This window comes from Buttiauxella sp. BIGb0552, assembly GCF_004366275.1.
Lineage (GTDB): Bacteria > Pseudomonadota > Gammaproteobacteria > Enterobacterales > Enterobacteriaceae > Buttiauxella > Buttiauxella gaviniae.
Genome location: NZ_SODY01000002.1, coordinates 692,059 through 749,729, shown reverse-complemented (window position 1 = coordinate 749,729; position 57,671 = coordinate 692,059). Strand labels below are relative to the sequence as shown.

Annotated in this window: 40 protein-coding genes and 1 other annotated feature (2 of these 41 only partly in view); of the genes, 18 read left to right on the top strand and 22 right to left on the bottom strand. The window is 51.2% G+C overall.

The genetic code is table 11. The features are described 5' to 3' along the window. Window positions 1–2,765: the 3' portion of a mechanosensitive channel MscK gene (gene mscK, locus EDF88_RS08185; RefSeq protein WP_064516706.1), read on the top strand. The gene continues 616 nt to the left of window position 1, outside the view; the window shows 2,765 of its 3,381 coding nt (coding positions 617–3,381); its start codon lies off the left edge, out of view; it ends in the stop codon at window positions 2,763–2,765. A gap of 3 nt (window positions 2,766–2,768) precedes the next feature. On the opposite strand, the gene rsmS is transcribed toward mscK, so the two are convergent. Genes rsmS through priC form a run of 3 tightly spaced genes read right to left on the bottom strand, consistent with a single transcriptional unit; the run spans window position 2,769 to window position 3,738 of the window. Then, window positions 2,769–2,924: a pleiotropic regulatory protein RsmS gene (rsmS, locus tag EDF88_RS08180; protein ID WP_134183990.1), complete on the bottom strand. Its 156-nt coding sequence runs from the start codon at window positions 2,922–2,924 to the stop codon at window positions 2,769–2,771. Continuing rightward, window positions 2,925–3,173, bottom strand: a complete 249-nt coding sequence (locus tag EDF88_RS08175) for a hypothetical protein (RefSeq protein WP_134183988.1) — start codon at window positions 3,171–3,173, stop codon at window positions 2,925–2,927. It abuts the gene before it with no gap. Between the two features lie 28 nt (window positions 3,174–3,201). Next, window positions 3,202–3,738, bottom strand: coding sequence for a primosomal replication protein PriC (gene priC, locus EDF88_RS08170; protein ID WP_064516711.1), 537 nt, complete (start codon window positions 3,736–3,738; stop codon window positions 3,202–3,204). Window positions 3,739–3,783: 45 nt separating this feature from the next. Here priC and EDF88_RS08165 point away from each other — a divergent pair, with 45 nt between their 5' ends. From EDF88_RS08165 to EDF88_RS08150, 4 genes are all read left to right on the top strand, one after another. Next, a complete protein-coding gene (locus tag EDF88_RS08165; protein WP_034458081.1) occupies window positions 3,784–4,161 on the top strand; it encodes a DUF454 family protein in 378 nt (125 codons plus the stop codon). A 138-nt stretch (window positions 4,162–4,299) separates the two neighbouring features. Then, window positions 4,300–4,851: an adenine phosphoribosyltransferase gene (apt, locus tag EDF88_RS08160; protein ID WP_034493753.1), complete on the top strand. Its 552-nt coding sequence runs from the start codon at window positions 4,300–4,302 to the stop codon at window positions 4,849–4,851. Window positions 4,852–5,144: 293 nt separating this feature from the next. Continuing rightward, window positions 5,145–7,064, top strand: coding sequence for a DNA polymerase III subunit gamma/tau (gene dnaX, locus EDF88_RS08155; RefSeq protein ID WP_064516713.1), 1,920 nt, complete (start codon window positions 5,145–5,147; stop codon window positions 7,062–7,064). Then, window positions 6,394–6,458, top strand: a sequence feature (DnaX frameshifting element). Its footprint overlaps the gene before it by 65 nt. A 212-nt stretch (window positions 7,065–7,276) precedes the next feature. After that, window positions 7,277–7,606, top strand: coding sequence for a YbaB/EbfC family nucleoid-associated protein (locus tag EDF88_RS08150; RefSeq protein ID WP_034458087.1), 330 nt, complete (start codon window positions 7,277–7,279; stop codon window positions 7,604–7,606). A 109-nt stretch (window positions 7,607–7,715) separates the two neighbouring features. Here the strand turns inward: EDF88_RS08150 and EDF88_RS08145 are convergent, their stop codons facing one another. Then, window positions 7,716–8,627: a LysR family transcriptional regulator gene (locus tag EDF88_RS08145; RefSeq protein WP_226812123.1), complete on the bottom strand. Its 912-nt coding sequence runs from the start codon at window positions 8,625–8,627 to the stop codon at window positions 7,716–7,718. Between the two features lie 104 nt (window positions 8,628–8,731). Here EDF88_RS08145 and EDF88_RS08140 point away from each other — a divergent pair, with 104 nt between their 5' ends. From EDF88_RS08140 to EDF88_RS08110, 7 genes are all read left to right on the top strand, one after another. Then, the gene (locus tag EDF88_RS08140; protein ID WP_134183984.1) at window positions 8,732–9,598 is read left to right on the top strand and encodes a pirin family protein; all 867 of its coding nucleotides are present in this window, start codon (window positions 8,732–8,734) and stop codon (window positions 9,596–9,598) included. Between the two features lie 74 nt (window positions 9,599–9,672). Beyond that, window positions 9,673–10,350, top strand: coding sequence for an isochorismatase family protein (locus EDF88_RS08135; RefSeq protein ID WP_134183982.1), 678 nt, complete (start codon window positions 9,673–9,675; stop codon window positions 10,348–10,350). Window positions 10,351–10,455: 105 nt separating this feature from the next. Further along, entirely contained in the window at window positions 10,456–11,061 is a 606-nt protein-coding gene (gene recR, locus EDF88_RS08130) for a recombination mediator RecR (RefSeq protein WP_034458095.1), read from the top strand. A gap of 236 nt (window positions 11,062–11,297) precedes the next feature. Then, window positions 11,298–13,172, top strand: coding sequence for a molecular chaperone HtpG (gene htpG, locus EDF88_RS08125; RefSeq protein WP_064516722.1), 1,875 nt, complete (start codon window positions 11,298–11,300; stop codon window positions 13,170–13,172). A 207-nt stretch (window positions 13,173–13,379) separates the two neighbouring features. Next, a complete protein-coding gene (gene adk / locus EDF88_RS08120; RefSeq protein ID WP_064516724.1) occupies window positions 13,380–14,024 on the top strand; it encodes an adenylate kinase in 645 nt (214 codons plus the stop codon). 134 nt (window positions 14,025–14,158) lie between these two features. Then, window positions 14,159–15,121, top strand: coding sequence for a ferrochelatase (gene hemH, locus EDF88_RS08115; protein ID WP_064516726.1), 963 nt, complete (start codon window positions 14,159–14,161; stop codon window positions 15,119–15,121). A 62-nt stretch (window positions 15,122–15,183) separates the two neighbouring features. Then, window positions 15,184–16,488: an inosine/guanosine kinase gene (locus tag EDF88_RS08110; protein ID WP_064516728.1), complete on the top strand. Its 1,305-nt coding sequence runs from the start codon at window positions 15,184–15,186 to the stop codon at window positions 16,486–16,488. 39 nt (window positions 16,489–16,527) lie between these two features. Here EDF88_RS08110 and ybaL read toward each other — a convergent pair whose 3' ends face one another. After that, the gene (gene ybaL, locus EDF88_RS08105) at window positions 16,528–18,204 is read right to left on the bottom strand and encodes a YbaL family putative K(+) efflux transporter (protein WP_134183980.1); all 1,677 of its coding nucleotides are present in this window, start codon (window positions 18,202–18,204) and stop codon (window positions 16,528–16,530) included. A 215-nt stretch (window positions 18,205–18,419) separates the two neighbouring features. Next, on the bottom strand, window positions 18,420–19,628 hold the full coding sequence (locus EDF88_RS08100; RefSeq protein WP_064516732.1) for an MFS transporter: 1,209 nt from the start codon (window positions 19,626–19,628) through the stop codon (window positions 18,420–18,422). Between the two features lie 190 nt (window positions 19,629–19,818). Between EDF88_RS08100 and ushA the strand changes: the two genes are divergently transcribed. Then, window positions 19,819–21,471 (top strand): bifunctional UDP-sugar hydrolase/5'-nucleotidase UshA, encoded by a 1,653-nt coding sequence (ushA, locus tag EDF88_RS08095; protein ID WP_134183978.1) that lies wholly within the window; start codon window positions 19,819–19,821, stop codon window positions 21,469–21,471. Window positions 21,472–21,556: 85 nt separating this feature from the next. Here ushA and EDF88_RS08090 read toward each other — a convergent pair whose 3' ends face one another. The 7 genes from EDF88_RS08090 to EDF88_RS08055 all read right to left on the bottom strand — a co-directional run bounded on the left by EDF88_RS08090 (window position 21,557) and on the right by EDF88_RS08055 (window position 31,879). After that, on the bottom strand, window positions 21,557–22,444 hold the full coding sequence (locus tag EDF88_RS08090) for an AraC family transcriptional regulator (protein WP_134183976.1): 888 nt from the start codon (window positions 22,442–22,444) through the stop codon (window positions 21,557–21,559). Window positions 22,445–22,527: 83 nt separating this feature from the next. Beyond that, on the bottom strand, window positions 22,528–23,007 hold the full coding sequence (ybaK, locus tag EDF88_RS08085) for a Cys-tRNA(Pro)/Cys-tRNA(Cys) deacylase YbaK (RefSeq protein ID WP_064516738.1): 480 nt from the start codon (window positions 23,005–23,007) through the stop codon (window positions 22,528–22,530). Between the two features lie 356 nt (window positions 23,008–23,363). Continuing rightward, window positions 23,364–24,170: a TraB/GumN family protein gene (locus EDF88_RS08075; RefSeq protein WP_134183972.1), complete on the bottom strand. Its 807-nt coding sequence runs from the start codon at window positions 24,168–24,170 to the stop codon at window positions 23,364–23,366. A gap of 90 nt (window positions 24,171–24,260) precedes the next feature. Beyond that, window positions 24,261–26,768: a copper-exporting P-type ATPase CopA gene (copA, locus tag EDF88_RS08070; protein WP_134184203.1), complete on the bottom strand. Its 2,508-nt coding sequence runs from the start codon at window positions 26,766–26,768 to the stop codon at window positions 24,261–24,263. Window positions 26,769–26,896: 128 nt separating this feature from the next. After that, window positions 26,897–28,327, bottom strand: coding sequence for a TolC family protein (locus EDF88_RS08065; RefSeq protein ID WP_208326131.1), 1,431 nt, complete (start codon window positions 28,325–28,327; stop codon window positions 26,897–26,899). Then, a complete protein-coding gene (locus tag EDF88_RS08060) occupies window positions 28,317–29,714 on the bottom strand; it encodes an HlyD family type I secretion periplasmic adaptor subunit (protein ID WP_134183970.1) in 1,398 nt (465 codons plus the stop codon). Before EDF88_RS08060 ends, EDF88_RS08065 begins: the two co-directional genes overlap by 11 nt. Next, a complete protein-coding gene (locus EDF88_RS08055; protein WP_134183968.1) occupies window positions 29,711–31,879 on the bottom strand; it encodes a type I secretion system permease/ATPase in 2,169 nt (722 codons plus the stop codon). The genes EDF88_RS08060 and EDF88_RS08055 overlap by 4 nt, the downstream gene beginning before the upstream one ends. Window positions 31,880–32,516: 637 nt before the next feature. On the opposite strand from EDF88_RS08055, the gene EDF88_RS08050 reads away from it, so the two are divergent. The 3 genes from EDF88_RS08050 to cueR all read left to right on the top strand — a co-directional run bounded on the left by EDF88_RS08050 (window position 32,517) and on the right by cueR (window position 47,042). Next, on the top strand, window positions 32,517–36,749 hold the full coding sequence (locus EDF88_RS08050; protein WP_134183966.1) for a C2 family cysteine protease: 4,233 nt from the start codon (window positions 32,517–32,519) through the stop codon (window positions 36,747–36,749). Window positions 36,750–37,064: 315 nt separating this feature from the next. Continuing rightward, window positions 37,065–46,550 (top strand): autotransporter-associated beta strand repeat-containing protein, encoded by a 9,486-nt coding sequence (locus tag EDF88_RS08045; protein WP_134183964.1) that lies wholly within the window; start codon window positions 37,065–37,067, stop codon window positions 46,548–46,550. A 90-nt stretch (window positions 46,551–46,640) separates the two neighbouring features. Next, window positions 46,641–47,042, top strand: a complete 402-nt coding sequence (gene cueR, locus EDF88_RS08040; RefSeq protein ID WP_064516773.1) for a Cu(I)-responsive transcriptional regulator — start codon at window positions 46,641–46,643, stop codon at window positions 47,040–47,042. A 60-nt stretch (window positions 47,043–47,102) separates the two neighbouring features. On the opposite strand, the gene EDF88_RS08035 is transcribed toward cueR, so the two are convergent. The 5 genes from EDF88_RS08035 to tesA form a co-directional block, all read right to left on the bottom strand. Next, a complete protein-coding gene (locus EDF88_RS08035; RefSeq protein ID WP_064516775.1) occupies window positions 47,103–47,555 on the bottom strand; it encodes an NfeD family protein in 453 nt (150 codons plus the stop codon). Further along, a complete protein-coding gene (locus tag EDF88_RS08030; protein WP_064516777.1) occupies window positions 47,552–48,466 on the bottom strand; it encodes an SPFH domain-containing protein in 915 nt (304 codons plus the stop codon). The genes EDF88_RS08035 and EDF88_RS08030 overlap by 4 nt, the downstream gene beginning before the upstream one ends. A gap of 152 nt (window positions 48,467–48,618) precedes the next feature. Beyond that, a complete protein-coding gene (locus EDF88_RS08025; RefSeq protein ID WP_064516780.1) occupies window positions 48,619–49,473 on the bottom strand; it encodes a co-chaperone YbbN in 855 nt (284 codons plus the stop codon). A gap of 59 nt (window positions 49,474–49,532) precedes the next feature. Continuing rightward, the gene (locus tag EDF88_RS08020) at window positions 49,533–50,342 is read right to left on the bottom strand and encodes an SDR family oxidoreductase (RefSeq protein ID WP_134183962.1); all 810 of its coding nucleotides are present in this window, start codon (window positions 50,340–50,342) and stop codon (window positions 49,533–49,535) included. After that, complete coding sequence (tesA, locus tag EDF88_RS08015) at window positions 50,332–50,961, bottom strand: multifunctional acyl-CoA thioesterase I/protease I/lysophospholipase L1 (protein ID WP_064517643.1); 630 nt, start codon at window positions 50,959–50,961, stop codon at window positions 50,332–50,334. Before tesA ends, EDF88_RS08020 begins: the two co-directional genes overlap by 11 nt. Between tesA and ybbA the strand changes: the two genes are divergently transcribed. Together ybbA and ybbP are read left to right on the top strand one after the other, a co-directional pair. Further along, complete coding sequence (ybbA, locus tag EDF88_RS08010; protein WP_134183960.1) at window positions 50,929–51,615, top strand: putative ABC transporter ATP-binding protein YbbA; 687 nt, start codon at window positions 50,929–50,931, stop codon at window positions 51,613–51,615. The genes tesA and ybbA overlap by 33 nt on opposite strands. Beyond that, window positions 51,612–54,026: a putative ABC transporter permease subunit YbbP gene (gene ybbP / locus EDF88_RS08005; protein WP_134183958.1), complete on the top strand. Its 2,415-nt coding sequence runs from the start codon at window positions 51,612–51,614 to the stop codon at window positions 54,024–54,026. Before ybbA ends, ybbP begins: the two co-directional genes overlap by 4 nt. A gap of 56 nt (window positions 54,027–54,082) precedes the next feature. Here ybbP and mnmH read toward each other — a convergent pair whose 3' ends face one another. The 4 genes from mnmH to lpxH form a co-directional block, all read right to left on the bottom strand. Beyond that, window positions 54,083–55,183, bottom strand: coding sequence for a tRNA 2-selenouridine(34) synthase MnmH (gene mnmH / locus EDF88_RS08000; RefSeq protein WP_134183956.1), 1,101 nt, complete (start codon window positions 55,181–55,183; stop codon window positions 54,083–54,085). A 120-nt stretch (window positions 55,184–55,303) separates the two neighbouring features. Further along, entirely contained in the window at window positions 55,304–56,374 is a 1,071-nt protein-coding gene (gene purK / locus EDF88_RS07995) for a 5-(carboxyamino)imidazole ribonucleotide synthase (protein ID WP_134183954.1), read from the bottom strand. Then, window positions 56,371–56,880 carry a 5-(carboxyamino)imidazole ribonucleotide mutase gene (gene purE / locus EDF88_RS07990; RefSeq protein WP_134183952.1) on the bottom strand — a complete coding sequence of 170 codons (510 nt, stop codon included), beginning with the start codon at window positions 56,878–56,880 and terminating at the stop codon, window positions 56,371–56,373. The genes purK and purE overlap by 4 nt, the downstream gene beginning before the upstream one ends. Window positions 56,881–57,018: 138 nt before the next feature. Next, window positions 57,019–57,671 carry the 3' portion of a UDP-2,3-diacylglucosamine diphosphatase gene (gene lpxH / locus EDF88_RS07985; RefSeq protein ID WP_134183950.1) on the bottom strand. Its footprint extends 70 nt past the window's final position, so 653 of the gene's 723 nt are visible here — the last part of the coding sequence; the start codon falls outside the window, past its right edge; the stop codon is at window positions 57,019–57,021.

Here is a 57,671-nt window from a genome sequence, read left to right as displayed (position 1 = left end):
TACTGGCCCAACAAGCATTATTGAACGCGCAGTTAGATCAACAGCGTGACAGCCTCAAAGGCAACACCATCTTGCAAGATACGTTGCAAAAGCAACGTGACTACACCAATGCGCATATTAATCAAATGGAGGCGACCCTCCAGATCCTGCAAAAAGTGGCGAGCAGCAAGCGTTTAACCCTGACGCAGCAGACCGCGCAGGACGCCATAGACTCTGAAGATACCGTTAAAATTCAGCAAAACCCGTTGGTTAAGCAGGAGTTGGATATCAACCATCAGTTGAGCCAGCGTCTGATTGACGCCACTCAGCATGCCAATGAAATGGTGCCTTCGAGCATTCGCATTAAAAATACGCTGGATCGTGCTCTGCAATCTGAACGTAACCTCAAAGAACAGATCGCCGTTCTGAAAGGCAGCTTGTTGCTGTCGCGTATTCTTTACCAACAGCAGCAACAAAACCTGCCGTCGGCGGAAGACACTGAAGATCTGACCAACCGCATTGCGGATATTCGTCTCGAACAGTTTGATGTAAACCAGCAACGTGACGCGTTGTTCCAACCGGACGAGCTGGTCGCGAAAATCGAAGATGGTCATAAAGCCGATGTCACCCCGGAAGTTCACGATGCGTTATTGCAGGTTCTGGATACTCGTCGTGAATTGCTCGATCAGTTGAATAAGCAGCTTGGCATGCAGTTAATGCTGGCCATCAACTTGCAGAACAACCAGCAGCAGCTGCAAAACGTCACCAAATCCCTCGACCAGATCCTGACTGAGCAAATTTTCTGGGTAACCAGTAATAAGCCGATGGATTGGGACTGGCTGAAATCATTGCCTTCTTCTCTGCGCGATCAGTTTAAAAACGCCAGACTCAATTTTAAAGGGCCAGAAAACTCGCTTAAAATTCTCGCCATTCTGCTGCTGATGATTCCGGCTTTGTTGTTGGCAGGCGTTATACGCTGGCGCTTTAAAGCGATAGACCGCTATCTGGAAAAGCAGGCGAGTCGTGTCGGGCAATTGCGTAACGACAGCCAAATGCTGACCCCGAAAGCCATTGCTCTGACGCTGGTTAAAGTTTTGCCGGGCGCTCTGGTCATCTACTCAATCGGCCTGGTGTTTGCTGGCTTGCAGATGAACATCAGCGAATCGATGTTGGCGTTTTGCAAACAGCTCTCCTTGTTCTGGTTAGTCTTCGGTTTAACTTACCAGGTGCTCTCTAAAAATGGTGTAGCTGTTAGCCACTTTAATATGCAACCGCAACTGTGCAGCCATTATCGCCGCCAACTGGTGCGTATTGGTTGTGCACTATTACCGTTGTTATTCTGGTCGGTGCTCGGGGAGCGTTCGCCGCTACATCTGGTTGAAGATGCGTTGGGTCAACTGATCATCTTCTTCAACCTGTTGCTTATCACCGCGCTTGTCTTCCCAATGTGCCGTGAAAACTGGCGCAATAAAAACAACCACACCATGCAGTTGTTTACTGTCACGATGATGGGCGTGGTACCCGCGGTGTTAATCGTGCTTACAGCGATGGGCTATTTTTATACGACACTTCGCCTTGCCGGTCGCTGGATTGAAACTATCTATCTGATACTTATCTGGAACCTGGTTTATCAGACCGTACTGCGTGGATTAAGCGTTGCAGCGCGTCGTATGGCTTACCGCCGCGCCGTTGCGCGCCGTGAGAATCTGGTGAAAGAGGGCGCAGAAGGGGGCGAGCCGGTAGAAGAGCCACCGTTAGCGTTGGACCAAATCAACCAGCAAACCATGCGTCTGGCTATCATTGCTCTGTTCGCCCTGTTTGCACTGGTGTTCTACACCATTTGGTCAGATTTGTTCGGGGTATTCGGTTACCTGGACAGTATCCAGCTCTGGAGTTATAGCGCTTCCGAAGCGGGTGTAGCAGTAGTGAAAAACGTCACCATGGGCAGCCTGTTATTTGCCGCGATTGCTTTCGCTGTTGCCTGGGTGCTGATTCGTAACTTACCGGGCCTGCTTGAAGTCCTGGTACTCTCACGTCTGCAAATGCGTCAGGGTGCTTCATACGCCATCACTACCATTCTTAACTACGCCATTACTGCCGTAGGGGCGATGACCATCTTCGGCTCTCTCGGTGTGTCATGGGATAAGTTGCAATGGCTGGCAGCCGCGCTGTCGGTGGGCTTAGGTTTTGGTTTGCAGGAGATATTCGGTAACTTCGTTTCCGGCCTTATTATCCTGTTTGAACGCCCGGTGCGTATCGGCGATACCGTTACGATTGGTGCATATTCCGGTAGCGTCAGCAAAATTCGTATTCGTGCCACCACGATTACAGACTTTGACCGCAAAGAAGTGATCATCCCGAACAAAGCGTTTGTGACGGAGCGACTGATCAACTGGTCGCTTACCGACACCATCACCCGCGTGGTTATCCGTCTGGGAGTGGCGTACGGATCCGATCTGGATAAAGTGCGTGAGATCTTACTGAAAGCGGCGCATGAACACCCGAAAGTGATGCACGACCCGGAACCGACGGTGTTCTTCACCACCTTCGGGGCCAGCACGTTAGATCACGAACTGCGTCTGTATGTGCGTGAACTGCGTGACCGCAGCTACACCGTCGATGAGCTAAACCGGACTATCGATCGTCTGTGTCGCGAAAATGGCATTAATATCGCCTTCAACCAACTCGAAGTGCATTTGCGTAATGACAAAGGTAATGAATTGACAGAAGTGAAACGCGATATCAAGGGCAACTCAAACGGTGACGACATCGTTCCTGCTCAGTAAAAATTAGCGGGAGGCTTTCTCTTCCCGCTTACGCAAAAAATCCTGACGGACAATCTCAAGCGCTGCGAGCGCGGTTTCCGTCGGGATTTCATATTGTTCCAGCAGCATTATCAAATCGACAGCCAGTTTGACTTCTTCTGGTGCGTTTTCCAGCGACATTTAATTAACCTGTAGTTTGCGAAACAAAAAGAGAAATAACAGCGCGCCAATGACGGCGGCAAACAGCGCTCGCGCATCAAGCGTGGCCAAAGTACCAATATTAAAGACGGCGCAAATATAGCCGCCGATCAGTGCCCCTGCGGTGGTTGTCACGACTGCAATCGCAAACATGCCGCTTCTTGCTGGCCATAACAGCCTCATCATTACCGCGACCAGCACACCGATTAATACCCAGGCTAAAAGTCCCATGTAGCTTCTCCCGATTGACCGACTCTCGTTAGCTTAGCCCACGTTCCCGGCGTTCGATGGATCGCTCGATACGCGTTAAAGCCTGGCGACAACGCTGCAAACGGCCTTCAAGAGCGGCCAGTTCCTTCTGGAGCTTTTGTTGCCCGGCGAGCGTGACCTGTACTGAAAGCTGGCTTTCACGATCGCTAATCATAATCTGGATGCGGCGCTCATAATCCTGGTGAGTGGAGAGCTTCTCATACAAGTTTTCGACAACCGGCGGCTGCGGATCGTTTTTACGCATCTTCCAGGTCGCCAGCTCACGCTGCAAAGCGGAAATCTGCGCCACCAGCTTTTCGGCCAGATACGCAACTTGCTCCGCTTTACCCACTTTCACGCTAAGCTGTAGCTGTGCGAGATTTGCCTGAACTTCGGTCAGATAATCTTTAAGTTGCGTACTGTGAGTGGAAAACAGTTTACGATCGAAGCGTGCTTGCGATGCGCGTTGTAACGAGACAGGCGCAATGGCCTGTGCGAGTTCCGCGACGCGAGCATCCAAAGCTTGTAACAGCGCGGCGGTTTTCACAAAATGAATCTCCAGTGTTGCACGTGTTTAAGTACGGAATAATGAATGAAACGGATCATTTTAATCATCATTGGTTGGCTGGCGGTAGTCCTTGCGACGCTGGGTGTTGTTTTACCTTTACTTCCCACAACCCCATTTTTGCTGCTGGCGGCCTGGTGCTTCGCCCGTTCCTCGCCGCGCTTTCATCACTGGTTACTGTACCGCTCATGGTTTGGCAGTTATATCCGCCATTGGCAGGACCATCGTGCGCTGCCGCCGGGAGCTAAACCCAGGGCGCTGATTTTCATCGTATTAACCTTTGCGGTATCCCTTTATCTGGTCAATATTCTGTGGGTCAGACTACTATTATTAGTGATGATGTGCGCGCTGCTGTTCTTTATGTGGCGTATGCCGGTAATTGATGAAAAGCAACAAAAGCCATAAACCGCATTTGCAGTGGTTGCAATTGTTGGTGCCAGCCAGTAAATTCGACCGTTTTCGAGCACGGTATGACCGATTATTGAACGTTTAATAAATCCGTCTCGTGCTTTGTTAGAATCATGTTTTTAGCAGGCATTAATTATGACCGCGACTGCGCAGCAGCTTGAATATCTGAAAAATAGCATCAAAAGTATTCCAGACTACCCAAAACCTGGGATCTTATTCCGTGACGTTACCAGCTTGCTTGAAGATCCGAAAGCCTACGCCACCAGCATCGAGTTATTAGTCTCACGCTTCAAAGACGCCGGTATCACCAAAGTGGTGGGTACCGAAGCGCGTGGGTTCTTGTTTGGCGCACCGGTTGCGCTGGAATTAGGTGTCGGCTTCGTGCCGGTACGCAAGCCTGGCAAACTGCCGCGTGAAACTATCGCTGAAAACTACGAGCTGGAATACGGCACCGATCAGCTGGAGATCCACGTTGATGCAATCCAGCCTGGCGACAAAGTTCTGGTGGTGGATGACCTGCTGGCAACTGGCGGCACCATCGAAGCAACAGTGAAACTGATCCGCCGTTTGGGTGGGGAAGTGACTGACGCTGCGTTTATCATCAATCTGTTTGATATTGGTGGTGAGCAGCGCCTGGAAAAAATGGGCGTGAAAAGCTACAGCCTCGTGCTTTTCCCTGGCCACTAAGTCCAGCCTTCGTATTCCCCAAATTATACCCGTTAGCATTCGAGTTGCAGGTAGGCGGCAAGGACGAGACAAATTCGTCGGGAACGAATTTGACCAGCCGAAGGCTGGCCTCCGGTGAGAGACAGGAGTCTCTCATCCCATGGAGCTTACATGAGTAAGTGACTGGGATGAGCGTATGCAGCCAACACCCCTGCAGCTTGAAGGATGATGGGTATAGAAGCCTCGCCCATAAGGTGAGGCTTATGTTAGCATTACCCCCTCAATTCACTCCCGCGATGTAGAGCCTATCTCGAATGAGCTACCAGGTCTTAGCCCGCAAATGGCGGCCACAAACTTTTGCTGATGTAGTCGGCCAGCAACACGTGTTGACTGCCCTGGCTAATGGCTTATCCATGGGCCGAATCCACCACGCCTATCTCTTTTCAGGGACGCGCGGCGTGGGTAAAACGTCCATCGCTCGCCTGTTGGCGAAAGGGTTAAATTGTGAAACCGGCATTACCGCCACTCCTTGCGGTGTATGCGACAATTGTCGCGAAATCGAACAAGGTCGCTTTGTTGATCTGATTGAAATTGATGCCGCCTCGCGCACCAAAGTAGAAGATACGCGTGATTTGCTGGACAACGTTCAGTACGCGCCAGCGCGTGGCCGCTTCAAAGTTTATCTTATCGATGAAGTGCACATGCTCTCCCGCCACAGCTTCAACGCATTGTTGAAGACGCTGGAAGAGCCGCCATCGCACGTCAAATTCCTGCTGGCGACGACTGACCCGCAAAAACTGCCGGTCACTATTCTTTCTCGCTGCCTACAATTCCACCTGAAAGCGCTGGATGTCGAACAAATCCGCCATCAGTTGGAATACATTCTTGGCGAAGAAAAAATCCCCAGCGAAACCCGTGCTCTGCAACTGTTGGCTCGCGCCGCAGATGGCAGCCTACGTGATGCACTAAGTCTTACCGACCAGGCGATTGCGAGTGGTGATGGGCATGTAACAACAGCCGCTGTCAGCACGATGCTGGGCACGCTCGATGACGACCAGGCTCTTTCGCTAGTTGAGGCGATGGTGCAGGCTGATGGTGAGCGAGTGATGAACTTGCTTAATGAAGCCGCCGGGCGCGGTGTTGAGTGGGAAGCTTTGTTGGTGGAAATGCTGAGTTTGCTGCACCGCGTAGCAATGGTTCAGCTTTCGCCTGCAGCCTTAGGCAGCGACATGGCCGCGATTGAACAGCGTATGCGTGAGCTGGCGCGTGTCGTGCCGCCTGCTGAAGTCCAACTTTATTACCAAACCTTGCTGATTGGTCGCAAAGAGCTATCCTGGGCGCCAGATCGCCGTATGGGCATTGAAATGACTCTGTTGCGCGCGCTGGCATTCCACCCGCGCAAGCCACTACCAGAGCCAGAACAACCGCGTCAGGCGCCAAGTATTCCGGTGGTGAACCCTGTTCCGGTGCGCCAACAAATGACACCCGCGCCACGGCCCAATGAGACTGCGCTGCCAGACACCACCAGTCAGGTGTTGCAAGCGCGAACACAGCTCATGCGCCAGCAGGGAGCCAACAAAGCAAAAAAGAGTGAGCCGGCAGCGCCAAATCTAGCGCGGCCGGCAAAGAACAGTACCGCTCTGGAACGTTTAGCCTCGGTGAGCGAACGTATCCAGTCCCGGCCCGCAGCGCAGACAGAAGAAAAGCCTGAGCCCAAGCCCGAGGCTTATCGCTGGAAGTCGCAAATTGTTTCTGATGTCGTCGAAGAACCCGTTGCGACACCAAAAGCATTGAAGCGCGCGATGGAGCATGAGAAAACGCCTGAGCTTGCGCAAAAACTGGCTCTGGAGGCCATTGAGCGCGATAGCTGGTCGGCTGAAATTAGCCAACTGGTGCTGCCGAAATTAGTGCAGCAGCTTGCATTAAATGCCTGGAAAGAGCAGGACGGTAACCGTGTCTGTTTGCACTTGCGCCCGGCACTTCGGCATTTGAATTCACCGTCGGCGCAGAAAACGCTGGTGGACGCGTTGAGTACTTTTAGTGGTGAAACTGTTGAGCTGACTATTATTGAAGATGATAATCTTGCGCAACGTACCCCGCTTGAATGGCGCCAGGCCATCTACGAAGAGAAGCTGGCACAAGCGCGGGAAGCAATGAAAACTGACAACAACATTCAGACGCTGCGTCGTTTCTTTGATGCAGAACTGGATGACGATAGTATTCGACCAATTTGACAGACCGGTTATACCCTTCGCCCTTCAAGTAGCAGGGTTGTTGGCTGCTCTCGTTCACCCGAATCACTTACTCAAGTAAGCTCATCGGGATTCATTCGATTGCCGCCTACCTGCATCTTGAAGTAGCTTGGGTATATGCCGGTTTGTTGTAAACCCTGATAGCCGTTAATCGTCACGTACGGTTAGTCGGCCCGAGCAAAAGAGAGAAGACTATGTTTGGAAAAGGCGGTCTGGGCAACATCATGAAGCAAGCCCAGCAGATGCAGGAAAAAATGGCCCAGGTTCAGGAAGAAATCGCCCAAATGGAAGTCACTGGCGAATCCGGCGCGGGTCTGGTCAAAGTGACCATCAATGGTGCTCACAACTGCCGTCGCGTGGAAATCGATCCAAGCCTGATGGAAGATGACAAAGAGATGGTTGAAGACCTGGTTGCTGCGGCCTTCAACGATGCGGCTCGTCGTATCGGCGAAGCGCAGAAAGAGAAAATGGCGGGTGTTTCCAGCGGGATGCAGTTGCCACCAGGCTTCAAAATGCCATTCTGATTTTCTGTCATTCTTCGTGTTGCGGGGGCGTTAGCTGCACTCGCAACACGAATTATTTAGGGCATTAATAGTTTGCCCTTAACTCAATGAGGGCATCTAACTAACACCCTTACTCCTCTTCAAACTCCGCATAACTCTCCACCAGAAAATCAATCAATGCCCTGACCGCCGGTAACTGACCGCGCCGCGAAGGAAACACCAAATGAATAACCTCACGCCTTGCTCGCCACTCGGGTAACAAACGCACCAGGCTTCCATCTGCCAGTTGCTTGTTAACCATTAATATTGGCAACTGAACCAACCCCACACCTGCCAGCGCAGCCGCTCGTAGCGCATCCATATCCGTGGTCACAAAGCGTGGCTTGTGGTGCAGCGTCACTTCCTGATTATCCGGGCCGAACAGGCACCAGCGGTAAATCTGCTGCGGTTTTGACAATGCCAGACTTGGCCAGTGCTGAAGATCTGCCGGTGATGCAGGCGTTGTAAAGCGCTCAACCAGTTCGGGGCTTGCCACAAGGCACATGCCGCGATCCGCCAGCTTGCGCATCACCAGATCGCTATCGTCCAGTGGCAATGGGCGTACCCGCACCGCTAAATCGACATTTTCATTTAGCACATCAACCTGGCGATTTGTCTCTTCAAGCTGCACGGTGACTTGCGGATAAAGGGCCATAAACTTCGCCAGCATCTCTCCGATATGCACATGCAGCAGAGCAATCGGACAGCTCAGGCGAATCAGCCCACGAGGCTCTGCGCGTAACGAATTAATCGCTTCCTGCGCGGCTTCGGCTTCAATAATCATTGCTTTGCAGTGGCGATAAAAAATCTGCCCGGCCTCGGTTACTGTGAAACTGCGTGTTGAACGCTGAATCAAACGTGTCTCAAGACTTTCTTCCAGTAGTGCAATACGGCGACTCAAGCGTGATTTTGGAATGCCGATAACGCGGCTTGCTGGAGAAAACCCTCCGTTATCCACCACTTGCACGAAATACCACAGATCGTTGAGGTCTTGCATTGCCATTGTCCTGTTTATGGAACACTGAGTTCATTTTCAGAGTCTACCGGGGAGTTCGTCTTATGAGTAAGCTTTATCTCAACAGAAATCGACACTCTATGGAGATAACGATGAAATCAATTCTTGGCGTTTATTCAGCACCGACTTCCCACTGGGTGGGCGATGGCTTCCCGGTTCGCTCACTGTTTTCTTACTCAAAATTTGAAAAACAGCTCAGCCCGTTCCTGCTGCTCGATTACGCAGGCCCAGCGGAATTTAAGCCGAGCAACAAAGGGCAGCGCGGCGTTGATGTACACCCGCACCGCGGTTTTGAGACCGTCACCATCGTCTACAAAGGCGAAGTGGCTCACCGCGATTCCACCGGCAGCGGCGGTGTGATTGGCCCGGGTGACGTGCAGTGGATGACCGCTGGCAGTGGCATTTTGCATGAAGAGTTCCACTCACCGGCTTTCAGCGAGAAGGGCGGTACGCTTGAAATGGTTCAGCTGTGGGTCAACTTGCCAGCCAAAGACAAGTCGACGCCACCGAACTACCAGTCCATTACCGACGCCGATATCCCGGTTGTCACGCTACCGGATAACGCAGGACAGATACGTGTCATCGCAGGTGAAATGGATGGCGCAAAAGGCCCAGCACACACATTTTCTCCACTGCGTGTGCTGGATATGCGGCTCAATGCGCACAGTTCTACGCAACTGACGCTGCCAGATGGCTGGAACACGGCGCTGGTGGTTCTCAAAGGCACAGTACAGGTCAATGGGCAGGAAGTGGTTCGTGAGGCGCAACTGGTGGTGCTGGATGCTAAAGGTGAAACAGTGACGCTTGAAGCCAACAATGACGCAGTCGTTCTGGTATTGAGCGGTGAGCCGCTGAACGAGCCAGTGGTGGGATACGGGCCGTTTGTCATGAACACCCGTGAGGAAATCAAAGAGGCCATTGACGATTTTAATCAGGGCAAATTTGGTCAGAAAGTTTAACTAGCATAAACGGCTATCGTCCAGGTAGCCGTTAACTTTCAGTAGTTTATTTATTAAATTAAGAGGATATGAACATGGCTCCTGCAAACTTTAACGGACAAATTCCAATGATTGACCCGAGTGACGCGGTAATGCTGCTTATCGACCATCAAAGCGGTTTGTTCCAGCTCGTGCACGATATGCCAATGCCAACTTTACGCACTCATGCCACCGTGCTTGCTAAAGTTGCAACGCTTGCAAATATTCCGGTCATCACCACCGCTTCTGTACCACAGGGCCCGAATGGCCCGCTGATTCCAGAAATCCACCAGTACGCACCGCATGCGCAATATGTGCCGCGTAAAGGTGAAATCAACGCCTGGGACAACCCTGATTTCGTCGCTGCGGTAAAAGCTACCGGACGCAAAACACTGATTATTGCCGGTACTGTAACCAGCGTGTGCATGGCTTTCCCGGCAATCAGTGCCGCGGCCGAAGGTTTTAAAGTCTTTGCAGTGATTGACGCCTCCGGCACCTATTCCAAAATGGCCCAGGAAGTGACTTTGGCGCGTGTGGTGCAGGCGGGTGTTGTGCCGATGGACACCGCCGCAGTAGTAGCCGAAGTCCAGCACACCTGGAACCGTGATGATGCTATGGAGTGGGCAAACCTGTGGGGTGGCGTGTTTATTGAGTACGGCTTACTGATCGAAAGCTACCAAAAAGCGCAAGACGTAGTGACCAATCAGGAGCAACTCGACTCCCAACGCGCATAAAAGTTTTCCCCTTGCGCAGCACCTCGCACAAGGGGATTATTTTCTATGCCCTCCTGCGGGGCTAATGTTAGGCTATGGTCCACTCTTTTTTCAGAAGTCTGAGCGATGCAAACCAGTCCTTTACTTACCGCCCTTATGGAATCCTTGCGCTGCCTGCCAGGCGTTGGCCCAAAGTCTGCCCAACGTATGGCGTTCGCGCTCCTGCAACGCGACCGCAGCGGTGGAATGCGTCTTGCTCAAGCGTTAACACGCGCGATGTCTGAAATTGGCCACTGTGCTGATTGCCGTACTTTTACCGAACAGGAAGTGTGCGCAATCTGCGCCAATCCGCGCCGCCAGGAAAATGGCCAGATTTGTGTGGTGGAAACGCCTGCGGATATCCACGCCATTGAAGCGACCGGCCAGTTTTCCGGGCGTTACTTTGTGCTGATGGGGCATTTGTCTCCAATTGACGGCATCGGCCCGCAAGATATTGGCCTCGACAGGCTAGAACAGCGTCTTGAGCGCGAGACCATCAAAGAACTTATTCTTGCCACCAACCCAACCGTGGAAGGTGAAGCCACCGCCAACTACATTGCCGAGCTATGCGGGCAATATGGTGTGGATGCCAGCCGTATCGCGCACGGTGTGCCGGTGGGCGGCGAGTTGGAAATGGTCGATGGCACGACGTTGTCCCACTCTTTAGCAGGGCGTCACAAGATTAATTTCTAATTTTACCCGTCATACTTGAAGCTGCATCGGCGTTGGCTTCACTCACAAACCCCAGTCACTTACTTGAGTAAGTGACTGGGGTTTTGCTCCCTTGCCGCCTTGATGCAACTCCAATTATTTAGGGTAAAGATTGGAAGAATCTCTTTTCCCGCTTGAAAACCTCACGTTCTATCCTCATATCACCTTCAGCGTTTTCATCACCCCTGTATTTTGATTTTGTTGAGGTATCAATGACCATGAAAGGACAAGAGACACGTGGCTTCCAGTCTGAAGTGAAACAACTTCTGCACCTGATGATCCACTCCCTCTACTCAAATAAAGAAATTTTCCTGCGTGAGCTGATCTCCAACGCCTCTGATGCGGCAGACAAACTGCGCTTCCGCGCATTGTCTCAGGCTGACCTCTACGAGGGTGACGGCGAACTGCGCGTGCGCGTCTCTTTTGATAAAGAAAAACGCACTTTGACCATTGCCGACAACGGCATCGGTATGACGCGCGACGAAGCGATTGATCACCTCGGTACGATTGCAAAATCTGGCACCAAAGCGTTCCTCGAATCCATGGGTTCTGACCAGGCGAAAGACAGCCAGCTTATCGGCCAGTTTGGTGTGGGCTTCTACTCTGCGTTTATCGTGGCAGATAAAGTGACTGTGCGTACTCGCGCAGCAGGCGTGCCTGCAGATCAAGCTGTGTTCTGGGAATCAGAAGGTGCTGGCGAATATACCGTTGCGGATATCACTAAAGCCGATCGCGGTACTGAAATTACCCTGCACCTGCGTGAAGGTGAAGATGAGTTCTTAGATGATTGGCGCGTGCGTTCGACCATCAGCAAATACTCTGACCACATCGCATTGCCGGTTGAGATTGAAACTCGCGAAGAGAAAGATGGCGAAACCATTCTCGGTTGGGAAAAGATCAACAAAGCCCAGGCGCTGTGGACCCGTAGCAAGTCTGAAATTAAAGACGAAGAGTACAACGAGTTCTACAAACATGTGGCTCATGACTTCACTGACCCGCTGACGTATAGCCATAACCGCGTGGAAGGGAAGCAAGAGTACACCAGCCTGCTGTACATCCCGTCTCAGGCGCCGTGGGATATGTGGAACCGTGACCATAAGCACGGCCTGAAGCTGTACGTGCAGCGCGTTTTCATCATGGACGACGCTGAGCAGTTTATGCCGAACTACCTGCGTTTTGTACGTGGTCTGATAGATTCCAACGATCTGCCACTGAACGTGTCGCGTGAAATTCTGCAAGACAGTCGTGTAACGCAAAACCTGCGTAGTGCGCTGACCAAACGCGTATTGCAGATGCTGGAAAAACTGGCAAAAGACGACAGCGAAAAATACCAGACCTTCTGGAAAAACTTCGGTCTGGTGCTGAAAGAAGGCCCTGCTGAAGACAACGCGAACCAGGAAACTATCGCTAAACTGCTGCGCTTTGCGACCACGCATACCGATTCCGCTGCACAGACTGTGTCGCTGGAAGAGTACGTGTCACGCATGAAAGAAGGGCAGGAGAAGATTTACTACATCACCGCCGACAGCTATGCAGCCGCGAAGAGCAGCCCGCATCTGGAGTTGCTGCGTAAGAAAGGCATCGAAGTGTTGCTGCTTTCTGACCGCATCGACGAGTGGATGATGAGCTACCTGACCGAATTCGACGGCAAAATGTTCCAGTCAGTCAGCAAAACTGACGAGTCACTGGAAAAAATGGCCGACGAAGAGACTCCGGAAGCAAAAGAAGCTGAAAAAGCACTTGAGCCGTTTGTTGACCGTGTGAAAACCCTGCTGGGTGAACGTGTGAAAGAAGTGCGTCTGACGCACCGTCTGACCGACACTCCGGCTATCGTGACCACTGACAGCAATGACATGAGCACGCAAATGGCAAAACTGTTTGCCGCTGCGGGCCAGGAAGTGCCGGAAGTGAAGTACATCTTCGAGCTGAACCCGGATCATGGCCTCGTGAAACGTGTTGCGGATACTCAGGATGAAGCGTTGTTCGCTGAGTGGGTTGAGCTGCTGCTCGACCAGGCACTGTTAGCTGAGCGCGGTACGCTGGAAGATCCAAACCAGTTTATCCGTCGTATGAACCAGTTGCTGGTTTCTTAATGACAGGGGCGGGTAGCGATTACGTTTACCCGCCATCCTCCATCAAGAAAAGACAAAAACCTGCCAAAATGGCAGGTTTTTTTTCATCTAAACCCTGCTAACAGCGCTCGCAAGCCCCGCTATTCTTGAGGTGAATACGCCTTTAATGGTAAGGTCATCGCCTCTGCTTTAAATAATCAAAAATCCAAACGAATGGGGAATTACGCAATGCGTATTATTCTGCTTGGCGCTCCGGGCGCAGGTAAAGGAACTCAGGCTCAGTTCATCATGGAGAAATATGGCATTCCGCAAATCTCCACAGGTGACATGCTGCGTGCTGCAGTGAAATCTGGCTCAGAGCTGGGCAAACAAGCAAAAGACATCATGGATGCCGGTAAACTGGTTACAGATGAACTGGTTATCGCTCTGGTTAAAGAACGTATTACCCAGGAAGATTGCCGTAACGGTTTCCTGCTTGATGGTTTCCCACGCACTATTCCACAAGCTGATGCAATGAAAGAAGCTGGCATCAATGTGGACGTGGTTCTGGAGTTCGCAGTGCCGGACGAGCTGATTGTTGAGCGTATCGTTGGCCGTCGCGTACACGCACCATCTGGCCGCGTTTATCACGTCACCTTCAATCCACCAAAAGTGGAAGGTAAAGACGATGCGACTGGCGAAGAGCTGACTACTCGTAAAGACGATCAGGAAGAGACCGTGCGTAAGCGCCTGGTGGAATACCATCAGATGACTGCTCCGCTGATCTCTTACTACAGCAAAGAAGCGCAAGCCGGTAACACCAAATACGTGAAAATCGACGGCACCCGTAAAGTGACAGAAGTTAGCGCTGAGCTGGCTAAAATCCTCGGCTAATTCGTTGCTGAGATAAAAATACCGGGACTTGTGCCCGGTATTTTTTTGCCCAAATTTTGCCCTTTCGCTGTAATCGGTTCTCCTGAGGCGCTTTTACGTTACAATTATCAGCAATCTGTTGATAAGGAGTGGAAATGAATCAGGAAAAAGTGGGTATCTTACTGGCAAACCTTGGCACGCCTGACGCACCCACTCCGGCTGCGGTAAAACGCTATTTACGCCAGTTTTTGAGCGACAAACGCGTGGTTGATACACCGCGCCTGATTTGGTGGCCGCTACTGCGTGGCGTGATTCTTCCTCTGCGCTCGGCTCGAGTCGCCAAACTTTACCAGTCGGTATGGATGGATGAAGGTTCTCCGTTGCTGGTCTACAGCCGCCGTCAACAGGCCGCACTTGCGGCGCAGTTACCAGGCACTCCGGTTGTACTCGGAATGAGTTATGGTTCTCCCTCGCTGAAAAGTGCTGTGGAAGAGCTGATGTCGCATCATGTAGACCATATTGTGGTGCTGCCGCTCTATCCGCAATTTTCTTGCTCGACGGTTGCGGCCGTCTGGGATGAACTGGGGCGTATTTTTGCTAACTATCGCTCATTGCCTTCAATCTCACTGATTCGCGATTATGCTGAAGACACTTCATATATCAATGCGCTGGTGGCTTCGGTAAAACACTCTTTTGCCCAGCATGGCGAGCCGGATGTGTTATTGCTCTCGTACCACGGCATTCCGCAGCGTTATGCCAACGAAGGTGATGATTACCCGCAACGCTGCCGCGACACTACGCGCGAGCTGCTTTCAGCGCTTGAGCTGCCGCCAGAAAAAGTGATGATGACTTACCAGTCGCGTTTTGGCCGCGAACCCTGGCTGATGCCGTATACCGATGAAACGCTGAAAATGTTGGCGGAGAAAGGGGTGAAACACATTCAGGTGATGTGCCCTGGTTTTTCTGCCGATTGCCTCGAAACGCTTGAGGAAATGGCGGTGCAAAACCGTGAAGTCTTCATCGAAGCGGGCGGCACAAAATATGAATATATCCCTGCACTTAATGACGACCCGGCTCACATCGCCATGATGATGAATCTGGTGCAGAAATATCGCTAATCTCACTACTGGCCGTTAATGTGCTACCATTTCCGGCCTGATTAGCAAACTCGAACAACATCATGAAATTTCCCGGCAAACGAAAATCCAAACACTACTTCCCTGTAAACGCGCGCGATCCGTTACTGCAACAGGTTCAGCCTGAAAACGAAACAGGCACTTCCTGGATTGTCGGGATAGACCAGACGCTGGTGGATATCGAAGCCAAAGTCGATGATGCGTTTGTTCATCGTTACGGTTTGAGTTTCGGGCACTCTTTGGTTATTGAAGATGATGTTGCAGAAGCGCTGTATCAGGAACTGGTGCAAAAAGATCTGATTACTCACCAGTTTGCCGGTGGCACCATCGGCAACACCATGCACAACTATTCGGTATTAGCCGATGACCGCTCTGTTTTGTTGGGCGTGATGTGCAGCCACATCGAAATTGGTAGCTACGCCTACCGCTACCTGTGCAACACCTCCAGCCGTACCGACCTCAACTACCTGCAAGGCGTTAACGGGCCGATTGGCCGCTGCTTTACGCTGATTGGCGAGCAGGGCGAGCGTACTTTTGCGATAAGCCCCGGCTACATGAACCAGCTTCGCGCCGAGAGCATCCCGGAAGAGGTGATTGCTGGCGCGTCTGCGTTGGTTCTGACGTCGTATCTGGTGCGCTGCAAAGACGGCGAACCGATGCCAGAAGCGACCATGCAGGCCATCGCCTATGCAAAAAAATACAACGTTCCTGTGGTGCTCACACTTGGCACCAAATATGTCATCGCAGAAAACCCCGAGTGGTGGCAGGCGTTCCTGAAAGAACATGTCTCGATTCTTGCGATGAACGAAGAAGAAGGGCTGGCGCTGACCGGTGAAAACGATCCACTGCTGGCGGCTGATAAAGCGCTGGATTGGGTCGATTTAGTATTGTGTACCGCAGGGCCTGTGGGCCTGTACATGGCGGGCTTTACAGAAGAGTCTTCAAAACGCACGACACAACATCCGTTGTTGCCGGGTGCGATTGCTGAATTTAACCAGTACGAATTTAGCCGCGCAATGCGCCATAAAGACTGCCAGAACCCGATGCGTATTTTCTCGCATATCGCGCCATACATGGGCGGGCCTGAGAAAATCATGAACACCAATGGCGCGGGCGACGGTGCGCTGGCTGCACTTCTGCATGATATAACGGCGAATAATTATCACCGTTCTAACGTGCCAAACTCCAGCAAACACCAGCATACGTGGCTGACTTATTCCTCTTTGGCACAAGTGTGTAAATACGCAAACCGCGTAAGTTACCAGGTGCTGAACCAGCACTCTCCGCGCCTGACGCGTGGCTTGCCAGAGCGCGAAGATAGCCTCGAAGAGTCTTATTGGGCTCGCTAAGTCTTTAGTTTGTAGGGTGGTTAACCCACCCTACAACAACTACCCCGAGACGGATTCCTGCACTGTTGGTTTTTCCAGCAACCCCATCATGGTATTGGCTATCTCGCGCTCACCCATCACGACCCGATTAGCACCACGTTCGGTGATGTAATCCACTTCATCGTCATAATGAGCGCGGGCAATAATCTCGATATCCGGGCATTTTGCACGTGCTGCTGCAACAATTTCACCCGCCTCGTAGCCATTAGGAATCGTCAGTAATAACCAACGCGCGCAATCCAGATGGGCGAGATTCATGATCTCTTCATTGGCCGCATTGCCGAGTACCGCACGGATCCCACGCGCACGTAGCTCATCAACCCGACTGCGAGAGGTTTCAATCACCACCAGTGGAATGCCTTGCGCCAGCAATTTCTCGCCCAGCAGGCTGCCTACGCGGCCAAAACCAACCAGCAACGCGTGATGGCAAATATCGACTGGAATTTGTTTCTCATCTTCGATGGCTTCTTCCAGTGTCTGTTCTTCCAGCGTTTCGGTTTTTGCGAGATAGCGCTCAAGAATCGCAAACAAAATGGGGTTGAGCATTATCGACAAAATCGCCCCTGCCAGTACCAGATTTTGCCCGGTCTGCGGCAGCAGATTTAGCGCCATACCGAGCCCTGCCAGGATAAAGGCGAATTCACCAATTTGCGCAAGGCTTGTGGCGATGGTTAACGCTGTGCGTTGCGAGTGACCAAACAGACGCACCAGGAAGAAAGCGGCTAACGACTTACCAAAGACGATGATAGCCACCGTGCCAAGCACCGCGAGCGGTTCCTGAATCAGAATTAATGGGTCGAACAACATGCCGACGGAAACAAAGAACAGCACGGCAAACGCATCGCGCAGCGGTAACGTGTCGTGCGCGGCGCGGTGGCTTAATTCAGATTCATTGAGCACCATGCCTGCGAAAAACGCACCCAGGGCGAATGAAACATCAAACAGTTCAACCGCACCAAAAGCAATGCCGAGAGCCAATGCGAGAACGGCCAGTGTGAAGAGTTCGCGCGAACCGGTTGCAGCACTTCGCGCCAGAATCCACGGCACCACGCGGCGGCCAACAATCAGCATAATGGCAATAAACGCCACCACTTTACCGATGGTCAAACCCAAGTCCAGCGTCAGCGTCGCAAAGCCGACGTCGCCTTTTTCCATCATTCCGGCGACAGCTGGCAACAGAACCAGCGTTAACACCATCACCAGGTCTTCAACAATCAGCCAGCCAATGGCGATTTGCCCGCGCTGGCTGTCAATTAATTGCCGCTCTTCAAGGGCGCGTAGCAGTACCACGGTACTGGCGGTGGAAAGACACAGGCCAAATACGATGCCGGTCATTAACGACCAGCCCATCAGCGATGAAAGCGCCATTCCCAGTAGCGTCGCCACACCAATCTGGGCGATAGCTCCGGGGATGGCGATGGCCTTTACCGCCATCAAATCCTTTAACGAAAAGTGCAAACCCACGCCAAACATCAGCAAAATCACACCGAGCTCTGCCAGTTCAGGCGCGAGTTTAGTATCTGCAACAAAGCCTGGCGTAAAAGGGCCGGCAAGTACCCCTGCTAGTAAGTAGCCCACCAGGGGTGAGATGCGAAGTTTGTTGGCGATCATACCGAGCAAAAAGGCCAATACGAGGCCGCCGACAATGGTGGTGATAAGCGGGGTGGCGTGATGCATTCCGTCTCCTTTCGTAACAAATAAGATCCAATAATCTACATTTAGTTTATGACAATTTTTTAATCGATGTGTGTGTTAAATAGAACGTTTTTTAATAAAAGGCGCATTTAGACAAAAAATGGTGTCTGAAGGGGGTTTTATACACTTAGTTTAAGAAAGGTATGGGTAAATGTGGGTAATATAAAGGATCAGAGGGGCTCTCTGACCCTTTATAACTATGACTTATGGCGATTATCAGGTAGGAATATGGTCAATATGCCAAGAAGTGGTAGGAAAGCACATATTTTATAGACTAACTCGATACTTGTATGGTCGGCTACCAGGCCGAGTATTGCAGCACCCAGCCCACCCATCCCAAAAGCAAAACCGAAAAATAGCCCGGAAACCATGCCGATACGTCCAGGCATCAGCTCTTGCGCGTAAACCAGAATCGCTGAAAACGCGGAGGCAAGGATAAAGCCGATAATCACGGTCAGAATCCCGGTCCAGTACAGTGAAACGTACGGCAGGAACAGGGTAAATGGCGCGACGCCCAGGATTGAACCCCAGATAACGTATTTGCGACCAATTTTATCTCCCACTGGTCCACCAATTACTGTCCCGGCTGCTACTGCAAACAGGAAGGCAAATAGATGGAATTGGGCATTTTGCACCGACAAACCAAATTTGTGCATCAGGTAGAAGGTGTAGTAGCTGCTGATACTCGCCATATAAAAGTACTTGGAGAAAATTAGTACCAGCAGTACAGATACCGCCTGAATCACTTGCTTGCGCGGCAGCGGGTTAACGACAGGTGCTGCGGTTTTACCTTTCGCCATGCGATGCTGCGCGGCATACCAACGGCTAATTTGCAGCAATACAATAATCGCCAGTAGAGCGGCCAACACAAACCAGCCGACATTGCCTTTGCCGTAAGGCGCGATAATCAGCGCAGCCAGCAATGGGCCTAAAGAGCTACCAAAGTTGCCGCCAACCTGGAACAGCGACTGTGCAAGGCCATGACGGCCACCAGATGCCATACGCGCTACGCGGGATGATTCCGGGTGGAAAACGGAAGAACCCGTTCCTACAAGCCCGGCTGCCAACAGCACCATCGGGAAACTGCCAGCTAAAGCGAGGATAACTAACCCGCAAAGTGTGAAGCACATACCAATCGGCAACGACCACGGCATCGGGTATTTGTCGGTGTAGTATCCTACCACCGGCTGAAGGAGTGATGAGGTCACCTGGAAGGTGAGCGTTATCATCCCAATCTGCACAAAGCTCAAAGAGAACTCGCTCTGGAGTAGCGGGTAGAGCGCCAGAATAAGCGACTGAATCATATCGTTGAGCAAATGGGAGAGGCTAATTGCCCCCAGAATGCCAAACGCGGTGCGAGCCTTTTTAGGCTCCGGCGATGCGAGAGTTTGTTCCGAGATTGCCATAAATACCTGCAAAGAATTGATTGTATTATTTTATATCGGTTCAGCGATGGAACCGTGGGAAACAGTTACCCTGCTAACATACCTGCAGGAACTTTCTGAAGAAAGTCACAATCGTGAAAAGTTATTTGTCTATGCTAGTAGCTGTCTGCTATTGGTGCGGAAGTATTTTTTTTGAATATGGAGATTTGCAATGAAGTTCGTCGTGAAAGGGGTGACCGCAGCACTGCTTATAGCAGTCGGCTTGACCAGCGCATCTGCACTGGCCTGGGAAAAAGATAAAACTTATAACATCACCATTCTACACACCAACGATCACCACGGTCATTTCTGGCGCAACGAACACGCGGAATATGGCCTGGCTGCACAGAAAACCCTGGTGGATAGCATTCGTAAAGAGGTGGCAGAGAAGGGAGGCAGCGTATTGTTACTCTCTGGCGGCGACATCAACACCGGTGTACCTGAATCTGACTTGCAGGATGCAGAGCCTGATTTTCGTGGCATGAACCTGATTGGTTATGACGCGATGGCAATCGGTAATCACGAATTCGACAAACCGCTGACAGTGTTACGTCAGCAAGAAAAGTGGGCCAAATTCCCGCTGCTTTCGGCCAACATTTACCAGAAAAGCACCGGCGAGCGTCTATTTAAGCCTTGGGCCATCTTTAAGCCACAGGGCATTAAAATTGCGGTTATCGGTTTAACCACTGACGACACCGCGAAAATTGGTAACCCGGAAAACTTCACTGATATCGAATTCCGCAAACCTGCTGAAGAAGCAAAATTGGTGATTCAAGAGCTGCAAAGCACTGAAAAACCTGATGTGTTAATCGCGGCAACCCATATGGGCCACTATGACAACGGCGACCATGGTTCTAACGCGCCGGGCGACGTAGAAATGGCGCGCAGCCTCCCTGCTGGTGCGTTGACGATGATTGTCGGAGGGCACTCACAAGATCCGGTCTGCATGGTGGCGGAAAATAAAAAGCAGGTGGATTACGTGCCTGGCACGCCATGTGCGCCAGATCAGCAAAACGGTATCTGGATTGTGCAGGCCCATGAGTGGGGCAAGTATGTCGGCCGTGCTGATTTTGAATTCCGTAATGGCGAAATGAAACTGGTGCACTACCAGCTGATCCCCATCAATTTGAAGAAAAAAATCACCTACGATAACGGTGAAAGTGAGCGCGTGCTGTATACACCGCAGATCCCGGAAAACCAGCAAATGCTCTCACTGCTGACGCCATTCCAGAATAAAGGCCAGGCGCAGTTGAATGTGAAAGTCGGCAGCGTTAACGGCCACATGGAAGGGGATCGTAGCAAAGTGCGTTTCGTGCAAACCAACCTGGCGCGTCTGCTGCTGGCGGCACAAATGGACCGTACCGGTGCTGATTTTGCTGTGATGAGCGGCGGCGGTATTCGTGATTCGATTGAAACCGGGGACATCACTTATAAAGATGTGCTGAAGGTGCAGCCGTTTGGCAACACCGTGGTTTATACCGATATGACGGGCAAAGAAGTCACCGAGTATCTGAGCGCCGTGGCGCAGAAAAAACCAGACTCTGGCGCGTATCCGCAGTTCGCGAATGTCAGCTTTGTGGCAACGGCTGCTGGCCTGCAGGACCTGAAAATCAAAGGTGAGCCGGTTGATCCTGCGAAAACCTACCGTATGGCGACGTTAAACTTTAACGCTTCCGGCGGTGACGGCTATCCAGCTATCGATAAAAAACCGGGTTATGTGAACACCGGTTTTGTTGATGCAGAAGTGCTGAAGCAATATATCGAGAAGAATTCTCCGCTTGATGTTAATGCTTATGAGCCGAAAGGCGAGGTGAGCTGGCAGTAAGGGAATTTGTCGGATGTCGCTACGCTAATCCAACCTACAAGGTAACCTTTGTAAGGGGATTAGCGGAAACGACATCCACCATTTTTTATTTCAACGGCAGTAATATATCAGTCTGCTGCGCATGCTCGGGATGGTCTTTATCGAGTTCGAGGTAGCGGAAATAGACCGGAAAATCGCGTAACTCCTCACCGCTGTTTGGCAACCACTGGCGATAAAGATAATAAACGCTATCGCTGATGCGCTCATAAGCACCAACATGGCGTACCACTGCACAGCGCCCGCCGGGTATTGTTTTACTGATAACACCCTGAGGATTTTCAGGAACCAGGCCGGTGGCCTTAGGGTTTAGCTCACCACATACATCAAAACGAAACTCTGGACCCGGTGTGGTCAGCGGGTCGTTCCACGGAACACCGTAAGTCCCTTGTGTACTGCAATCCGAAAGCCCTGATGCTTTACGCCATTCAATAAACGCCGCGACGGTATTATTTACGTGCATAGGATCGCCAAGATGCTCAAGCACCGCGACTTTCATCGGTTCGACAGTAATGATTTTCACGTCCATATTTTTTAACCTCTGCTGATTTTCCCGTCCGGGAAATTGAAAATGCACATGCCAGTCAACCCAAACAGGATCTTTGCGAAACTCGCTGGGTGTCAGGCCGAAGGTATTTTTGAAGGCACGGGAAAATGATTCGGGGTTTTCAAACCCGGCATCCAGGGCAATGTTAATCACTCTTTCCTGAGGATTTTTCACTAACTGGAAAGAGGCTCTTTTTAGCCGCATTAGAGTGATGTAACGGCTAACGCTGATTCCACAAAACTGGCTGAATTGCCGGTGAAAATGAAAACGCGAAAAACAGGCGACTTCACTTAGTTGCTCGACCGTTAACGGGCTATCAAGATGCTGTTCAATCCAGGCAAATACTTGCTCAAAACGCCGGGCATAAAGTTCGTGTCTATTGCTCGTCATAATTCCTCCCTCAAGACGTTTACTTTGCCAGCGGCTCTCTTTTCCATCCTGACTGAGATTGCTCTTTTGGGAGGAAATAACGATCAGTCACGGCGGGCAATTTCAGCAAAAGTCGCATTCAGCAATTTTGCGAGATCTGCGGCGGACAGTTCGATATCCAGCCCGCGTTTACCGCCGGAAACATAGATAGAGGTAAATTCTTGTGCAGGGGCATCGATAACCGTTGGCAGGCGCTTCTTTTGCCCCAGCGGACTAATGCCACCGACCAAATAACCGGTAATGCGCTGCGCTACCATGGGGTCAGCCATATCCACTTTTTTGGCACCCAATGCTTTGGCCACTTTTTTTAAGTCCAGTTGGCCCGAAACTGGCGTAACAGCAACCGCTAACTGTTTCATGTCACCGTTGATGGCAACAAGCAGCGTTTTGTAGACTTGCTCGGCATTCAGACCGAGTTTACGTACCACTTCATCGCCAAAGTTTGTTTCACTTGGGTCGTGGTCATAAGCATGTAACTGAAATGGAACACGGTTTTTTTCGAGGAGTTTTACGGCGGGAGTCATGGGACCTTCTTAGTGAATTTGTCTGATATACGCACAAATTAATAAACAGGGTGATATGTTTTTCAAATATTATAATGTCACGCAATAGTGTTGGCGTTAATCGTTACATTGAGCGACAATTCTGTATCTGGCCATTAATTTGGCCAGAATAATTAAAATAATATACAAATTCCTCTTTGACGGGCCAATAGCGATATTGGCCGTTTTTTTTCCCGGTCGTCATACTCCAAGCTGCAGGTGCGTTGGCAATACTCGGCCCATCCAGGGCCTCGCCCCGAAGGGGCCAGCGCAAGCGCTGTTCAAAAGGCTAAAGCCTTTTGTCCTGCAACTCGAATTATTTAGACCAGGCTTTCCGCTTATTTAGTGGGATATTTCAATAGCCCTGGTAGGTTCCCCTCACCGTACAAATGCAGTGCTCCGACGGCCACAACGTAGCGACCGGCAGGAAGTTGCTGCAAGAAATGTAGCCACTGAAGGTTACGTTGATGCATAAGAACATCGTATAACTCATCGCCAAATGTATTAGGTAGCAGCACTTTCCCACTTTGCGGTGGCGACTCCAGCCACCAGCTAATCATCGTTTGCAGCAAACGCGCATTGGTGTGCCAATGGGTGAGCGTATCTGTTAATAACGGCATGCCGCCATCAGGAAGGCGGGTGAGAATATCCACCTGATGCTGCGCACCTTCCAGTTCAATAATCGGTACTGCCTGCGCCTTCGCGGCTTCCAGCAACTGAAAATCAATCCCATAATCGGCTCTTAACCCTAGTCGCTGTGCCTGGTGGGCCTGTAGCACCAGCGCAATTTGCCAGGCGGGTTGATTATCAATTTGGCTCAGGGGGATACCCAACTCGTGGATTAACGACATCACCTGCGCCAGGTCATCAGCTGATAGTCGTTGTTCAAGCGGGAGTTCATCGGGATTATTCGGGAAGGGGGAACCGCCTTCGGATATGTCGGCTTCAACAATCAGCGCATCGGAATTGTTGAGTTTATCGATAAGCTTGCTCGATAGCGGCGCCATATCGCGCGTACCCATATGAATACTGCCGACAAGGTGAAGATGGCGATCTCCGGGTAGAACAATATCCAGAGCAGGCCAGGGATATTGGGTGTTTGAAAGGCTTGAAAATAATGCGGTAATTCGCGATAGCAGACCCATTTGCAGATTCCCTGGCTAAAAAGTCATGCTACCGCTGCGAGTGACCTGGTGCAAATTTCCCCACGGTTTTTACGCCGAGGGGAAGATCATTCAGTCCTTCGGTTTAAAGCGCAACAAACGGTTGGCGTTACTGACTACTGTAATGGATGACAGTGCCATTGCAGCGCCTGCAACTACCGGGTTAAGCAGCGTTCCGGTCAGTGGATATAAAATCCCCGCAGCAATTGGGATACCCAACGTGTTGTAGATAAACGCCCCGACCAGGTTCTGCTTCATGTTACGCAAAGTCGCTTTAGATATTGCCAGCGCATCAGCGACACCCACCAGGCTATGGCGCATCAACGTGATGGCAGCCGTTTCGATAGCAACATCGCTACCGCCACCCATTGCAATACCCACTTCAGCCTGTGCTAACGCTGGCGCATCGTTGATACCATCGCCGACCATTGCAACTTGCCGCCCTTGTTGTTGCAGCTTTTTGATCGCTTCAGCTTTGCCATCCGGCAATACGCCCGCAATCACTTCATCAATACCCGCTTCTTTGGCAATGGCGTTAGCCGTAGTTGGGTTATCGCCGGTCAACATCACCAGGCGGTAGCCGTTACGGTGCAAGCGTTGCAGTGCGCTAACACTGTCGGCACGCAGCGGGTCGCGGATGGCGAGCAGGGCGACCAGTTTGCCATCGACCGCCAGTAGCACCGGTGTTGCACCACGGCTGGCCTGTGCTTCAATTTCAACAGCCATAGGGCTGGTATCTACGTTTTGCTCATCAAGCAGTGCTTTGTTGCCAAGCAGTAATTGATGCCCTTCGGTTTCACCGCTAACACCCAAACCACGCAAGGTGCGGAAGGCATTAACCTGCGGTAACTGAGCTCCTTCGGCTTTATCGAGAATAGCGCGAGCAAGCGGGTGGCTTGATCCTTGTTCAAGGGCCGCGGCAAGTCTTAATGCATCAGCTTCTGAGCAGTCGTTGTAAGTCACGACGGCGACAACCTGCGGTTTGCCTTCGGTCAGCGTACCGGTTTTATCAAACACAATAGTATCGAGGGTACTGGCGCGTTGCAGAGCATCGGCATCACGCACTAATACACCAAACTCAGCGGCACGGCCCACACCGGAAATAATCGACATCGGTGTTGCCAGACCCAGCGCACAAGGGCAGGCGATAATCAGTACGGTTGTGGCAATCACCAGCGTATAAACGATTTGAGGTGCCGGGCCGAAGAAGTACCAGATTGCGGCGCTAAACAAAGCAATCAGTACCACTACAGGCACAAACACCGCCGAGATTTTATCGGCAAGTTGGCCAATCTCAGGCTTACTGCTTTGCGCCTGGCGCACCATTCGAATAATGCGCGAAAGTGTAGTGTGGTTGCCGGTTGCGGTAGCACGGAATAATACGCTGCCGTCTTGTACCACGGTGCCTGCATGAATCGGCTCGTCGGTAGATTTTTGCTGCGGTACCGGTTCACCGGTGAGCATCGCTTCATCAAACCACGCTTCGCCTTGGGTAATTTCGCCGTCGACCGGCACGCGGTCACCGGTGGTTAAGCGCAATATCATGCCTGCGGTGACTTCTGCCAGTGGCAGTGTCTTTTCACCTTCTTCGGTGACCACGCGCGCCGTTGGTGGCGTTAAGTCCAGCAACCGTTCCAGCGCTTTAGAAGAGCGTTGGCGTGCACGTTGTTCCAGCATATGCCCAAGGTTTATCAGGCCGATAATCATCGCACTGGCCTCGTAATAGAGGTGGCGAGCTTCCATTGGGAAGTGCTGTGGCCAGATATTCACTGTGATGGAATAAATCCACGCGGCGCCAGTTCCTAGCGCGACCAGCGTATCCATGGTGGCGGTTTTGTTGAGCAAGCTGCGCCAGGCGCTGCGATAGAAATGCCCACCAGCAAACACCATCACGCCCAGCGTGATAATCCCGATGGTCAGCCATAACGAGCGGTTGTCATCGGTGACCATCATATTGTCACCGAACATTCCCCAGACCATTACCGGGATACCGACGGCCAGTGCCAGAATAGCCTGCCAGCGGAATCGTTTTACGGCGGCGTTGGCGGTCTCTTGTTGGCGTTCACGGCGTTTTGCATCATCTTCGATGGCTTCCGCACCATACCCGACACTTTCCACCGCTTTTACTAAAGATTCGGCGGAGGCAGTACCCATAATCAGGGCACTGCGCTCGGCAAGGTTTACCCGCGCCAGGCTGACACCAGGGACATTTTGCAATGCACTTTGTACCCGGGTCACGCAGCTGGCACAGCTCATCCCGTTGATCAACAACTGTTGGCTATCGTCATCATCATCGGTAGCTGTCGGAAGCTTCAATGCGTCCGCTGTCAGCACTTCCGACGGGATTGATGACTCTGTCAGCGGATCAGACTTTGGGTGGCTGGCCGCAGTCGCCTCGTACCCGGCTTGTTTTACTGTGTTGATTAACTCATCAACGGAAGCCGTTCCGGTTACGCTGGCGTGAGTTTGCGTCACTTCAGCTGTATCAACGTCAGGACGTTGCTCCAGGCTTTCTTTAACGCGTTTAACGCAATGGCCGCAGGTTAGGCCATCAAGGTTTAGATCGATAACGTGAGACATCATCCGACTCCTTTTATGTGGGATTGTGGTAAGCCTAAACCTTCCATCAAGGGTAAGGTCAAGCTATACCCTAAATATTTCGCGGCGCAGCCAATACATCGACCTATTTAGGGCATGTCTGCGTTAGATTATTCAGTTCCTGCGGGCAGTTGACTCAGTATTCCGGTATTCGCAAGCAGGCTTAAGCGCGCAGATTGCCATTCAGCAATAGCCTGAATACGTTGCTGTTGTGCATCAGCCAGTGCCGATTGAGCATTCAAAACTTCAAGAATATCGGCCACATCTTTATCGTAACGACGGCGTGACGAATTAACGCTGGCTTGTGCGGCGTCAAGCAATTGTTGGCTGACGGTCAGCACGCCCAACGCCGTTTTAGCATCAGCCCAGGCTTTCACTACGTCAGTAAGAATCTGTGTGGTGGTATCTTCGAGTTGGGCTTCGCTTTGTTCGGCCTGTGCTCTTGCTTCCAGGATTTTATAGTGGCGACTAAAGCCATCGAACAATGGAATAGAAACCGTTAGGCCAACATCTTTATCGGTCTGGTTAATAGTCGACAGACCCTGATTCGGGAAACCATTGCGCGAAATATGCGCCGTCATATCGAGCGTGGGTAAACCATCCGAGCGAACCTGGATAATTTTATCTTTATCGGCCTGCCATTTTGCCCGCGCCTGCATAATTGCCGGGTGGCGGATTTGCGCCTGTTTCAGCCACTGGTTTAGGTCGTGAATGTCCGAAGGGATAACGTTGTCGGGTTGCGCTGGTAATTTAACGGACATCTCAAGATTGATGCCCATGACCTGCTTGAGCAGGGCAAGGTTCTTTTCAACATCCCCCCGGCTGTGCATCGCATTAAGCTGTGCTTTTGCCAGCGCGGTTGCAGCCTGTAAGGTGTCGTCCTGAGTGGTTGCGCCTTTTTCCTCACGCCGTTTCGCAACACTTAACGTTTGTTGGGCAAGCTGCGCAATCTGCATGCGAGCCTCCATTACGGCCTGGCTGGTCATCGCCTCAAAGTAAGCCTGAATCACCGATGCCATGGTTTTTTGCAAAGCCGCGTCATGCCCGGCAATCGCGGCTAACAGCATTTGATTTGCCGCTTCGCGGTTTGCGGCGCGGCCCCCAAAATCGAATAAGCGCCAGTTTAATGAACCATAATACTGGTTGCCAATACTGGTGGAGGCGGGCTGTTGCGAACCAGAGGAATAGGTTGTGGTGTCTTTGAGTCGGCTAACCGAGCCGGTGATGGTTGGCAGATAAGCGGCTCGGGCTTCACCTACCACGCCGCTTTGCACCTTAATTTCTGCCCAGGTGGCGCGGATTTGCGGGTTGTTACACAGCGCTGTATCAACAGCATCGGTCAGCGCCAGTGGTTGGGTGAAATCTACCGCAGTTGCACAATTAATCCGGCTGGTATCAGGGAGCGTCGCGCCGTCCTGCAATTGCACAGGTTGCGCCAGTAACGGATCGTCCAGTAAACCACTTTTCTCTTCAGCGAAAGCAGCAGGCTGCACCCACAAGGTCAGCAGGCAAAGAGAGACTAAATACCTTTTAGCGTTCATTCAGGCTCTCATGAGTGTGTTGAATCAGAGGGGAGAGGAAGTACTCAATAACTCGACGGCTACCCGTTTTTATTTCGATTGAGGCGCTCATGCCCGGTCGCAGTGTCGAGGGTTCTCCATCGATATCCATCGTTTTGTGGTCAAGTTTGATGTGAATTGCGTATTGAGAATTCTGCGGTTTCTGTGCGTTATCGCTATGGCCTGATTGCGTGCTTTCGGCTGCATTGCTGGTTCCTGCATTCATTGCATCGCGCGAAACATAAGTCACTTCACCCTGCATCATGCCGTATTTGGTGTAGTCAAATGCCTCGATTTTCACAGCGGCATGCTGGCCTTTGTGCACAAAACCGATGTCTTTGTTTTCAACGATTGCTTCGATCTCGACCTGATTTTGCTTGGGTACGATGACCATCAACGGCTGGGCAGCCGTTACTACGCCACCAACCGTATGTACCGCTAATTGTTGTACCGTGCCGTCAACCGGGGCAGTGAGCTGAAGTTGAGTTTTATGGGCGCCGGCTCGTTGCACATCCTGATGTGCTTCGGCCTGCTGGCGTAACCCGTCATTGAGCTCATCCTCGGTTTTCTTACGAGTATCGGCGATAAATGAATCGCGCTGGTGGCGTGCATCGGCAAGTTTGCCTTCCAACTCAATTTTGTCCTGCTCTTTTTCCTGCCATGAAGTGACCGACACGTCATGGTTTTGGGCCAGATCTTTATAATTTTGTGCCCGCTCACGGACAATCGGTAATTGCTGGCTGTAACGGGCAATTTCCCCATCCAGATCTCTTAGCCTGCTTTCTACATTCTGCCACTGACTGGAAAGATGCTGACGGGCGTCAGCGACCTTTTCTGGCGTGATGTTTTCTATATTGCTCAGTCCAATTAATTGATGAGCGGTAATGGATTCCAGCAAGGCCCGCGAACGTGCAACCTGCAAGGCAGCGTTATCCTGGCCAACTTCCGCGCGCATTTTTTCATGGTCGATAATTTGCGTATCAAGCAGCAGCAGTGGTTCACCGGCATGCACGGTTTGCCCATCGGTAACAAAGATATGTTGAACGCGTGCGGTTTCCACAGAGGCAATGGTTTTAGCGTGACTTGAGGGAATGATTTTCCCGCTGGCGGAAACAATAATGTCGACCTTACCCAATACCGACCACAGCACCAGGAAAACGATTAACACCATAAGCAGGCGCGCCGTCCAGCGAGCGGTTGGTGAAACGGGGGCCAGCTGTAATGCCAGGGCCGCCGGAAGAAATTCTGCTTCGTCTGCTTTCAAAGCCGGTGGAGTGAGTGAGTGGCGCTGCTTCCAGAAAAACGCAAAGTGAGAACGGTAGCGTTTCATCAATTCGCACCAGGCGCTGTAGCGGAGTTTGAGGCTCATACGCAGGCCTCTCTTACCGGACCTTGTTGCAGAGTATATAAATGTGCGTAGATCCCACCGGCGTGTTGAACCAGTTCATCATGATGACCGACTTCGGCAATCTCTCCGCGCTCCATCACCACGATGCGGTTGGCTTCACGCACCGCAGAGAGGCGATGCGCAATGATCAATACTGTTCGGCCTTCACAGATGCGGCGCATATTATCCTGAATGATTTTTTCGGACTCATAATCCAGCGCGCTGGTGGCTTCATCAAAAATCAAAATACGTGGGTTTGAGATTAAGGCGCGGGCAATGGCAATACGCTGGCGCTGGCCGCCAGACAAACCTGTGCCGTGCTCGCCGACCATGGTGTCGTAGCCTTCCGGTAACTCACAAATAAACTCATGCGCTCCGGCAAGTTTGGCGGCTTCTATTACTGCTTCAATCGGCAGCGTCGGGTTAGTCAGCGCGATATTGGCGCGAATCGAGCGGTTAAACAGGTTGTTTTCTTGCTGCACCACACCAATTTGATGCCGCAGAGACGTGGTGTTTATCACCGCGAGATCGTGCCCGTCCAGTAACACGCGCCCGCGTTCGGGGATGTATAGGCGTTGCACTAGCTTAGTAAGAGTGCTCTTTCCTGAACCCGAACGGCCGACAATACCAATGACTTCGCCGGGTTTAACCGTGAGGCTCACCTGGCGCAATACTTCGGATGCATCCGGGCGATAGCGGAATGAGACCTTATCGAACTCGATTGCCCCGGACAGCCGTGGCAGCCGCGATTTCTGATCAACAACTTCAGGGTGAGTATTTAAAATATCGCCAAGTCGACTCATTGAAATACCGACTTGCTGAAAATCATTCCATAACTGTGCAAGACGCAAAATGGGCTGTGACACCTGGCCGGAGAGCATGTTGAATGCTACGAGTGCCCCTACGGTGAGTTGGTTATCGATAACCAGGCTTGCACCTATCCACATGATAGCGGCGGTCACCAGCTTACTGATCAACGTAATTCCACCGTTGGCGATGGTCGAGATATTGGTGGCTGAAAGTCCAGAGGTCACATAGCCCGCCAGTTGGTCATCCCAGTTCTTAACCCAGCGCGGCTCAACGGCCATGGCTTTTACGGTGTCGATATTGCTGATGGTCTCAACGAGGAACGACTGGTTTTCCGCCGATTTATTGAATTTTTCATTGAGCCGACGGCGCAGCACGGGTGTGAACACCAGCGATAGAAAAACATAGAGCGGGATCGATGCAATCACGATAAGTGTCAACTTAACGCTGTAGCTGAACATTACGGCGAGGAAGACGAACGAGAAAAGAATATCGAGTACGACGGTGATGGCATTGCCCGTCAGAAACGAACGGATATTTTCCAGCTCTCGCACACGCGCTACCGAATCCCCAACGCGCCGGCTCTGGAAATAAGCAATCGGCAGGTTAAGCATATGGCGGAATAGACGCGCGCCGAGTTCCACATCAAGCTTGCTGCTGGTATGTGCAAATACCCAGGTGCGAATTCCGCTTAATAAAGCTTCAAAGATATTTGCTGCCACCAGGCCAATGGCAACCACATGAAGGGTTTTCATGGCATGGTTAACCAAAACTTTATCCATCACCACCTGAAAGAAAAGTGGGGTGGCTAAGCCGATTAACTGCAACACCAGGGAAATGAGCATTATTTCCCCTAAAATTCGCCGGTATTTAATCAATGCCGGAATAAACCAGGTGAAATCGAATTTAGCTAATGTTCCTGTGAAATTTACTTTGCTTGCGAAGTAAATAACTTCACCCGTCCAAACCTCGGGTAACTCATCGATGGAAATAAACTCAGGAGGGCAGTTTTCATATTGAATCAGTAACCGTGGTTTGGCGACGTGATTATCACTATCACTCCCAGGGTCATATTTCCCCAGAATAAAATAACGGCCATCACGATTCTGGCCTACGGCCGGTAGTGCAGCTTTATCCATTCGGCGTGCATCCTGGCGCACCACCTTTGTTTTAAGTCCTAACTCCTGTGCCGCCAATAAAATTGCTCGTTGGCCAAACACGGGCTGCCCGTCGGGGGATATCTCAAGATGACCGGCAAATTTATGCTGAAGGTTTATTTTGTCGACAGCGACCTGATGAAAGGAGCCAATTACCTGCAAACAGAAAAAACCGCTATCCATGGGATACCGCCGACGGAAAAGAAATCATATTTATTAACAAACCAGTCATTATTGTAGGATATATACCCAAAATAACTCGAGTTTCAGGAACGCTAACGCACATGCAACTTGAAGGATTACGGGTATAAAATATGCGCGATTAAATATCACAGGCACTGAATGTTGTCAAAATGCCATGCTCATAAAAAATAAGTAAAATTAGACATTTGCGAATTATATTATGCCTCGGTTACGTTGCGAAGTAGTACCTTGCTTGTAACTTTACTGATAAATAAATATAGTTTTTTTTAAGTTATCACTCATTGATTAGTGATAATTGAACAGAAAAAACACAAAGTCTTTTGCTTTAGTAAATACCAATTAATACTTGTAAGTATTATGTTACTTTGAAATGTTACTATTTAATGTGTTGTGTTGAATTTTCCAGCAAAAATAAAAGCTGCTGGTAATGATGTTGATTGATAATATTTATATGAACTCATCTTTTTCTTTCAATCACTTAAAGGATGTGTGCGCTATTAACCTTTAACCGCCTGCCACGATACTTATATTGCAGGTGGTTATTCATTTCTAATAAATATTATCCATTCCGGTAAGAGGTCACGCTGTGCCTGATTCCATACAAAATACCCCCCCCATGCCCGACCTTAATTCAATTGGTTCATGGAGCAAATCTGATTACGAACTGCTGACCGCAGATTTTGTCAGCAAGATGACTGCAGACCAAATTCATGCCATGAGTCATACCTCGTGGATGCCGGACGCTACAGCGGCTGGATTTACACCTGAAATGGTGGCGAGTATCAATATCAGCATGTCCTGGTTTGCACCTGGATGGTTTAACCATCTCAGCACCGAAGCATTACATGGGCTGACACAAAAGCAGATGAATGAGTTAACCACCAATACTCTTTGTGGCCTGGACAACGCTCATCTGGGGGCATTTACACCCGATCAGGTAGCGAATATCCAGGTGAATTTTTACTGGTTCACGCCTGATTTTTTAAACAGTCTCAATCAGCAGGCTTTTGCCGCTATTACTTCGGCTCATCTTAATGAGATACCGAGGGGGAATTTCGGCGCACTAAGTCACGCTCAACTCTCCAGTATCACAGCTGAAAACCTCAAAGACCTGAAGGACTCACATCTGTGGGTGTTAAACGCGGGGCAGGTTAACGCCATTTCACACCTTGATGCCTTCAGTAGCGCCCAGTTTGGGCTGCTTAATATTTCCGAACTTTCAGTTTCAACGTTAAAAAATCTGACGAAAAATTCGTATTCCGCACTCACTGCCGGCCAGCTTGATGGAATAAGTAACGATAAATTTGCCGTACTGAATCTTTCAGAGCTTTCAACATCTACTATTGGCGCAATGAGTCAGGCGGTTTATCAAAAGCTGACTCCTGAGCAGATTGCTACTTTAAGCTCTGAGCAAATCCATGCGATGGCCCACACGTCATGGATATCTGATGCCACGGCCAGCGCCTTTACTCCGGAACAGATACAAAGCATTAATATTGGTATGAACTGGTTTAGCGCAGGATGGTTTAACAACCTGAGCATTGAAACATTTCAGGCGATGACACCTGTTCAGGCAGGCCAGATTTCCACCACCACACTTGCGGCTCTGGATAGCGAACACCTGCATGCCTTTACCGCAGAACAGATCGGCGGCATGAATAACTTTGGTGGGCTGAGTAGTGCGCAATTTGGTTTATTAGATCTTTCCGGAATGACGACATCGGTCATCGGCAATTTAAGCAGAACCGAATATGACGGACTGACAGCGAATCAAATTACGGGTTTAAGCACTGAACAAATTCAGGCAATAAAACACGTGGAATGGCTGCCTGTAGGGGTGATAAGCGAATTTACCGCAGTGCAAACCGCGGCGTTGGGTAATAAGCTTGCGCAACTCACAGCCGAACAAGTTGTGGCAATGAATAGTTTACAGGAGCTGACTGGCGCTCAGTTTGGCTTATTAAATATTTCTGGGTTACCGGTTTCTGTTATTGCCAATTTAACCTCGACTGAATATGCGGGGCTTAGCGCAAAACAGACAGCGGCATTAAGTGCGGAACAAATTAATGCCCTGCAACACGTAGACTTGCTGTCGGTTGCTGCGGTAAGTGGATTTACGGCAGCTCAAATGCCTGTTTTGAGTGACAACGTACTTTCACATTTAAGTGCGGATCAGGTTGCTGCAATAACGCACTTAAGTGCGCTGAATAGCCAACAGTTTGGACTGTTAAATATTTCCCAACTGTCCGAATCAGCTATTAACGGTTTAAGCAAAACGGAATATGAAGGATTAACTGCACTTCAGGTTGCCACCTTAAGTCCTGCACAAATTAAGGCGATGTACCACCCATCCTGGATGTCGGATGCCACTGCGAGCGCTTTCACACCAGAACAGGTGCAAAACATCAGTATCGGTATGAACTGGTTCTCGGCGGGTTGGTTAAATAACCTGAGCCTTGAAACATTGCAGGCGATGACGCCTGTTCAGGCAGGCCAGATTTCCAGCGCAACGCTTGCGGCCCTGGATAACGAGCACTTGCACTCCCTTAGTGCAGAACAGATCAGCGGCATGAATAACTTTGGTGGGCTGAGTAGTGCGCAATTTGGCCTGTTAGATCTTTCCAAAATGCAAACGTCAGTCTTTAGTTATTTGAGTGACACCGAATATAAAGGGCTGACAGCTAATCAAATTGCCACCTTAAGCGCTGAACAAATTAACGCAATGGGCCATGCCGCATGGATGACCGATGATGCTGCATCTGGGTTTACGCCAGATCAGATTAAGAATTGCACCCAGAATTTTTACTGGTTCTCCCCTGGCTGGTTTAATAACCTGACGACAGAAGCATTCCATGCAATAAAACCTGAACAGATGGGCCAGGTGTACCTTGATGCCTTTAATGGGCTGGACGCTGAACGTCGTGCCCAATTAACTGCGGACCAGGTTGGCGGAATTATCTATAATTTTTACTTCTTCTCTTCTGACTGGTTTAACAGTTTAAGTCCGGATGCGATGAAAGGGATAACTGCCGATCAGTTTACTCATATTCAGACTGATAATTTTAAGCATTGGGATAACAACCATTTGGCTGCATTAACGGCAGCACAAGTCGCATTTGCTCCGCATCTGAATGCACTGACTAGCGATCAGTTTGGGTATTTAAATATTTCCGAACTGCCAGTTTCGTCCATTAAGCAATTATCTAAAACTGAATATCAAGGGTTAACCGCTCAGCAAATTGCCTCATTAAGTGCCGAGCAAATTCAGGGATTGCAGCACCTTAGTTGGATCTCAGCGGCCGCAACTCAAGGTTTTACCACCGCCCAAATGCAGGCCTTTGGCAATGATTTATCAGGTTTTTCCTCGACATTCCTCAATAACCTGAGTCTGGATGCAATGAGTGCGCTCACTCCGTCACAGCTTAAGACCCTTACTCCTGTTGCATTTATTGGGCTGGAATATCGACATTTCCTTGCTTTGAATAATTTCTCTGATTTGATTGATATGGTGTCGTCGTTCACTTCCGATCAGCTGTTAACGCTTTCCCCAATGCTGTCTATCGAGCAACAGGGGCTTCTGTCACAAGGCCAACAGGCGTTAATTAACAAATCTGTGGATACGGGTTTCTCATTGGTTGACAGTGTGCATGACCCGATACTGAAAACCAGCATGCATAACGCAGTGACCAACGACTCTTCTTTGTTTAGCTTTACAACGATTGAGTCAATTCTTAAGGATTTAGCCTCTCAATTAACCGGTGACCTTAACGCAAACCAGTACAACGACATAAAATATTATGTTCAGCAAGTTGGCAATGTTTGTGGGACTGACTCGGCAGTCTACTCGCTATTAAGCGGGTTGATGGGCACCAATGGCGCATCTGTTTACTGGAGTGCTACCGGTGACGGGGAGCGAATTGGCAGCTTGAGTGAGGGCTCGTCAGCCACGCAATTTAACCAGTTAATTTCTACCTGGTTTGATGGTGCGAACGACCCGAAATCTTCCTCATCTGATCATGTTGATGGGCGCCCACTTTTCGCTAAAGGTGGCCCATCAATTAACGACATCACTCAAGGTTACATTGGGGATTGTTCGCTCCTGTCCGCACTTCAGGCGGTTGTTGAAACGGCACCTGACTTCATTAAGTCAATGATTGTTCAGAACCCGAATGATACTTACAGTGTGCGCTTCTTTAATAAAGGCGTGGCTCAATGGGTCACAGTAGATGGCAATGCTTATAGCAGTGGTACAAATTCAGCAACCTCGAGTTGGGCGGCGATTGTCGAACGGGCGAACGTTGATTTTGAAGCGACTTATTTGAATGAAGTGAATGCTTACTCAAGTTTGCCTGGTGGCTACGACAAACTGGGGGAAATTACAGGTGACACCTACACAACGTTCAGAGCGGTATATACAACTGAGGAAAAATGGAATACCACGGACTTTGATATATTGAAAACCGCGGTACTAAACGGCCAACCTGTGCAGCTTTCTAGTTGGGATAGCTCCGTAAATGCTGATACTGGGCAAACCAATCTTGTTGGCGGGCATGCTTTTGCGATTATCGGTTTTGATGACGTAACGAATGATTTTATTCTTACCAACCCGTGGGGGGCTTTCCGTACTGACGGCGTCCAGGGAACATTTGAAGCCTCAATGGATCAAATGTGGCAGAAAGGAAATTACAATACCGGTATTGCTATCGTTAACTCAACGGGAGCATCCGATGCTGCCGGGCAACTTGTTCACGCTATGGCCGCAATGAATACATCACCTTCGGCAGCGCTCACAACAGCTGCGTTACCGGTCAATGTGAATAACGGCACTCTTGCTGCTTCACATGCCTGATAATTAAACCTTAATGTCTCCGTTCATTCTGGGTGGAGACATTTACCCCTACTATTCTCAATGTCTTTTTTCTTGATTTATATATTACTCATCAGTACTTGCAGAATATTAATATTCATCTATGTCGTCTTTAAAATATTTTTAATTTTTCAAAGCATTATGTGAAACGGGATTAATTAACTAATACTTTTTCCACCACTTCCTTCTCAAAGCACAGCTATGTACTAATGTTACACAAAGTGTTTCGACAGGTGTTTGTCGTTGTCTTTATGTGTCAGCACGTTATTACTTATTTTGGCTATGCAGAGACTGCTTATGAATAATATATATCGCTTAGTGTGGAGCCATGTTGCAAATAGTTTTATTGCTGTGGCAGAAATTTCTCGGGCAGGGAAAAAAGGTAGCAGGACTGGGCGAGGTAGCAGAAAGCTATTAACGACAGCAGCATTGATGCTTGCCGGGAGTTATTCAGGTGCTGCCAGTGCAGTTGATGTTATCTGGAATGCTGCATACCCAAACTATGCATTACTGCCTCCCTATGATGCCGTGAAAAATACCGGTTATGCGTTTTCCATTGATGGCCAGCCATTGGCGAATCATTATGCTGCGGGCACAACGCTTAATGTTATCGGTGCAATACCTAATATCGCCACCGGTACCAACGGTAACAGCACGGGCGTTACGGTGCTAAATGGTCTGCCGGGTTCCACCGGGACCGACCCGAATCGCATTATTACTATTGTTGCAACTGATTCGAATAATAATCCCACACCAATTACCGCGGCTAACATTGGGCAATATACCTATTCACCTTCTCCTGCTGTGCCACAAGAAAGTCAGGAGCTCAATGTTACTGTTCCAGGTCTTGACGGTAGCTATCAGGTCATCAGTGTTTATGATTCATCGAGCTTTATCTCAGCGGGTGACACACCGGTAAGTAATATGGTGTTACCGGTTTACGATCATAACTCCATTCGGATATTTAATAATTTTGGTATTGCGTATGTGGCTCCGACCGGCGGGCAGGCAAATATTAATGTCGGTTCAAGCGATCCCAATACTGCCATTGCTGCACCAGAAAATACCATCGATCTGCTGACCAAAAATTCCGTATTGGCAAAAGCTGACGGTAGTGCAGGCGTTGCCAGTGGCACCCAATGGCTTTCCGATAACTACATCCATTTTCGCCCGGCAATTGTCCTTTCAACCGATACGCAAAGCCTTGAGGCTCAAAGCGCAAAATACGACTTCTCAATTACATTGCCCAACTATGAACAGGTCGGGAATCGGGTACTTAAGCTTGGCAATAAAACCTTTGTTATCAACTCATCAAATGATATTGCCGAAGTTAATGACTTCCTGATAGGGGCGGGTGCATATAGCGGTAAACCGCAAATTCAGTACTGGCTCACAGCGGGTGCTGAGGTGAACGGTGAAGTTATCGACTCCACGGTTGAAGCACAAAACACCTACGACGCCATTATTACCGGCATGCTGGGTAAAGAAGAAAACACCAGTATCAATCTCACCTACCACGTCTGGGATGACAAAGGCGTACACAACAATAACGCCACACAACCCACCGGTGATTTAAACGTTATTTATGCCACTGGAGCACAAGCGACGGGGCTGGTAACTGCTGACGGGAGTCTGGCTGTTGATGGCGCATCTGCGGTAATGCGTGCTGATAATGGCGGCGTTATCACGAACGACGGTGCAATCAATGCGTGGCGCAGCAGCGGCAGCAGCCCAACTTCCGTCGGTATGATGGCAACTAACGCTACTGCGACTAACAATGGCACCTTAAATGCCGGATTGTTTATTGAAAAAAATGGCAGCAATCAGAATGTCTCTAACGCGGGTAGCGTGGGGATGGAAGGGGCTGGTAGCAGTACGCTGGTTAACAATGGCCATATTAATACCGCGATTACCGACACCACCACCAACAATGCGATTGGTATGCGTGCAACAGGTACGACAAATGCCACCAACGCCGCAACGGGTACTATCGCGGTGGTGGGTAATAGCAATAATGTGAATGGCAAAGCCGGTGGTTATGGGGTTTGGCTCGACCAAAATGCCACGTTTAGTAATGCCGGCAATATTTACCTCGGCTTCAATCCCGTTCTTAATTCAGCCACGCCAACTCCGGTGCCAATGACCGGTGGTGACCTTTCAGCTGGGATTCGTACGCAAAGCACGGCCGCCGTGAATAACAGCGGTACGATAACTATTGGTGAAATGACGCGTAATGCTGCCGGGATTTCAGTGGAAGGCGCAACGGGTGCGGTTACCAACTCCGGCACGATTAATGTATTAGGCAAACTCACTAACGGATCTGCTGCGGCAAACTATGGTCTGAACGTTGTCGATAATATTGGTACCGTGACCCACAGCGGCACCATTAACGTTGATGGCGACAACAATATCGCCATTAATGTGCTGGCGCAGAAAGCAGGTGCTGCGGTGACAACTACCGGAGGAAGTGCCATTACCGTGGGCAAGGCGGGTGACACCGGCGGTAGCGATGGCCAGCCTTATACTTACCGAAACTACGCGGTTTATGCCGAAGGGTTAAATACCCAACATGCGCAGGTAGACCTGAATTCCACGATAAGATTGCTATCAGCGGGGGCGATTGGTGTTCATGCGCGTGGTGATGCGCAAATTGATATTAACCCTGCTTCAACGCTCTCTTTCGAAAACGTTAAACAAATGGGTTATTACGCATGGGGTAATAAGGCGAAGATTAATGTTGGCAATGCGAATATCAATGATAACGGCCAGGCTGACTCTATTTTATTTGCCGTTGACCACGGCGCGGTATTTGCTGGCGGCACAGGGGCTGCGGCGAGTTATCAGTTAACAATGTCTGGTGATAACGCCACCGGGATTATTGCCAACGGCGTGGATGAAACTACCGGAACCAAGACTTCACTCACCACTGGGACCGCCAAAATATTTGTGAATGGTGAAAATGCGGTCGGGGTGAAAGTCACCGGAGGCGCGGTCGGTAATATTAGCGATGGCGGCATTGTGTTGCAGCATAACAATACAACCGCTGTGTTGATTGATGGGCGTAATTACAATATCGACGGCTCGATTGATACTGACGAATTGCAAACGCTGGTGACATCGAACGCTTCCGTCACAAGCAGCGCTGGGCAAAGCGGGATTGTTGGCTATAACGTTTCCCATGCGGGTGAGCTGAATCTCAGTGGTAGCGGTATTTCGTTAAATGGCACCAACAGTACCGGAATCGTTTTGCATGACAACGGCAAGGCGACGGTAGCTGCACCGGTGACTGTCTCAGGCACCAACAATATTGGCGTCGATATTCAAAACAATAGCGCACTGACTAACAACAATCTGATTAGTGTCAGCGGTGCGGTGGGCAGCGGGAATGTCGGTGTGCGCGTCGGCGGGACGAACGCGGTGGTGAACACCCTGGGCAACGTCAATGCCTCTGGCGGACTTGCCGCCGTTCAGCTGATTGGTGCTGGTGCTAACTTGACGGTTAACGGGACGGGTAACCACATTACGGCATCAGGTGGGGCTGATGGTGTACGGATGGATGCCGGAGCTGCATCATTTACCGCAAGTAATACCGTTATCGACATTTCTGGCAGTGGCGCAGGGATTAATAACAATGCTGACACCTCGAATATCAATCTTAATGGCGTGACCATTAATGCCTCAAATGGCCCGGCGATTCGCACGGCTGTAACGTTTAACGCCGCAGGCACTAACAACACGCTAAATATCTCCGGTAACGGCCAGGGCTTCGCCTTTATGGATGCAAATGGGGCTCCCACAACCGGGAATCTCACCATTGATAATGGTTACACCATCAATGGTACGGGGGCTGGCAGTGTCGGTATTCTGGCAAGAACCGCCGGTAATGTGAGTTCCGGCGCCACTATCAATATGGCGGCGGGGGCGGGGTCTGCGATAGTTGCAACGGATGGTTCTGTGGGCAGCAACCGGACAATCACCAACACCGGAACAATAACAAGTCTGGGCGCGGGTGCTCCAGTAATTAACGCTTCCAGTGCGAGCAATACGACCGTCAATAACAGCGGTACGTTGCTTGCGGCGAATGCCACGGCGCAGGCCATTCTCACCGGGACCGGCAATGATGTAGTGGCATTAAGCGGTTCGGGGGCGAATACACGCGGCGAAATCAACCTTGGAAGCGGTAATGATAATTTCAGTTGGACGGCGGGTGCTTTCACCGGCGGCGTCACGTTTACGGGGGCAGATGGCAACGATAGTGCAACTCTTGGTGATGTTTCGCTTGCCAGCGTTACGCATATTTTAAGTGAAGGTGGCACCAATAATGCCTTAACGCTTAACGGCACTCATCAGGGGGCAGCTCCGGCTTTAATCGGCACCTTTAACGCTGATGACCTCACGAAGGGCACCAATATTGGCACCGGCTGGAGTTCGTTAACCTTAAATGGTGATGCCACAGATGCACGTATTGTTGACGACCTGGTGCTTTCCGGTACGCAGGCCATAAACATTAACAACGGTGCGACGCTGCGCAGTGGCACAAGCGCTGCCACCACTGCTGACTCATCGATTCATAATTACAACGTCACCACTTCGGGAGCGACAAGCCTGCTGTCATTTGATGGTGCAAGCGATCAGATTTATACCGGGATTATCAGTGGCAGCGGCGGCATGGAACGTATCAACGCGGGCAAAACAACATTGCTTGGCAACAGTACTTACACCGGAAACACTTATATTGGCTCGGGGGCGGAACTGGCATTGGGTGATGGTGGCACTGTCGGTAGTGTGTCTGAAACCACCAATATCACCGATGATGGCATTTTGACGATTGACCGTTCTGACAACATTGCCCTAAACGGCGTGATTTCGGGGAGTGGGGCGTTCCATCAAGATGGCCTCGGGATTACGCGCCTGGGTGGTGCCAACGCCTGGAAAGGGGCGACAGAAGTTAATCAAGGTACATTGCTGGTCAATGGTAATCAAAGCCAGGCAACTGGGCTTACCACCGTCCATTCGAACACCACATTAGGCGGCAATGGCACCATTGGTGGGGATGTCGCATTTGAAGGCAACACCACTCTGACGCCGGGAGATGGCGGGGTCGGCAAACTGACGATCAATGGTGATTTGACGTTGGCGAGCACCACCAACAGCAAGTTTGAACTGGGCGAACCCTATGTGTCTGGTGGGGCACTTAACGATGTCGTGAATGTGGGGGGGGATCTGGTTCTTGATGGTGATCTTAATGTCACGCTGTCAAGTGGGGGCTATTTCATTCCGGGCGTCTATCGCCTGTTTAACTACGTAGGAGAATTAACCAATCACATCATGAATATTGCTTCACTTCCGGCGAATAGTGGTGGTGATTACTATATTCAGACTGCTCTTCCTAATGAAGTTAACCTTATTCTGAATTACTTGAATCCTGCTTCAGAACTGCAGTTCTGGGATGGTGGTAGCGCAGCGGGCCATGGGACAGGCGGTGTTGGTGGCGATAATAATGTCAACGGTGGGGATGGAGTCTGGCGTGCTAATCGATTCGGCCAGACGAATAACTGGACTCAGGGAAATGGCGTCGGTAATGAGCCATGGGCAGCAACTGCCTTTGCTGTATTTGAAGGACAAAAAGGCACTGTCACTATAAGTAATGACAATGGACGAGTCATCACCTCTGGTATGCAATTCCTGACAGATGGTTATGTACTGCAACAACTTAATGCCATCTCTCAATTGCATTACATCAGCACCGTAACGGATGCTTTCAATACTACGGCACCAAAACCAGCCAACCGTTTCCAGTCGGATGGGGAAACCGAGGCGGATAGTTTCTTTGTTATCCGGGTCGGGGCTGCGGGCAGTAATAATGTGACGACGACAATCAATGCGAATTTGGTTCAGGACGAGTTAGACAGCGGTGTAGTGCGATTGCTGAAAACCGATCCGGGCCGTTTGATCCTCAATGGCATCAATGATTTCAGCGGTGGGGTAGAGATCTGGGGCGGCACTTTGCAGGTCTCTAAAGACGAAAGCCTGGGCGATTCAGGGACATCCATAACGATCAGAAATGCTTCGGCTTTGCAGGCGGGGGCTGATTTCACTACTAATCGTAATATTTATCTTGATGGCGCCACCGGCGGTTCGTTTGATTTATACGGTAACACCTTCACACCGGCGGGTCTGATTGCCGGCGATGGGCCGCTCAACGTCTATGATACCTCGGGCGGCAGCGACAGCAGTTTCCTCGAAATGAACCGGAAAAATATTTATCAGGGCGATACCAATATTGTCGGCAACGACAATAACGGGCAACTGACCGTCAATGCTAATGCCACTGGTGTGTTTGGCAAGGTGAACAGCCAGGTTTCTGTTTCCAATAATGCATTGCTAAATCTCAATAATTCAGCCTCTGGTGAGGCCCATACCTTTGAAGTCAATGATGCGAGTCTGGCATTCCACGACACCGCAGGGGCCGGGCAGAGCACCATCAATCTGACACAAGGTGCTAATGCGACATTCACTGATGAAAGCCACGGTGATAACGCTAATGTAACTGTTGACGCCAGTTCGATGCTTGCGCTCGGAGGCAGCGCGGATGCCGGTTCGGCGACGGTTGCTAACAGCGGTACGGTTAAGTTTGCCGACAATGCGCAGGGCGCAGGGGCGGTGATTTCAAACCTTGCGGGTGGTTTAGTTGATATCAGCGCGGCACTGGCCAGTGCGTCAGTCGGTTCGTTATCGGGCGCGGGTAACATTGCACTGGGAGCCGCAACGTTGGTTGAAGGGGCATTAGGGCGCAATGACACCATCAGCGGAATTATTGACGGCAGCGGAAACCTGGTGAAGACCGGTACCGGGACCTTAAACCTGACCGCAGCTAACACCTGGACCGGGGCGACAACCGCACAGCAAGGCGTGTTGTTGATCAACGGTAATCAAGTGGCTGCGACGGGTAAAACCACCGTCAATAACGGCGCAACACTCGGTGGTGCTGGCGTGTTGGGTGGCAGCGTTGTTGTTGATGACGGTGGGCACCTGGCCGCAGGGCAGGACCTGGCAAGCGTTGGTGTGCTGACAATGGGCGCATTAACACTCAACCAAAACTCACAAGTCGACTTCCAGTTTGGACAGCCTTACACCGTTGGCGGTGCGCTTAACGACCTGATCAACATCAATGGCGATCTCAACCTTAACGGCCAACTGAATATCACACAGACTCCGGGCGGCAGCTTTGATGTCGGGGTTTATCGCGTCTTCAATTATACCGGTGCGTTGACCGACAATATTCTGGAGATAGGTTCGGCGCCTCCGGCAGCAGACGATCTCTATGTTCAAACCTCAATTGCAGGCCAGGTCAATCTGGTGAATCGCACCGGCTATGTCATGCGCTTCTGGGATGGATTTGGCGGCGCGGGTGGGGCGCTGAAAAACAACGGCGTGATCGACGGCGGCAACGGTATCTGGCAAAGCGGCAGCGGTAATGATAACTGGACGACGGACGTCACTACCCCGGACGGACGTTTTAATACACCGTTTAGCGATGGTTCGTTCGCGGTATTTGGCGGCACTGCGGGCAATGTCACGATAGATACAAGCCTGGGCGAAGTCGCGATTAGCGGCGCGCAATTTGCCACCGACGGTTACGTAGTTGGCGGTGATAACCTCACCACGCATACCGCCAATACCGTGATTCGCGTAGGCGATGGTACGGCGCCGAGCGCGGGCTACACCGCGACTATCAACTCGGTTATCGACGGCGAAGGGGGCATCAACAAGGCCGACCTCGGCACATTGATTCTTAACGGTAACAACCAATACCAGGGAGGAACGCAGGTGAGCGGCGGCGTATTGCAGGTTTCTTCTGACGGCAATCTCGGCGCTGCGGGAACCGGAATTGGCCTGAGTGGCGGCACATTGCGCTACGGTGGCGCTTTTGACACGGCACGCCAGGTAACGCTTTCTGGCGTCGGTGGGGCTATCGATACCAACGGCAACTCGGTTTCGCTGTTAAGTGCAGTAACCGGCAATGGCAACTTCACCAAGCTGGGTAAAGGCACTTTGACGCTCACCCAGGACAGCAGTTTTGCAGGACTTACCATCGTCAGTGATGGTGTGCTGCAATTGGGCAACGGTGGAACGGCAGGTAATGTGGGCGGCAATATTGTCGACAACGCGACTCTTGCGATTAACCGCAGCGACACCTTTACCCTAAACGGCGATATATCGGGCAGCGGGCGAGTCTGGCAGCAAGGTAGTGGCACCACTATTCTCAACGGTAGTAATACCTGGAGTGGGATTACTCTTGTCGAGAAAGGGACTTTGCTTGCGTCGGGCGAGGACCGCTTTAGCCAGAAATCGAGCCATATTGTTAGCAGTGGTGCCACTCTGGATACTGGCGGCTACAGCCAGTCGGTCGCCAATCTGGTTAACCAGGGAACCATCAATCTGCGTGGCGGTGATGTGGGCTCAACACTCACGGTGAATGGTAGCTATGTGGGTGTCGATGGCACGTTGAAAATTGCTGCGCAACAGCACAGCCCTGGTGTTGCTGACCGTCTGGTTATCAATGGCGGCACTGCTTCTGGCAGCACGCTTTTGGATATCGATGTTAGCCAGTTGGGCGAGCCTACTACGGGTGATGGTATTTTGGTTGTTGACGCCGTTAATGGCGCAACTACCACCGCACAGACCACTAAAGATGCCTTTAACATCGGCGGCGATATTCTGACTGCCGGAGCCTGGGAATACCAATTGTTTGCCGGAAATGCTCAGGGCGCGGGCGAGGATTGGTTCTTGCGCGCGGGCTATCGACCGGATGTTCCAGGGTTTGATACGCTGGCCGCGATCATCCGCCAGGCTGATCTTACTGTGCTCGGCACACTTCACCAGCGTGTGGGTGATGAGCAACCGTACAAGGCCGAGGTGCCTGAAGATCAGGAAGGGCGTTTCTGGGCGCGTTACATCGTGAAGTCGGTCGATCAGAAACATGATGACCCAACCCAATCGCAAAGCAGCACCAACTACAATGGCATGCAGATGGGGCTTGATCTCTGGCAGAACGATAAATGGCGTGCGGGTTTGTACACCACCTTTATGGATACCGACAGCTCAATCAGTGGCATAACCGGGATGAGTGGCGGCGACGCTTATAACTCTACATTCTCGTCTTACCTTGGCGGCTACGGAACCTGGACTGATACCAACGGCTTGTATGTCGATAATGTTTTGCAGTACGGATACCACTCGGTTGATTTGAAGAATATGTATGATCGCGAGACTTACAATCCTGATGGCAACTCGTTTACGGCATCTGTCGAAGTGGGTAAACCGTGGCAACTGGGTGACAGTAACTGGCTGATTGAACCGCAGGCGCAATTAATCTACCAATACAGTGATTTTGATGACGTAACACTCAAGGATCGTGGCAAAACCAAAGTCTCGGTTAATGCTGACGGTTCTGTTATTGGTCGCCTCGGGGTTCGACTGGCGGCGGATTACGATACTAACTACGGCAAAGTGAAACCGTATGTGCGCGTCAACTACTGGCAGGAGCTCTCTGATGGGCAGGACACCGTGACCTGGAAGAACACGGCGAATAACGCCGCAGCAACGGATATCAATGCCAACCAGCGCTTCCAGACTACCGAAGTTGCCGTCGGCACCACATGGGCAGTGACTGCGGATGTACAGGGCTATACTGAAATCGGGAAAACATGGGATGGCGGAGGTGATACTTCCGTGTCATCAGATGTTTCGGCGTCGGTGGGTATGAAGATCCGCTTCTAATATGATTTTGGGGTCAGGATCATTAGTATGAATGACCCGCTTTCGCAGGTCGGATTAGCGAAGCGACATCCGACAAAATCAGGAGGAAACATGAACATCAGCGATGTAGCGAAAAGGACCGGTTTAACCAGCAAAGCGATTCGTTTTTATGAAGAAAAGGGGCTCGTGACAGCACCGCTTCGTTCTGAAAACGGCTACCGTAGCTATTCGCAAAAACATCTTGATGAGCTGACCTTGCTGCGCCAGGCACGGCAGGTGGGGTTTAATCTTGAAGAGTGTCGCGAGCTGGTCAATTTGTTCAACGACCCGGCGCGACACAGTGCGGATGTGAAAACACGCACGCTACAAAAAGTGGCGGATATTGAAAAACATATCAGTGAGCTTCAGGCGATGCGCCAACAATTGCTGGCGCTTGCCGAATCCTGCCCAGGGGACGACAGCGCAGATTGCCCGATCATCGATAACCTTTCGGGCTGTTGCCATCGCCAGTAATCAGTCGCTACGCAATCTTCGTTTTCCGTAGGTAGGATTAGCGTAGCGCCATCTGATAACTCACGCTTGAATGGCTTTTACCTTCAACGTAATCCCTTCAACAGCTACCACCACAATATCGGTGCCTGCTGCTAAATCGCTATCTGCCATCACCGGCCATGAGCTATCGGCTACACGCACATGGCCGCGGCCATTAACTAACGCGGTTTCCAAACGCAAACGCCTGCCAATAAGCTGGTGGCCGCGCTGATTGAGCACTTCGCCTGGCTCTTGCTGTTTACGTGTCGACAGCCAGCGCCACCACAGAAAAGCGGCAACCAGTGTGAGCACGGCAAAGCAAACGCCTTGCCATTCCCAACCCAGTGGCAACACCCACACCAGCAAACCGGTGAGCACTGCCGCAACACCACTCCACAGCAGATAACCACTGGCACCGAGCATTTCAGCCGCCAGCAGCAGACCTCCCAACGTTAGCCAGAAGATATGCGCGTGGGTAAATATCACGGCAATCATCTTTTACGCTCGTTACCGCTTTGCGCGATAAGTTCGCTAATCCCGGCAATCGAGCCCATCAGGCTTGTGGCATCAAGCGGCATCAGCACCACTTTGCTGTTATTGGCAGAGCCTATCTGTTGCAGTGCGTCAGTGTATTTCTGGGCAACAAAGTAGTTAATCGCCTGAATATCACCAGCAGCGATAGCTTCAGAAACCATTTTTGTCGCCGCTGCTTCCGCTTCCGCACTACGTTCACGGGCTTCTGCCTGTAAGAACGCTGACTGGCGCTCACCTTCCGCTTTCAGGATTTTTGACTGCTTATCCCCTTCGGCTTTGACAATTTCCGCCTGACGAATACCTTCAGCTTCGAGAATGTACGCACGCTTGGTACGTTCAGCTTTCATCTGCGCATTCATTGCGTCAATCAGCTCCGCCGGTGGGCGCACATCACGGATCTCAATACGGGTGATTTTTATCCCCCACGGATTGGTGGCTTCATCAACGATATGCAGCAGGCGTGTGTTGATGTTGTCACGCTGCGAGAGCATTTCGTCGAGCTCCATTGAACCGAGCACGGTACGGATGTTGGTCATGGTGAGGTTCATGATAGCCAGCTCAAGATTGCTGACTTCATACGCCGCGCGCGGGGCGTCAACGACCTGAATAAAGCACACCGCGTCGATGGCGACGTTGGCGTTATCTTTAGAGATGATTTCCTGAGAAGGGATGTCGAGCACTTGCTCCATCATATTGATTTTGCGGCCAATGCGGTCCATAAACGGCACCACAAGGCTTAAGCCCGGCATCAGAGTTTTGGTGTAACGGCCGAAGCGCTCCACGGTCCATTGGTAGCCCTGCGGCACGATTTTTACCCCGGCGCCGACGATAATCAGCGCGACGAGGATCAGTACGGGAATGACGATTAGCATCAAAAAAACCTCCATTGTTTATTTGATGTAAGTCTAACCCTTTACGTGGAAAGATTCAGCGACTTCCGATACCCGTCATCCTTCAAGCTGCAGAGGTGTTGGCTGCAACTCGAATGCTAACGGGTATAACAAAGAGGCCATTTGATAAATACTTAATAAAGCAGCGAATACATCTGGCGGCGATACTTAGAGGCCAGCGCATCACCGGTGCCCAAGGCTGCGAGAATTTCCATTAGCATTTTGCGCACTTGCCCATCAGCGGCAGCCAGGTCTTTTTTCAGATGGCTAAACAGTAGCTCCAGCGCTTCTTCGTTACGCCCGACCTGATGCAGTTGCAGCGCCAGTTGGCTGGCTAACAGCGCGTTTTCAGGATCTTGCTCAACTTGTTGTTGCAGTTGCTGAATTTCTGGTGTGTCGGCGGCTTGTTTCAGTAAATCAATTTGAGCCACCAGACCCTGGTAACGTGTATCTTGATCCTGCAATGGAATGGTTTTCAGCACTGCCTCTGCATCTTCGCTACGGTTCAGCGCAATTTGTACTTCCGCCAGCATTAGGCCAATTTCACTGTTCTGGTTGGAAATCTGCCAGGCGTCTTTAAGCAACGGCAGCGCTTCAGCGTGCTTGCCTTCCTGCATCAGTAGCATCGCTTCTTGCGCTTTCAGCTCTTCTTCACGCGGCAGAACTTTTTCCAGCAGCGCGCGAATCGCTTCTTCAGGCTGTGGTCCCTGGAAGCCATCAACAGGCTGACCATTCTGGAACAAATAAACCGTTGGGATGCTGCGCAAACCAAACTGAGACGCGACCATTTGCTCGGCATCGCAGTCTACTTTGGCAAGGATAAACTGCCCTTGATACTGCGCTGCAAGCTTATCCAGAACCGGTGTTAACTGTTCGCAGTGTTGGCTGCGTGCCGACCAGAAATAGAACAGAATCGGTGTAGTAACGGATTGTTCCAGCACCTGGTGCATGTTCGCTTCGGTGATATCAATATTGTACGGTGCAGACATGGCTTAACTCTCTTTTAAATATTTAATAATTACATGGGGGTTGGCGTCAGTTGCTTCAACTAACCACGTAAAATTTTATCCAACATACGGCCTGGTAACAGGCGGCGTAACCACGTTAAAGCATGGGCAACCAGCGTCACCGGATAACGTAATTTCGGGTTTGAGCTTTCAAAAGCATGGCGCACTTTTTCCACTACCGCTTCCGGCCCGAGCGTAAAGCGTGCAGCAATTCCTGGGTTTTCTACCGGATGGTCAGCTTGAGTCTGGTTGACGTTCTGCGTGAACTGGGTGCGAATCGGGCCGGGCTCAATCAAGCTGACTTTAATTCCACTATGATGCAGTTCCATGCGTAGTGCATCGGACCAGGCTTCCAGCGCATATTTACTGGCGGCATACGCACCACGACCTGGCGTGGAAACCAGACCCATAACCGAGCTGGTCATCACAATGCGCCCTTCACGGTGCGGCAGCATGGCCGGCAGTAACAGCATGGTCAGCTGGTGGGTGCCAAACAAATTGGTTGAAAACTGTTGCTCAAGCTGGTCGCGTGAAAGGGTTTGCAACGGCCCATAAACGCCAAAACCACCGTTGTTAAACAGCCCATACAGGCGGTTTTCGGTCAGTTCAATGACTTGTTCCGCCGCTGCTTTCACACTCTCGGGCGAGTCGAGATCGAGCAATACGCCGGTAAATCCGGCCTGGTTCATGCGCTCAACATCTGCAGGTTTACGGCAGGCAGCCAGAACGTGATAACCCTTCTGCTTTAAATCTTGTGCGCAGGCAAAACCAATACCGCTGGAACAACCTGTAATTAAAACTGATTTTTGCATAACTTTACCCGAGAGGTGCCCCGATTGTTCATGAGTCATGTTTAACTAAAGGTGCCAGACGGGAAGACATCCAGTCGGCGATAAACGGTTGAGCATCACTATTCGGATGTATACCGTCATCCTGCATCCATTGCGGTTTCAAATAGACCTCCTCCATAAAAAATGGCAGAAGAGGAATAGAAAACTCTTTGGCAAGTTGCGGATAAATAGCGCTAAACGACTCATTATAACGACGACCGTAGTTTGCAGGCAGACGTATTTGCATCAGCAATGGTTGAGCGTTTGCCGCTTTCACATCGTTAATTATCTGGCGCAAACTTTTCTCGATGGCTTGTGGCTGAAAACCGCGCAGGCCATCGTTACCGCCAAGCTCAATTAATACCCAGCGAGGCTGATGCTGTTTCAGTAGCGCCGGTAACCGTGCCAGACCTTGTGGTGCGGTGTCGCCACTAATACTGGCGTTCACCACCTTAGTATTTTGCTGGTGCCACTTCGCATCCAGCAAGGCCGGCCAGGCTGCTGTTGCTGACATTCGGTAACCGGCGCTCAGGCTATCTCCCAAAATCAACAACGTGTCCGCATGCGCGGCGCGAATGGTTAAGAAAGCCAGAAACAGGAAGGGCAAATGCCAGCGGAAAACATTGTTGAAGTTCATCATCTTAGTAAGTCCGTAGGAACTGGGGAACATCAGCTCTCCATCCTTACCGGAGTTGAGCTGGTTGTCAAACAGGCGCAAACCATCGCGCTTATCGGTGAATCCGGTTCAGGGAAGTCTACACTACTGGCGATTCTGGCGGGGCTCGATGATGGCAGCGAAGGGGAGGTGCATCTGTGCGGCCAGCCGCTGCATAGTATGGATGAAGAAGCTCGAGCGGCATTGCGGGCGAAAAACGTCGGCTTTGTATTCCAGTCATTCATGTTGGTTCCCACGCTTAACGCGCTTGAGAACGTTGAACTTCCGGCGCTGCTGCGCGGGGAAAATGACTCATCCAGTCGTGCGCAGGCGAAAGCATTGCTCGAACAGCTTGGTCTGGGGAAACGTTTGGATCACCTCCCCGCGCAGCTTTCCGGTGGCGAACAGCAACGTGTGGCATTGGCTCGCGCCTTTAATGGGCGTCCTTCGGTGCTGTTTGCCGATGAGCCAACCGGTAATCTTGACCGCCACACCGGCGATCGTATTGCGGATTTACTCTTCTCCTTGAACCGGGATTTTTCCACTACGCTCATCCTCGTGACGCATGATGAACAGCTCGCCGCCCGCTGCGACCGCCGCCTGCGCTTGCGTGAAGGTCAATTGTGGGAGGAGGCATGATTGCCCGCTGGTTCTGGCGTGAATGGCGATCGCCATCGTTATTGATTGTCTGGCTGGCGTTGAGCCTGGCGGTGGCGTGTGTGCTGGCGTTGGGTAATATCAGCGACCGCATGGAACAGGGGCTAAACCAGCAAAGCCGCGACTTTATGGCGGGTGACCGTGCATTACGCAGCTCGCGAGAAGTGCCTGAGGAATGGCTGGATCAGGCGAAAAAGGACGGGCTGAAAGTCGGCAAACAACTGACCTTCGCCACCATGACATTTGCCGGAGATACGCCGCAGCTGGCATCGGTAAAAGCCGTGGATGAGGTTTACCCGATGTACGGCCAGCTCGATACCAACCCGCCAGGGCTAAAACCCGAGCCGGGAAGCGTGCTGTTGGCACCGCGTTTAATGGCGTTGCTCAATCTTAAAGTGGGGAACTCGCTGGATGTGGGCGACACCACATTACGCATTGCCGGAGAAGTGATTCAGGAGCCGGACTCGGGTTTTAATCCGTTCCAGATGGCTCCGCGCTTAATGATGAACCTGGCTGATGTGGAAAAAACCGGCGCGGTGCAGCCGGGGAGCCGTATCTCATGGCGCTACAAATTTGGCGGCACGCCGCAGCAGCTCGATAAATTTGAACAGTATGTGGTACCAAAACTCAAGCCAGAGCAGCGCTGGTACGGTATGGAACAAGATGACGGCGCTCTCGGGAAATCTCTGGAACGCTCGCAACAATTCTTACTACTCTCTGCACTGCTGACGCTATTACTGGCAGTCGCAGCCGTTGCGGTCGCGATGAATCATTACTGCCGCAGCCGTTACGATTTAGTCGCCATCTTGAAAACCCTCGGGGCAGGGCGTGCTGCGCTGCGCAAGCTGATTATCGGCCAGTGGTTGATGGTGCTGGCGCTAGCGGCAATTACCGGTGGTGCCGCAGGGCTGGTGTTTGAAGCGATGCTAATGCGCCTGCTTAAGCCTGTATTGCCTGCCGCCCTTCCTCCAGCCAGCCTCTGGCCGTGGGTGTGGGCTGTCGGTTCAATGGTGGTGATCTCCCTGCTGGTGGGTTTGCGCCCCTATCGCTTACTGCTGGCAACCCAACCGCTGCGCGTTTTACGCCGTGATGCCGTGGCAAACGTCTGGCCGCTGAAAATCTATCTGCCAGTCATCTTCATCGTTGTTGTCGCACTGCTGGCCGCATTGATGGGTGGGAGCACGCTTTTGTGGGCGGTGCTGGCAGGTACAGTTGTTCTCGCGGCTTTGTGCGGCATTGTCGGCTGGGGTGTACTGAAACTGCTGAAGAAGCTGACGCTGAAAAACCTCGCGCTGCGCCTGGCCGTAAATCGCCTTCTGCGCCAGCCATGGGCAACCTTAAGTCAGCTTGCGGCGTTTTCGCTATCGTTTATGTTACTGGCATTGTTGTTGGTACTGCGTGGCGATTTGCTTGACCGCTGGCAGCAACAGTTACCGCCGGAAAGCCCGAATTATTTCCTGCTAAACATTGCCACCGAGCAGGTTCAGCCAGTGAAAGAGTTTTTAGCTGAGCATCAGATAATCCCGGAATCGTTCTACCCGATTGTGCGTGTGCGTATGACGGCGATAAACGGCAAATCCACCGAGGGTAATCCTGATGAAGCACTTAACCGCGAACTCAATCTGACGTGGCAGAGCCAAAAGCCAACGCATAACCCAATACTTGCCGGTTCATGGCCGCCGAAAGCGGGCGAAGTGTCCATGGATGAAGGTGTTGCAAAACGGCTGAAGATTAAACTGGGAGATACCGTCACGTTTATGGGCGATACCCAGGATTTCTCGGCGAAAGTTTCAAGCCTGCGTAAAGTTGATTGGGAGAGTCTGCGACCTAATTTCTACTTTATCTTCCCCCCGGGTGCGCTAGACAACCAGCCGCAAAGCTGGCTGACGAGCTTCCATCTGGATGGGAAAAATGGCGTGTTAACGCAACTTAACCGTGAATTCCCTACCGTCAGTTTGCTGGATATCGGGGCCATTTTGCGCCAGGTAGGGCAGGTGCTAGAGCAGGTGAGCCGGGCATTGGAAGTGATGGTGGTGCTGGTGACTGCTTGCGGTGTGCTGTTACTGCTGGCCCAGGTTCAAGTAGGGATGCGCCAACGGCATCAGGAACTGGTGGTATATCGCACTTTGGGTGCAGGGAAGCGCTTGCTACGCACGACTTTATGGTGTGAATTTGCGGTTCTGGGGCTGGTTTCCGGGCTGGTGGCGGCGATTGGTGCTGAAACTGCGCTTGGTCTACTGCAAACCCGCGTGTTTGATTTCCCATGGGAACCAGACTGGCGGCTGTGGGTAATCCTGCCGTTAACCGGTGCTGTGCTGCTTTCTCTGTGTGGCGGCTGGTTGGGGATTCGTTTGCTGAAAGGTAAAGCGCTATTCCGCCAGTTTGTTGCCTGATAATCGTGAAACTTACGGGCTGGCAATCTATTTAACGCCAGCCCGTTGAAGGTAATTTACGCTGTACGTTCGCGAAGCCAGGCTTCCACCTGTTGGTAGTCGCCACGAAAGACAATATTGTGTGCTTTTTTACTTAGTTGATAACGATACATTGGGTCGTAATACTCTTCGAGCAGCGGCGAAAGCCAGGCGAGATGCCCTTCTACTGAGCCGGTTTTGCGTTGCTCAACCAATGCTTCATCCAGATATGCGCTGAACTGCGCAAAGCGTTCCATCCCCAGACGGCGGCGGATAGCGAACAGGCCATGATGCAAATACTCACCATAGTTCTGCCAGGCTGTCTCTTCGTCGTGTACTGATAAAAATGCTTCGCTCATTTGCTCAAAATATTCGAATTTCAAACGCTCCAGACGCTGCTCAAACGGGTCTTCAATCACCACAATCGGCGAGCGCAGCATCTGCTCTCTGAAGCATTCCGGAATATGACGTGAGCCAATCATCCGGCCTTCATCTTCAACAACCCAGGTTACTTGCGCTCCATCACTTTTCTTAAGCAACGTTACCGCGAGATTATTTTCAAAATTTGCCTGAGAGGGTTGCTCGACAATCGTGCGGCCAAACGACGAACCGCGATGATGCGCCAACCCCTCAAGATCGACACCCGTTGGTAACGAGCGAATAAGAATGGTTTTGCCGCCGCCAGTATTACCGCTGACGAGAAGCATCGGCCAGCGTGAACGTGACTCAATCATCTCCATCGCATAATGACGCAGTGCTTTGTAACCACCTTCAACCAATGGATAGTCAACGCCCGCTTCACGTAGCCACTGCTGCACAATGTGGGAACGCATGCCACCTCTGGCGCAACACAGGTATCCTTCTGGATTCTGGCGGCATTGCTCAAGCCACTTCTGCAAACGGGCATCACGGATTTCACCCTGGACAAGCTTATGACCTAATTCCACCGCAGCCTGCTGCCCGCGCTGTTTATAGCAAGTGCCGACTTGAGCACGCTCATCATCCGACATCAGCGGGAAATTCAGCGCGGCAGGCATCGCCCCCTGGCTGAATTCAACCGGAGCACGCACATCAATCAGCGGGATATCAGCGCGTAGAAGATGTTCATAATCTTGAGTATCGGGACGAGCGTTTTGCATAGATAAACCTTAAAGCGAGTGAGGCGGAATTGTGCGCTTTTGCATGCAAAAAAGAAAGGAAGGGGGGAGTTGGCTTGAATGATCGGGCGGGTAAGCGCTTAGCGCCACCCGCCGTTATGGCTACTTAACGAATTTGTGCTGCGCCCAGGCAATACCACTGGCGTATTCCGCTGGCAACAATGGCACGATGGCTTCGAGAGTTGCACTCAGTCTATCGGTATCGCTGTCATTCAGATTGAGATGACCGACTTTGCGGCCCTCACGTACCTCTTTATCGTACCAATGCAAATGTACCAGAGGGAGTTTCAGCCAGTCGTAATTTAAATCGGTGCCGATAAGGTTAATCATGACCGACGGCGAATTAACGACAGGCTGTGGCAAAGGCAGGTCAACAATGGCGCGCAGATGCAGTTCAAACTGGCTGATGGATGCGCCATTTTGCGTCCAGTGCCCGCTGTTGTGTACGCGTGGGGCTAGTTCGTTAATCAGCAACCCGGCTGGCGTGATAAAGCACTCCATCGCCATGACACCAACATAGTTCAGCTCATGCATGATGGCAGAAAGCATCGCTTCAGCTTGCTGTTGTTGCTCAATATTAGCCTGCGGGAAAACAACGCTGGTGCGCAGAATACCGTCCTGATGCAGGTTGTGCGTCAGCGGGTAAAACACGGTTGTACCGTCGTGACCACGCGCGCCAACCAGAGAAACTTCGCCCGAGAAGTTAATGCCTTGCTCAACAATGCATTCGCCGTAGCAATCGTCCGGCAACTGAGCCGTTTCATCGCTGCGCAAACGCCACTGCCCACGCCCGTCATAACCCCCGGTGCGGCGCTTTACGATGGCTAGCTCGCCAAGATTCTGGAACACGCCAGCCCACTGGTCGCGGCTTGACAGTAATTGCCATGGTGCGGTTGCCAGTTCGAGCTTATCGAACAGCTGCTTTTGCGTCAGTCGGTCGGCGATGATTGGGAACACATCGCGATTTACGAAGGCATTATGGCGAGCCAATTCGCGGGTGAGTGCGGTTTCTGGCCAGCGTTCAATTTCTGCGGTGATGATGCTTTGCGCAAATGGCACGGCTTCAGGTTCTGCATCAAGGCCAACCGGGTAAACCGCGATACCCAACGGTTCGCCTGCCTGGCGCAGCATTCTGCCTAACTGGCCGTTACCCAGCACGCAAACGCGTTTCATGCTTCACCCCGTGGATCGGGGTTGTCCAGCACTTCATCGGTCTGGCTTTGACGCCACGCTTCAAGGCGCATAGTGAGTTCTTTATCGTGCAGCGCAAGGATTTGTGCCGCCAGCAAGGCCGCGTTGGCCGCACCCGCTTTGCCGATTGCCAGCGTGCCAACCGGAATACCACGTGGCATTTGTACAATGGAATAGAGACTGTCTACGCCGCTTAATGCCGCGCTTTGGACTGGCACACCCAGCACTGGAACCAGCGTTTTTGCCGCGATCATACCTGGCAAATGCGCCGCACCACCCGCGCCCGCAATAATAACCTGATAACCGTTGCCGCTTGCTTGTTCGGCAAAGCTGAAAAGTTTATCGGGAGTGCGGTGTGCGGAAACCACTTCGACATGGTGTGGAACATCAAGGGCGGTGAGGATTTCTGCGGCAAACTGCATGGTAGCCCAGTCACTTTTGGAACCCATGACAATGGCGATACGCGCTGGGGTCTGGTTGGAGGACATGCGTCTCAAAACTCCTGTGGGTGTGCAAACATCACCGAACATGGCTCGGTCGGTCAGAAGGGCTCAGAGAATAGCATGAACATAGAGCAAGGAAAACGGTTGCGTGGTTAACAAGGCAGCAAAAAAACGCGATTTTGTTTAAAAAGAGAAGGGGATGAGTTCGACGTCTTCGGCAGTCACTTTAATCATCGATCCTTCGCTATGCCAGGCGCCAAGTACGCAACGAAATGCGGGCTTGCCGTTAGCTGAAAGCGAGTGAATTTCTGGGCGATGGGTATGACCGTGGATCATCCATTGTACCTGGTGGCGGGTGAGCGCGCGGGTCACGGTGTGTTGATTCACATCCATAATGGCCATTGATTTGCTGCTGTTCGAGGCTTTGCTGCCGGCGCGCATTTTGGCGGCGACGCGTTTACGAATAAACAGCGGCAGGGCGAGGAACAAACATTGTAGCCAGGGCTGGTGGACTTTCTTGCGGAACGCCTGATAACCGTGGTCGTCAGTGCAAAGGGTATCGCCATGCAGGATCAGCATTTTGCGGCCATACAGGTCGAGCGTTTTTTCTTCCGGCAATAAAGTCATGCCGCTAAGACGGGCAAAACGTTTGCCGAGCAGGAAATCGCGGTTGCCATGAATAAAGAAGCAGGGCACGCCGGAATCAACCAGATCTTTAATGGCTAAAGCAATTTGGCGGTGCAGCGGTTCAGGATCATCATCGCCAATCCAGGCTTCAAACAGATCGCCAAGGATGTAGAGCGCATCAGCTTCCCGAGCGGTGCCCGCCAGAAAAC

What these genes read in the sequence shown, in the direction of transcription:
- rsmS (WP_134183990.1), bottom strand. Translation starts at nt 2,924, where the DNA reads ATGTCGCTGGAAAACGCACCAGAAGAAGTCAAACTGGCTGTCGATTTG.
- EDF88_RS08175 (WP_134183988.1), bottom strand. Translation starts at nt 3,173, where the DNA reads ATGGGACTTTTAGCCTGGGTATTAATCGGTGTGCTGGTCGCGGTAATG.
- EDF88_RS08165 (WP_034458081.1), top strand. Translation starts at nt 3,784, where the DNA reads ATGAAACGGATCATTTTAATCATCATTGGTTGGCTGGCGGTAGTCCTT.
- apt (WP_034493753.1), top strand. Translation starts at nt 4,300, where the DNA reads ATGACCGCGACTGCGCAGCAGCTTGAATATCTGAAAAATAGCATCAAA.
- dnaX (WP_064516713.1), top strand. Translation starts at nt 5,145, where the DNA reads ATGAGCTACCAGGTCTTAGCCCGCAAATGGCGGCCACAAACTTTTGCT.
- EDF88_RS08150 (WP_034458087.1), top strand. Translation starts at nt 7,277, where the DNA reads ATGTTTGGAAAAGGCGGTCTGGGCAACATCATGAAGCAAGCCCAGCAG.
- EDF88_RS08145 (WP_226812123.1), bottom strand. Translation starts at nt 8,627, where the DNA reads ATGGCAATGCAAGACCTCAACGATCTGTGGTATTTCGTGCAAGTGGTG.
- EDF88_RS08140 (WP_134183984.1), top strand. Translation starts at nt 8,732, where the DNA reads ATGAAATCAATTCTTGGCGTTTATTCAGCACCGACTTCCCACTGGGTG.
- EDF88_RS08135 (WP_134183982.1), top strand. Translation starts at nt 9,673, where the DNA reads ATGGCTCCTGCAAACTTTAACGGACAAATTCCAATGATTGACCCGAGT.
- recR (WP_034458095.1), top strand. Translation starts at nt 10,456, where the DNA reads ATGCAAACCAGTCCTTTACTTACCGCCCTTATGGAATCCTTGCGCTGC.
- htpG (WP_064516722.1), top strand. Translation starts at nt 11,298, where the DNA reads ATGAAAGGACAAGAGACACGTGGCTTCCAGTCTGAAGTGAAACAACTT.
- adk (WP_064516724.1), top strand. Translation starts at nt 13,380, where the DNA reads ATGCGTATTATTCTGCTTGGCGCTCCGGGCGCAGGTAAAGGAACTCAG.
- hemH (WP_064516726.1), top strand. Translation starts at nt 14,159, where the DNA reads ATGAATCAGGAAAAAGTGGGTATCTTACTGGCAAACCTTGGCACGCCT.
- EDF88_RS08110 (WP_064516728.1), top strand. Translation starts at nt 15,184, where the DNA reads ATGAAATTTCCCGGCAAACGAAAATCCAAACACTACTTCCCTGTAAAC.
- ybaL (WP_134183980.1), bottom strand. Translation starts at nt 18,204, where the DNA reads ATGCATCACGCCACCCCGCTTATCACCACCATTGTCGGCGGCCTCGTA.
- EDF88_RS08100 (WP_064516732.1), bottom strand. Translation starts at nt 19,628, where the DNA reads ATGGCAATCTCGGAACAAACTCTCGCATCGCCGGAGCCTAAAAAGGCT.
- ushA (WP_134183978.1), top strand. Translation starts at nt 19,819, where the DNA reads ATGAAGTTCGTCGTGAAAGGGGTGACCGCAGCACTGCTTATAGCAGTC.
- EDF88_RS08090 (WP_134183976.1), bottom strand. Translation starts at nt 22,444, where the DNA reads ATGACGAGCAATAGACACGAACTTTATGCCCGGCGTTTTGAGCAAGTA.
- ybaK (WP_064516738.1), bottom strand. Translation starts at nt 23,007, where the DNA reads ATGACTCCCGCCGTAAAACTCCTCGAAAAAAACCGTGTTCCATTTCAG.
- EDF88_RS08075 (WP_134183972.1), bottom strand. Translation starts at nt 24,170, where the DNA reads ATGGGTCTGCTATCGCGAATTACCGCATTATTTTCAAGCCTTTCAAAC.
- copA (WP_134184203.1), bottom strand. Translation starts at nt 26,768, where the DNA reads ATGTCTCACGTTATCGATCTAAACCTTGATGGCCTAACCTGCGGCCAT.
- EDF88_RS08065 (WP_208326131.1), bottom strand. Translation starts at nt 28,327, where the DNA reads ATGAACGCTAAAAGGTATTTAGTCTCTCTTTGCCTGCTGACCTTGTGG.
- EDF88_RS08060 (WP_134183970.1), bottom strand. Translation starts at nt 29,714, where the DNA reads ATGAGCCTCAAACTCCGCTACAGCGCCTGGTGCGAATTGATGAAACGC.
- EDF88_RS08055 (WP_134183968.1), bottom strand. Translation starts at nt 31,879, where the DNA reads ATGGATAGCGGTTTTTTCTGTTTGCAGGTAATTGGCTCCTTTCATCAG.
- EDF88_RS08050 (WP_134183966.1), top strand. Translation starts at nt 32,517, where the DNA reads ATGCCCGACCTTAATTCAATTGGTTCATGGAGCAAATCTGATTACGAA.
- EDF88_RS08045 (WP_134183964.1), top strand. Translation starts at nt 37,065, where the DNA reads ATGAATAATATATATCGCTTAGTGTGGAGCCATGTTGCAAATAGTTTT.
- cueR (WP_064516773.1), top strand. Translation starts at nt 46,641, where the DNA reads ATGAACATCAGCGATGTAGCGAAAAGGACCGGTTTAACCAGCAAAGCG.
- EDF88_RS08035 (WP_064516775.1), bottom strand. Translation starts at nt 47,555, where the DNA reads ATGATTGCCGTGATATTTACCCACGCGCATATCTTCTGGCTAACGTTG.
- EDF88_RS08030 (WP_064516777.1), bottom strand. Translation starts at nt 48,466, where the DNA reads ATGCTAATCGTCATTCCCGTACTGATCCTCGTCGCGCTGATTATCGTC.
- EDF88_RS08025 (WP_064516780.1), bottom strand. Translation starts at nt 49,473, where the DNA reads ATGTCTGCACCGTACAATATTGATATCACCGAAGCGAACATGCACCAG.
- EDF88_RS08020 (WP_134183962.1), bottom strand. Translation starts at nt 50,342, where the DNA reads ATGACTCATGAACAATCGGGGCACCTCTCGGGTAAAGTTATGCAAAAA.
- ybbA (WP_134183960.1), top strand. Translation starts at nt 50,929, where the DNA reads ATGCCAGCGGAAAACATTGTTGAAGTTCATCATCTTAGTAAGTCCGTA.
- tesA (WP_064517643.1), bottom strand. Translation starts at nt 50,961, where the DNA reads ATGATGAACTTCAACAATGTTTTCCGCTGGCATTTGCCCTTCCTGTTT.
- ybbP (WP_134183958.1), top strand. Translation starts at nt 51,612, where the DNA reads ATGATTGCCCGCTGGTTCTGGCGTGAATGGCGATCGCCATCGTTATTG.
- mnmH (WP_134183956.1), bottom strand. Translation starts at nt 55,183, where the DNA reads ATGCAAAACGCTCGTCCCGATACTCAAGATTATGAACATCTTCTACGC.
- purK (WP_134183954.1), bottom strand. Translation starts at nt 56,374, where the DNA reads ATGAAACGCGTTTGCGTGCTGGGTAACGGCCAGTTAGGCAGAATGCTG.
- purE (WP_134183952.1), bottom strand. Translation starts at nt 56,880, where the DNA reads ATGTCCTCCAACCAGACCCCAGCGCGTATCGCCATTGTCATGGGTTCC.